Source organism: Nocardia sp. NPDC056564 (assembly GCF_042793755.1).
GTDB lineage: Bacteria > Actinomycetota > Actinomycetes > Mycobacteriales > Mycobacteriaceae > Nocardia.
Genome location: NZ_JBHTUR010000028.1, coordinates 51,221 through 94,863 on the forward strand (window position 1 = coordinate 51,221; position 43,643 = coordinate 94,863).

Annotated in this window: 86 protein-coding genes (1 of these 86 cut by a window edge); 18 read left to right on the top strand and 68 right to left on the bottom strand. The window is 65.5% G+C overall.

All coding sequences use genetic code 11. The features are described 5' to 3' along the window. The 30 genes from ACFQ9K_RS41340 to ACFQ9K_RS41485 form a co-directional block, all read right to left on the bottom strand. Window positions 1–38: the 5' end (the start) of a hypothetical protein gene (locus ACFQ9K_RS41340; RefSeq protein WP_378713990.1), read on the bottom strand. The gene continues 607 nt to the left of window position 1, outside the view; the window shows 38 of its 645 coding nt (coding positions 1–38); its start codon is at window positions 36–38; the stop codon falls past the left edge of the window. Further along, the gene (locus tag ACFQ9K_RS41345) at window positions 14–241 is read right to left on the bottom strand and encodes a hypothetical protein (RefSeq protein WP_378713992.1); all 228 of its coding nucleotides are present in this window, start codon (window positions 239–241) and stop codon (window positions 14–16) included. The genes ACFQ9K_RS41340 and ACFQ9K_RS41345 overlap by 25 nt, the downstream gene beginning before the upstream one ends. 15 nt (window positions 242–256) lie before the next feature. Further along, window positions 257–1,291: a glycosyltransferase gene (locus ACFQ9K_RS41350; protein ID WP_378713993.1), complete on the bottom strand. Its 1,035-nt coding sequence runs from the start codon at window positions 1,289–1,291 to the stop codon at window positions 257–259. Continuing rightward, window positions 1,288–2,043 carry a DUF4417 domain-containing protein gene (locus tag ACFQ9K_RS41355; protein WP_378713994.1) on the bottom strand — a complete coding sequence of 252 codons (756 nt, stop codon included), beginning with the start codon at window positions 2,041–2,043 and terminating at the stop codon, window positions 1,288–1,290. Before ACFQ9K_RS41355 ends, ACFQ9K_RS41350 begins: the two co-directional genes overlap by 4 nt. A 6-nt stretch (window positions 2,044–2,049) precedes the next feature. Continuing rightward, entirely contained in the window at window positions 2,050–2,238 is a 189-nt protein-coding gene (locus ACFQ9K_RS41360) for a hypothetical protein (RefSeq protein ID WP_378984399.1), read from the bottom strand. 55 nt (window positions 2,239–2,293) lie between these two features. Then, entirely contained in the window at window positions 2,294–3,898 is a 1,605-nt protein-coding gene (locus tag ACFQ9K_RS41365) for a hypothetical protein (protein ID WP_378713997.1), read from the bottom strand. Continuing rightward, complete coding sequence (locus tag ACFQ9K_RS41370) at window positions 3,895–4,431, bottom strand: hypothetical protein (RefSeq protein ID WP_378713999.1); 537 nt, start codon at window positions 4,429–4,431, stop codon at window positions 3,895–3,897. Before ACFQ9K_RS41370 ends, ACFQ9K_RS41365 begins: the two co-directional genes overlap by 4 nt. Further along, the gene (locus ACFQ9K_RS41375) at window positions 4,428–5,168 is read right to left on the bottom strand and encodes an FkbM family methyltransferase (RefSeq protein WP_378714000.1); all 741 of its coding nucleotides are present in this window, start codon (window positions 5,166–5,168) and stop codon (window positions 4,428–4,430) included. The genes ACFQ9K_RS41370 and ACFQ9K_RS41375 overlap by 4 nt, the downstream gene beginning before the upstream one ends. Beyond that, entirely contained in the window at window positions 5,165–6,085 is a 921-nt protein-coding gene (locus tag ACFQ9K_RS41380) for a glycosyltransferase (protein ID WP_378714002.1), read from the bottom strand. Before ACFQ9K_RS41380 ends, ACFQ9K_RS41375 begins: the two co-directional genes overlap by 4 nt. A 9-nt stretch (window positions 6,086–6,094) precedes the next feature. Continuing rightward, complete coding sequence (locus ACFQ9K_RS41385; RefSeq protein ID WP_378714004.1) at window positions 6,095–6,286, bottom strand: hypothetical protein; 192 nt, start codon at window positions 6,284–6,286, stop codon at window positions 6,095–6,097. A 538-nt stretch (window positions 6,287–6,824) separates the two neighbouring features. Continuing rightward, the gene (locus tag ACFQ9K_RS41390; protein ID WP_378714005.1) at window positions 6,825–7,181 is read right to left on the bottom strand and encodes a hypothetical protein; all 357 of its coding nucleotides are present in this window, start codon (window positions 7,179–7,181) and stop codon (window positions 6,825–6,827) included. A 26-nt stretch (window positions 7,182–7,207) separates the two neighbouring features. Next, window positions 7,208–7,906 (bottom strand): hypothetical protein, encoded by a 699-nt coding sequence (locus ACFQ9K_RS41395; RefSeq protein ID WP_378714007.1) that lies wholly within the window; start codon window positions 7,904–7,906, stop codon window positions 7,208–7,210. A gap of 70 nt (window positions 7,907–7,976) precedes the next feature. Then, complete coding sequence (locus tag ACFQ9K_RS41400) at window positions 7,977–8,186, bottom strand: hypothetical protein (RefSeq protein ID WP_378714009.1); 210 nt, start codon at window positions 8,184–8,186, stop codon at window positions 7,977–7,979. Beyond that, window positions 8,183–8,398 (bottom strand): hypothetical protein, encoded by a 216-nt coding sequence (locus ACFQ9K_RS41405; protein WP_378714011.1) that lies wholly within the window; start codon window positions 8,396–8,398, stop codon window positions 8,183–8,185. The genes ACFQ9K_RS41400 and ACFQ9K_RS41405 overlap by 4 nt, the downstream gene beginning before the upstream one ends. Window positions 8,399–8,477: 79 nt before the next feature. Then, on the bottom strand, window positions 8,478–9,017 hold the full coding sequence (locus ACFQ9K_RS41410; protein ID WP_378714013.1) for a hypothetical protein: 540 nt from the start codon (window positions 9,015–9,017) through the stop codon (window positions 8,478–8,480). 16 nt (window positions 9,018–9,033) lie between these two features. Next, a complete protein-coding gene (locus tag ACFQ9K_RS41415; protein ID WP_378714014.1) occupies window positions 9,034–9,363 on the bottom strand; it encodes a hypothetical protein in 330 nt (109 codons plus the stop codon). A gap of 2 nt (window positions 9,364–9,365) precedes the next feature. Next, window positions 9,366–9,821, bottom strand: coding sequence for a hypothetical protein (locus ACFQ9K_RS41420; RefSeq protein ID WP_378714016.1), 456 nt, complete (start codon window positions 9,819–9,821; stop codon window positions 9,366–9,368). A 35-nt stretch (window positions 9,822–9,856) separates the two neighbouring features. Continuing rightward, window positions 9,857–10,399, bottom strand: a complete 543-nt coding sequence (locus ACFQ9K_RS41425; protein WP_378714018.1) for a hypothetical protein — start codon at window positions 10,397–10,399, stop codon at window positions 9,857–9,859. Between the two features lie 30 nt (window positions 10,400–10,429). Continuing rightward, window positions 10,430–10,894, bottom strand: coding sequence for a hypothetical protein (locus ACFQ9K_RS41430; protein WP_378714020.1), 465 nt, complete (start codon window positions 10,892–10,894; stop codon window positions 10,430–10,432). A gap of 28 nt (window positions 10,895–10,922) precedes the next feature. Next, window positions 10,923–11,846: a hypothetical protein gene (locus ACFQ9K_RS41435; protein WP_378714022.1), complete on the bottom strand. Its 924-nt coding sequence runs from the start codon at window positions 11,844–11,846 to the stop codon at window positions 10,923–10,925. Then, entirely contained in the window at window positions 11,843–12,088 is a 246-nt protein-coding gene (locus tag ACFQ9K_RS41440) for a hypothetical protein (protein ID WP_378714024.1), read from the bottom strand. The genes ACFQ9K_RS41435 and ACFQ9K_RS41440 overlap by 4 nt, the downstream gene beginning before the upstream one ends. Before the next feature lie 49 nt (window positions 12,089–12,137). Further along, complete coding sequence (locus tag ACFQ9K_RS41445; RefSeq protein WP_378714025.1) at window positions 12,138–12,320, bottom strand: hypothetical protein; 183 nt, start codon at window positions 12,318–12,320, stop codon at window positions 12,138–12,140. Continuing rightward, a complete protein-coding gene (locus ACFQ9K_RS41450; protein WP_378714026.1) occupies window positions 12,317–12,694 on the bottom strand; it encodes a hypothetical protein in 378 nt (125 codons plus the stop codon). Before ACFQ9K_RS41450 ends, ACFQ9K_RS41445 begins: the two co-directional genes overlap by 4 nt. A 45-nt stretch (window positions 12,695–12,739) precedes the next feature. Next, the gene (locus tag ACFQ9K_RS41455; RefSeq protein ID WP_378714027.1) at window positions 12,740–13,423 is read right to left on the bottom strand and encodes a hypothetical protein; all 684 of its coding nucleotides are present in this window, start codon (window positions 13,421–13,423) and stop codon (window positions 12,740–12,742) included. Continuing rightward, window positions 13,420–13,788, bottom strand: coding sequence for a hypothetical protein (locus tag ACFQ9K_RS41460; RefSeq protein ID WP_378714028.1), 369 nt, complete (start codon window positions 13,786–13,788; stop codon window positions 13,420–13,422). The genes ACFQ9K_RS41455 and ACFQ9K_RS41460 overlap by 4 nt, the downstream gene beginning before the upstream one ends. Window positions 13,789–13,832: 44 nt before the next feature. After that, window positions 13,833–14,153, bottom strand: a complete 321-nt coding sequence (locus ACFQ9K_RS41465) for a hypothetical protein (protein WP_378714030.1) — start codon at window positions 14,151–14,153, stop codon at window positions 13,833–13,835. 61 nt (window positions 14,154–14,214) lie between these two features. Further along, window positions 14,215–14,730, bottom strand: a complete 516-nt coding sequence (locus ACFQ9K_RS41470) for a hypothetical protein (RefSeq protein ID WP_378714031.1) — start codon at window positions 14,728–14,730, stop codon at window positions 14,215–14,217. Window positions 14,731–14,762: 32 nt separating this feature from the next. Further along, window positions 14,763–15,011: a hypothetical protein gene (locus tag ACFQ9K_RS41475; protein ID WP_378714033.1), complete on the bottom strand. Its 249-nt coding sequence runs from the start codon at window positions 15,009–15,011 to the stop codon at window positions 14,763–14,765. Window positions 15,012–15,071: 60 nt separating this feature from the next. Continuing rightward, complete coding sequence (locus ACFQ9K_RS41480) at window positions 15,072–15,407, bottom strand: hypothetical protein (protein WP_378714035.1); 336 nt, start codon at window positions 15,405–15,407, stop codon at window positions 15,072–15,074. A gap of 65 nt (window positions 15,408–15,472) precedes the next feature. Further along, window positions 15,473–15,667 carry a hypothetical protein gene (locus tag ACFQ9K_RS41485; protein WP_378714037.1) on the bottom strand — a complete coding sequence of 65 codons (195 nt, stop codon included), beginning with the start codon at window positions 15,665–15,667 and terminating at the stop codon, window positions 15,473–15,475. Window positions 15,668–15,771: 104 nt separating this feature from the next. On the opposite strand from ACFQ9K_RS41485, the gene ACFQ9K_RS41490 reads away from it, so the two are divergent. From ACFQ9K_RS41490 to ACFQ9K_RS41570, 17 genes are all read left to right on the top strand, one after another. Continuing rightward, a complete protein-coding gene (locus tag ACFQ9K_RS41490) occupies window positions 15,772–16,431 on the top strand; it encodes a hypothetical protein (RefSeq protein ID WP_378714039.1) in 660 nt (219 codons plus the stop codon). A gap of 211 nt (window positions 16,432–16,642) precedes the next feature. Then, window positions 16,643–16,813, top strand: a complete 171-nt coding sequence (locus ACFQ9K_RS41495) for a hypothetical protein (RefSeq protein WP_378714040.1) — start codon at window positions 16,643–16,645, stop codon at window positions 16,811–16,813. A 123-nt stretch (window positions 16,814–16,936) separates the two neighbouring features. Continuing rightward, window positions 16,937–17,329, top strand: a complete 393-nt coding sequence (locus ACFQ9K_RS41500; RefSeq protein ID WP_378714042.1) for a hypothetical protein — start codon at window positions 16,937–16,939, stop codon at window positions 17,327–17,329. Window positions 17,330–17,445: 116 nt separating this feature from the next. After that, complete coding sequence (locus tag ACFQ9K_RS41505; RefSeq protein ID WP_378714044.1) at window positions 17,446–17,925, top strand: hypothetical protein; 480 nt, start codon at window positions 17,446–17,448, stop codon at window positions 17,923–17,925. A gap of 78 nt (window positions 17,926–18,003) precedes the next feature. Next, window positions 18,004–18,381 (top strand): hypothetical protein, encoded by a 378-nt coding sequence (locus ACFQ9K_RS41510; RefSeq protein ID WP_378714047.1) that lies wholly within the window; start codon window positions 18,004–18,006, stop codon window positions 18,379–18,381. 117 nt (window positions 18,382–18,498) lie between these two features. Next, window positions 18,499–18,801 (top strand): hypothetical protein, encoded by a 303-nt coding sequence (locus tag ACFQ9K_RS41515; protein WP_378984403.1) that lies wholly within the window; start codon window positions 18,499–18,501, stop codon window positions 18,799–18,801. Window positions 18,802–18,826: 25 nt separating this feature from the next. Continuing rightward, complete coding sequence (locus ACFQ9K_RS41520) at window positions 18,827–19,039, top strand: hypothetical protein (RefSeq protein ID WP_378714050.1); 213 nt, start codon at window positions 18,827–18,829, stop codon at window positions 19,037–19,039. A gap of 69 nt (window positions 19,040–19,108) precedes the next feature. Then, window positions 19,109–19,393, top strand: coding sequence for a hypothetical protein (locus tag ACFQ9K_RS41525; protein WP_378714051.1), 285 nt, complete (start codon window positions 19,109–19,111; stop codon window positions 19,391–19,393). Between the two features lie 79 nt (window positions 19,394–19,472). Continuing rightward, window positions 19,473–20,249 (top strand): hypothetical protein, encoded by a 777-nt coding sequence (locus ACFQ9K_RS41530; RefSeq protein ID WP_378714052.1) that lies wholly within the window; start codon window positions 19,473–19,475, stop codon window positions 20,247–20,249. Window positions 20,250–20,261: 12 nt separating this feature from the next. Then, window positions 20,262–20,669, top strand: a complete 408-nt coding sequence (locus ACFQ9K_RS41535) for a hypothetical protein (RefSeq protein ID WP_378714054.1) — start codon at window positions 20,262–20,264, stop codon at window positions 20,667–20,669. 14 nt (window positions 20,670–20,683) lie between these two features. Then, a complete protein-coding gene (locus tag ACFQ9K_RS41540; protein WP_378714055.1) occupies window positions 20,684–20,896 on the top strand; it encodes a hypothetical protein in 213 nt (70 codons plus the stop codon). A gap of 47 nt (window positions 20,897–20,943) precedes the next feature. After that, complete coding sequence (locus ACFQ9K_RS41545) at window positions 20,944–21,372, top strand: hypothetical protein (protein ID WP_378714058.1); 429 nt, start codon at window positions 20,944–20,946, stop codon at window positions 21,370–21,372. Continuing rightward, window positions 21,372–21,866 carry a hypothetical protein gene (locus ACFQ9K_RS41550; protein WP_378714060.1) on the top strand — a complete coding sequence of 165 codons (495 nt, stop codon included), beginning with the start codon at window positions 21,372–21,374 and terminating at the stop codon, window positions 21,864–21,866. Before ACFQ9K_RS41545 ends, ACFQ9K_RS41550 begins: the two co-directional genes overlap by 1 nt. Beyond that, on the top strand, window positions 21,863–22,228 hold the full coding sequence (locus ACFQ9K_RS41555) for a hypothetical protein (RefSeq protein ID WP_378714062.1): 366 nt from the start codon (window positions 21,863–21,865) through the stop codon (window positions 22,226–22,228). Before ACFQ9K_RS41550 ends, ACFQ9K_RS41555 begins: the two co-directional genes overlap by 4 nt. Next, window positions 22,228–22,677, top strand: a complete 450-nt coding sequence (locus tag ACFQ9K_RS41560; RefSeq protein ID WP_378714063.1) for a hypothetical protein — start codon at window positions 22,228–22,230, stop codon at window positions 22,675–22,677. Before ACFQ9K_RS41555 ends, ACFQ9K_RS41560 begins: the two co-directional genes overlap by 1 nt. Then, window positions 22,674–23,255 carry a hypothetical protein gene (locus ACFQ9K_RS41565; protein ID WP_378714064.1) on the top strand — a complete coding sequence of 194 codons (582 nt, stop codon included), beginning with the start codon at window positions 22,674–22,676 and terminating at the stop codon, window positions 23,253–23,255. Before ACFQ9K_RS41560 ends, ACFQ9K_RS41565 begins: the two co-directional genes overlap by 4 nt. Then, on the top strand, window positions 23,252–23,638 hold the full coding sequence (locus tag ACFQ9K_RS41570; RefSeq protein ID WP_378714065.1) for a hypothetical protein: 387 nt from the start codon (window positions 23,252–23,254) through the stop codon (window positions 23,636–23,638). The genes ACFQ9K_RS41565 and ACFQ9K_RS41570 overlap by 4 nt, the downstream gene beginning before the upstream one ends. A 134-nt stretch (window positions 23,639–23,772) precedes the next feature. Here the strand turns inward: ACFQ9K_RS41570 and ACFQ9K_RS41575 are convergent, their stop codons facing one another. The 36 genes from ACFQ9K_RS41575 to ACFQ9K_RS41750 form a co-directional block, all read right to left on the bottom strand. Then, window positions 23,773–25,074: a TROVE domain-containing protein gene (locus ACFQ9K_RS41575; protein ID WP_378714067.1), complete on the bottom strand. Its 1,302-nt coding sequence runs from the start codon at window positions 25,072–25,074 to the stop codon at window positions 23,773–23,775. Next, window positions 25,064–25,360 carry a hypothetical protein gene (locus ACFQ9K_RS41580; protein WP_378714068.1) on the bottom strand — a complete coding sequence of 99 codons (297 nt, stop codon included), beginning with the start codon at window positions 25,358–25,360 and terminating at the stop codon, window positions 25,064–25,066. Before ACFQ9K_RS41580 ends, ACFQ9K_RS41575 begins: the two co-directional genes overlap by 11 nt. Before the next feature lie 520 nt (window positions 25,361–25,880). Next, window positions 25,881–26,513 carry a methyltransferase domain-containing protein gene (locus ACFQ9K_RS41585; RefSeq protein WP_378714070.1) on the bottom strand — a complete coding sequence of 211 codons (633 nt, stop codon included), beginning with the start codon at window positions 26,511–26,513 and terminating at the stop codon, window positions 25,881–25,883. Window positions 26,514–26,522: 9 nt separating this feature from the next. Continuing rightward, window positions 26,523–26,912, bottom strand: a complete 390-nt coding sequence (locus tag ACFQ9K_RS41590; RefSeq protein ID WP_378714072.1) for a hypothetical protein — start codon at window positions 26,910–26,912, stop codon at window positions 26,523–26,525. 75 nt (window positions 26,913–26,987) lie between these two features. Next, complete coding sequence (locus ACFQ9K_RS41595) at window positions 26,988–27,152, bottom strand: hypothetical protein (RefSeq protein WP_378714073.1); 165 nt, start codon at window positions 27,150–27,152, stop codon at window positions 26,988–26,990. 122 nt (window positions 27,153–27,274) lie between these two features. Beyond that, the gene (locus tag ACFQ9K_RS41600) at window positions 27,275–27,601 is read right to left on the bottom strand and encodes a hypothetical protein (RefSeq protein ID WP_378714075.1); all 327 of its coding nucleotides are present in this window, start codon (window positions 27,599–27,601) and stop codon (window positions 27,275–27,277) included. Then, window positions 27,598–27,852 (bottom strand): hypothetical protein, encoded by a 255-nt coding sequence (locus ACFQ9K_RS41605; protein ID WP_378714076.1) that lies wholly within the window; start codon window positions 27,850–27,852, stop codon window positions 27,598–27,600. The genes ACFQ9K_RS41600 and ACFQ9K_RS41605 overlap by 4 nt, the downstream gene beginning before the upstream one ends. After that, window positions 27,849–28,211 carry a hypothetical protein gene (locus ACFQ9K_RS41610; protein ID WP_378714077.1) on the bottom strand — a complete coding sequence of 121 codons (363 nt, stop codon included), beginning with the start codon at window positions 28,209–28,211 and terminating at the stop codon, window positions 27,849–27,851. Before ACFQ9K_RS41610 ends, ACFQ9K_RS41605 begins: the two co-directional genes overlap by 4 nt. Beyond that, the gene (locus ACFQ9K_RS41615) at window positions 28,208–28,441 is read right to left on the bottom strand and encodes a hypothetical protein (protein ID WP_378714078.1); all 234 of its coding nucleotides are present in this window, start codon (window positions 28,439–28,441) and stop codon (window positions 28,208–28,210) included. Before ACFQ9K_RS41615 ends, ACFQ9K_RS41610 begins: the two co-directional genes overlap by 4 nt. Beyond that, a complete protein-coding gene (locus tag ACFQ9K_RS41620) occupies window positions 28,438–28,788 on the bottom strand; it encodes a hypothetical protein (RefSeq protein ID WP_378984407.1) in 351 nt (116 codons plus the stop codon). The genes ACFQ9K_RS41615 and ACFQ9K_RS41620 overlap by 4 nt, the downstream gene beginning before the upstream one ends. A 5-nt stretch (window positions 28,789–28,793) precedes the next feature. Continuing rightward, window positions 28,794–29,681 carry an SPFH domain-containing protein gene (locus tag ACFQ9K_RS41625; RefSeq protein WP_378714082.1) on the bottom strand — a complete coding sequence of 296 codons (888 nt, stop codon included), beginning with the start codon at window positions 29,679–29,681 and terminating at the stop codon, window positions 28,794–28,796. Window positions 29,682–29,705: 24 nt separating this feature from the next. Then, window positions 29,706–29,912 carry a hypothetical protein gene (locus ACFQ9K_RS41630; protein ID WP_378984410.1) on the bottom strand — a complete coding sequence of 69 codons (207 nt, stop codon included), beginning with the start codon at window positions 29,910–29,912 and terminating at the stop codon, window positions 29,706–29,708. Beyond that, window positions 29,909–30,421: a DNA N-6-adenine-methyltransferase gene (locus tag ACFQ9K_RS41635; protein ID WP_378714085.1), complete on the bottom strand. Its 513-nt coding sequence runs from the start codon at window positions 30,419–30,421 to the stop codon at window positions 29,909–29,911. The genes ACFQ9K_RS41630 and ACFQ9K_RS41635 overlap by 4 nt, the downstream gene beginning before the upstream one ends. Beyond that, window positions 30,418–30,720, bottom strand: a complete 303-nt coding sequence (locus tag ACFQ9K_RS41640; RefSeq protein WP_378714087.1) for a hypothetical protein — start codon at window positions 30,718–30,720, stop codon at window positions 30,418–30,420. The genes ACFQ9K_RS41635 and ACFQ9K_RS41640 overlap by 4 nt, the downstream gene beginning before the upstream one ends. Next, on the bottom strand, window positions 30,717–31,004 hold the full coding sequence (locus tag ACFQ9K_RS41645; RefSeq protein ID WP_378714088.1) for a hypothetical protein: 288 nt from the start codon (window positions 31,002–31,004) through the stop codon (window positions 30,717–30,719). Before ACFQ9K_RS41645 ends, ACFQ9K_RS41640 begins: the two co-directional genes overlap by 4 nt. Window positions 31,005–31,041: 37 nt before the next feature. Continuing rightward, window positions 31,042–31,299 carry a hypothetical protein gene (locus ACFQ9K_RS41650; protein WP_378714089.1) on the bottom strand — a complete coding sequence of 86 codons (258 nt, stop codon included), beginning with the start codon at window positions 31,297–31,299 and terminating at the stop codon, window positions 31,042–31,044. After that, window positions 31,296–31,517, bottom strand: coding sequence for a hypothetical protein (locus ACFQ9K_RS41655; RefSeq protein ID WP_378714090.1), 222 nt, complete (start codon window positions 31,515–31,517; stop codon window positions 31,296–31,298). The genes ACFQ9K_RS41650 and ACFQ9K_RS41655 overlap by 4 nt, the downstream gene beginning before the upstream one ends. Next, window positions 31,518–32,468, bottom strand: a complete 951-nt coding sequence (locus tag ACFQ9K_RS41660; RefSeq protein ID WP_378714091.1) for a DNA-methyltransferase — start codon at window positions 32,466–32,468, stop codon at window positions 31,518–31,520. 172 nt (window positions 32,469–32,640) lie between these two features. Beyond that, a complete protein-coding gene (locus ACFQ9K_RS41665; protein WP_378714092.1) occupies window positions 32,641–33,036 on the bottom strand; it encodes a hypothetical protein in 396 nt (131 codons plus the stop codon). Between the two features lie 7 nt (window positions 33,037–33,043). Further along, on the bottom strand, window positions 33,044–33,904 hold the full coding sequence (locus ACFQ9K_RS41670; RefSeq protein ID WP_378714093.1) for a DUF2303 family protein: 861 nt from the start codon (window positions 33,902–33,904) through the stop codon (window positions 33,044–33,046). A 2-nt stretch (window positions 33,905–33,906) separates the two neighbouring features. Then, on the bottom strand, window positions 33,907–34,269 hold the full coding sequence (locus ACFQ9K_RS41675; protein WP_378714095.1) for a hypothetical protein: 363 nt from the start codon (window positions 34,267–34,269) through the stop codon (window positions 33,907–33,909). Further along, window positions 34,266–34,718 (bottom strand): HNH endonuclease, encoded by a 453-nt coding sequence (locus ACFQ9K_RS41680; protein ID WP_378714097.1) that lies wholly within the window; start codon window positions 34,716–34,718, stop codon window positions 34,266–34,268. Before ACFQ9K_RS41680 ends, ACFQ9K_RS41675 begins: the two co-directional genes overlap by 4 nt. Beyond that, window positions 34,715–34,903: a hypothetical protein gene (locus tag ACFQ9K_RS41685; RefSeq protein WP_378714098.1), complete on the bottom strand. Its 189-nt coding sequence runs from the start codon at window positions 34,901–34,903 to the stop codon at window positions 34,715–34,717. Before ACFQ9K_RS41685 ends, ACFQ9K_RS41680 begins: the two co-directional genes overlap by 4 nt. Beyond that, the gene (locus tag ACFQ9K_RS41690) at window positions 34,900–35,259 is read right to left on the bottom strand and encodes a hypothetical protein (RefSeq protein WP_378714099.1); all 360 of its coding nucleotides are present in this window, start codon (window positions 35,257–35,259) and stop codon (window positions 34,900–34,902) included. The genes ACFQ9K_RS41685 and ACFQ9K_RS41690 overlap by 4 nt, the downstream gene beginning before the upstream one ends. After that, a complete protein-coding gene (locus ACFQ9K_RS41695; RefSeq protein ID WP_378714101.1) occupies window positions 35,256–35,903 on the bottom strand; it encodes a hypothetical protein in 648 nt (215 codons plus the stop codon). The genes ACFQ9K_RS41690 and ACFQ9K_RS41695 overlap by 4 nt, the downstream gene beginning before the upstream one ends. A 172-nt stretch (window positions 35,904–36,075) precedes the next feature. Beyond that, a complete protein-coding gene (locus ACFQ9K_RS41700; RefSeq protein ID WP_378714103.1) occupies window positions 36,076–36,924 on the bottom strand; it encodes a hypothetical protein in 849 nt (282 codons plus the stop codon). Then, on the bottom strand, window positions 36,921–37,136 hold the full coding sequence (locus tag ACFQ9K_RS41705) for a hypothetical protein (RefSeq protein WP_378714104.1): 216 nt from the start codon (window positions 37,134–37,136) through the stop codon (window positions 36,921–36,923). The genes ACFQ9K_RS41700 and ACFQ9K_RS41705 overlap by 4 nt, the downstream gene beginning before the upstream one ends. Continuing rightward, window positions 37,133–37,396, bottom strand: a complete 264-nt coding sequence (locus tag ACFQ9K_RS41710; protein ID WP_378714106.1) for a hypothetical protein — start codon at window positions 37,394–37,396, stop codon at window positions 37,133–37,135. The genes ACFQ9K_RS41705 and ACFQ9K_RS41710 overlap by 4 nt, the downstream gene beginning before the upstream one ends. After that, window positions 37,393–37,794: a hypothetical protein gene (locus tag ACFQ9K_RS41715; protein ID WP_378714107.1), complete on the bottom strand. Its 402-nt coding sequence runs from the start codon at window positions 37,792–37,794 to the stop codon at window positions 37,393–37,395. Before ACFQ9K_RS41715 ends, ACFQ9K_RS41710 begins: the two co-directional genes overlap by 4 nt. After that, window positions 37,791–38,144: a helix-turn-helix domain-containing protein gene (locus ACFQ9K_RS41720; RefSeq protein ID WP_378714109.1), complete on the bottom strand. Its 354-nt coding sequence runs from the start codon at window positions 38,142–38,144 to the stop codon at window positions 37,791–37,793. The genes ACFQ9K_RS41715 and ACFQ9K_RS41720 overlap by 4 nt, the downstream gene beginning before the upstream one ends. Continuing rightward, entirely contained in the window at window positions 38,141–38,389 is a 249-nt protein-coding gene (locus tag ACFQ9K_RS41725) for a hypothetical protein (RefSeq protein ID WP_378714110.1), read from the bottom strand. The genes ACFQ9K_RS41720 and ACFQ9K_RS41725 overlap by 4 nt, the downstream gene beginning before the upstream one ends. A gap of 2 nt (window positions 38,390–38,391) precedes the next feature. Next, window positions 38,392–38,805 carry a hypothetical protein gene (locus tag ACFQ9K_RS41730; RefSeq protein WP_378714113.1) on the bottom strand — a complete coding sequence of 138 codons (414 nt, stop codon included), beginning with the start codon at window positions 38,803–38,805 and terminating at the stop codon, window positions 38,392–38,394. Between the two features lie 217 nt (window positions 38,806–39,022). Beyond that, window positions 39,023–39,178 (bottom strand): hypothetical protein, encoded by a 156-nt coding sequence (locus ACFQ9K_RS41735; protein WP_378714114.1) that lies wholly within the window; start codon window positions 39,176–39,178, stop codon window positions 39,023–39,025. A gap of 141 nt (window positions 39,179–39,319) precedes the next feature. After that, window positions 39,320–40,156, bottom strand: a complete 837-nt coding sequence (locus ACFQ9K_RS41740) for a hypothetical protein (RefSeq protein ID WP_378714115.1) — start codon at window positions 40,154–40,156, stop codon at window positions 39,320–39,322. A 226-nt stretch (window positions 40,157–40,382) separates the two neighbouring features. Continuing rightward, window positions 40,383–40,544 carry a hypothetical protein gene (locus tag ACFQ9K_RS41745; protein WP_378714118.1) on the bottom strand — a complete coding sequence of 54 codons (162 nt, stop codon included), beginning with the start codon at window positions 40,542–40,544 and terminating at the stop codon, window positions 40,383–40,385. After that, window positions 40,541–40,780 (bottom strand): helix-turn-helix domain-containing protein, encoded by a 240-nt coding sequence (locus tag ACFQ9K_RS41750; RefSeq protein ID WP_378714119.1) that lies wholly within the window; start codon window positions 40,778–40,780, stop codon window positions 40,541–40,543. The genes ACFQ9K_RS41745 and ACFQ9K_RS41750 overlap by 4 nt, the downstream gene beginning before the upstream one ends. Window positions 40,781–40,957: 177 nt before the next feature. Between ACFQ9K_RS41750 and ACFQ9K_RS41755 the strand changes: the two genes are divergently transcribed. Beyond that, on the top strand, window positions 40,958–41,344 hold the full coding sequence (locus ACFQ9K_RS41755) for a helix-turn-helix domain-containing protein (RefSeq protein ID WP_378714121.1): 387 nt from the start codon (window positions 40,958–40,960) through the stop codon (window positions 41,342–41,344). A 507-nt stretch (window positions 41,345–41,851) separates the two neighbouring features. Here the strand turns inward: ACFQ9K_RS41755 and ACFQ9K_RS41760 are convergent. After that, window positions 41,852–41,974 (bottom strand): hypothetical protein, encoded by a 123-nt coding sequence (locus ACFQ9K_RS41760; protein ID WP_378714123.1) that lies wholly within the window; start codon window positions 41,972–41,974, stop codon window positions 41,852–41,854. Between the two features lie 156 nt (window positions 41,975–42,130). Further along, complete coding sequence (locus ACFQ9K_RS41765; protein WP_378714125.1) at window positions 42,131–43,597, bottom strand: recombinase family protein; 1,467 nt, start codon at window positions 43,595–43,597, stop codon at window positions 42,131–42,133. Window positions 43,598–43,643: the final 46 nt, after the last annotated feature.

Consider the following 43,643-nt stretch of genomic DNA (forward strand, 5'->3'; position numbering starts at 1 on the left):
ACGGCGAAGGAGATCACCGGCGCGGGGGCCAGGACCAATGACCGGGTGTCGGTTCGTGCGCGAAGGGAACGTCACGGTTGAAATAGATGCCCGTGGGGTTGAGCACACACAGCCCGACCGTGCCGGATTCCCCGGTATCGGTGATGATCGCGGCGCGCGGTTCGGGGGCGAATTCGCCGCCGGGGGTGCCGTAGGACTGATAGTGAACGATCCTGCCGATACTCGGAACCGGTTGTGTCACAGGCATTTCCCCAATTCACAGGTGAGCGAAGGTGTGGTCGTAAACAGGTTTGAGACTGTCCCAGCTCAGGCGTTTGGCATGATCGCGGGCCCGCGCTTCGGCCCCGGCATAGAAGACAGCGTCGGTGGCGAAGCGATCGATGGTGTGCGCCAACGCTTTCGGGTCCACCGAATACAGCTCGATACGGGCCTTGGCCATGAACGACCCGCACGCGCGGGCGGGGACCAGCCAGTCGGGGTCGAGCCAGGTGTTGGGGTCGATCGCGGGCATCACCACCGGCATTCCCGCCCCCAGCGCCTCCTGGGCGGGCAAGCACAATCCCCCGAAGCGGCGCGGCATCAGCAACACGTCGGCACCGGTGTAGTTGTCCCAATAGTGGTCCACGTCACCGTTGTCGACGATCAGATCGATGTGGCGCGGGATGGTGCGCGTGGTGAGCAAGTGCGGAACATAGTGCGGGTCTTGGCATTTGATGGTCAGGGTGATCGGGGACCGGACGTAACGCAGGGCGTCCAGCAGATCGGGGGTGCCGTTGCGGTCGTGCACCGCCGGGCGGCCCACGATGTGTAAGAACCGTTCGGCCGGGCCGCGCCGGGCGACAGCGGGGAAGCGGTCGGTCGCGATCGGCACCGGCAGATACTGTTTGTTCGCGAACCGCACATCGTCATAGCGCCACAATGACGGGGCCGCGAACAGCGTGGGGGCCGGTAGGCCGGGCTGTTGCAGATGGCCCAGTAGCTCAAAGTTGTACTGCAACACCGTTTTCACCCCGCGCCGGTCGGCTTCGGCGAACAATTGCGGGTTGTAGGGCGTTTCGGCGGTGAACACGATATCGAGGTCACGCAGGAACTCACGGCAGTCGCTGATCGTCGGAATGCCGTGCACGACAGTGGCATCCGGGAACCGTTCCAGATGCAGGGGAAGCGGCGCGCGGGAGCGGCAGTCCACCACCATGGTCTTGTGCGGGCCCAGGTGGCGGTATGCCTCCCAGAGTTGGATGCCCAGCCCGCGATTGTCGGCGCGGGCGATCAGGCCCAGACGCATGCTCATTCCCTCTCCGGGCCCGCGTTCGTCGGCGCGGGGCCGCGCATGGCCCGCATCTCCCAGAAGGTCGGGAACTCGTAGACCGTGGGCAAGTCCAGGTCATCGCATTGCGGGGGCAAGTGTCCGTAGACGAGCAACGCAGCCGGGGCCGTGCGCGCCAGCAGTTCGGCGAGTCCTGCGCGGAACAGATCACGACTGTCGGGGTTGTTGATCCCCACCGCGCCGACGGCCAGGCAGGAGTGTTCCGGCAGGCCCTCGAACGCGAACGCCCAAGACTCCTGGGTGCCCCAGCTGACGGTCGGGATCACGGTGATGCCGTGGTACTGCCACCACGCCCCGCACCAGCGCGATCGATAGACCTGCCACAGTTGCACGGCCAGCGGCATGTCGCACCACACGGAGAAATCCGGGGTGAGCGCCGCACCCACCTCATGCAGGCGGGCCAGCACGTCGGCCGGACGCGTCCACACCCGCTCGAAACGGTAGTCGTCGAGGAAGAAATGCAGGGCACCGGTTCCGGCGGCGCGGCGGCGTGCGCCGGGGTCGTGCCAGGCGGCCAGTTCGGCGGGTATGAATTGGCACGGTTCCAGGGCCGGAATCCCCCAGCGCCCGGCGCGGGGCCAGGCGATGGTGAGGTTGAGGGGGTCCTGGTTGCCGGGCGGGCGCGCCCAGCGGTGGCTGGATTTCGTCGCGGCCAGTCCGCGATCGGGCAGCGCGGTGATCAGGGGCAGCTGGATCGGCGGGTGGTCGTCACTCACCAGGGGTTACGCCGGTTTGAGGGCATTGACCGCGACAACGATTTGGCCTCCCTTGGAGGTGGAGCCCACCCGGCGCGTGCGGTAGCCCTGATATTCCCGGGGGGTTCCCGCGCCGACGGTGACCAGATCCGACGCGATCTCGGCAGTGGTGTAGGTCCGCACGGTTTTCCGCCCGACCTGGCGGACGTTCTCCACGGTGACGCGCTGTCCGATCCGGAATTTCGCCGGGGCCCCTTGCGCGGCCGGTCCCCTACTCCCGCGTCCGCCCATGGTTTCTCCCATCGAGGTGATAGCTGCGTTTGATGTCCCCCGGCGGGGTGTAGAGCCAGGTGCGCCAGGTCAGCCAGCCCATGTCGCCGTCGCGGCGATGCGCCTCGATCAACCGGCCGTGGAAAACCTCTTCGATGAAATCTGTTGTGCCGGTGCGGAAATGGCGATCGAGGGTGTTGCGGTACCAGGCGACCGACGCCAGGTGCGGGCGTTGGGACCATTGGATGGTGCGCGTCATCGGCACCCCCCGCACCGTCTGCGGGTCCGCGTCCAGGGTCAGATAGCGGTGCACGTCCAGGATGTGGGCTTCGTGGCTGAACCGCACGACGTTGGCGTCGCCGTGCACGATCGTGTCACTGATTGCCGCCCAAGGGATTTCACCGGTCAGCGGGGTATCGCCCTCGATGAACAGCAGCAGCGGGGTACGCACGTGCTCCAGCGCGCGGATGGTGCACCCGGCTTGGTGGAGGTGGTCATCGAAGATCAGCGGTAACACGTTGCGCCACTGGTGATCCGCACTCCACAGCACCCGCTGGATATAGGTTTCGTAGTCCGCGCGCCGGTGTTGCTGGTCCGGGCGGACCCCGTCGTGCATGAGGACGATCTCACTGTCGGGCAGTTGCGCGCGTACCGAGGCGATCGTTTCGTCGATGATCGCGGTGTCGGGGTGCGACGGGATGGGGCTGGTGGACACCATCACGGTGATCGGTAGCCGGTCGGTGTAGCTCAGCCGGGCCCCCAGGGCGGTCAGGTCGTCGCCGACCCATTGGGCCATCTGGCGTTTGCGGGCCATCCACCAGGCGGTTGCCCGGTTGGCTCGGCGCGGGTAGTCGGCCAGGACGTCACCGATGTAGCCGGGTAGGTCCGCGTAATCGGCCAGCACGGGGAACGGGGTACCGGGGGCCGTGCGTTGCCAGTAGCCCCTGCTGTCGTAGACCGGTGAGCGGTCATCGGCGATCGGGATCGTGTGCGCCTCGAGGGCTTCCCAGAGCCGGAAGGTGTCGGGGCTGAACGCTCCCGACGGGGCGGGGGCGACGCGGGCGCGGCACATCTGGCGTACGTACTCCTGCGGGCTCAGCCCCAGGGTGAATCCCGCGCTGCCGTGGACGCGTTGGATGTGGGTGTCGCGGGCCAGGGCCGCGAACGCCTCCACGCGGCGCGTGTGGGTGTTCTGGGCGGCCAGGAACACCTCTGTGGGGCGGCCGTCGGGAGCGGGCAGGTCATCGAAATGGGGTGGGAAGCCCAGGGGGATCAACCGGGCGTCGCCGTAGTCGCGATCGACGCGGGGGGTCTGGATCCAGCACCGCATGCGGGGGTGGCGGATCCGCGTGGCGTCGAAGGTCGACTCCTCGTCGGAGGTGACGATCAGCAGCAACCAGTCGTAGCGGGCGACGGCGTCGGAGATCTCCGCTTCGCGACCGGCCCAGTAGCGGCCGGGCACGATCAGGATCGTGCCGTCGGCGTCGGGGTAGCCCTCATGGCGGCCGAACTCGAGCCCGGTCGGGTAGAGCCGGTTGGCGAAGAGCAGATCCAGAATGTGGCAGTCCCACTGATCGCCCGGGGGCAGGCGTCCGACGGGGATCATGACAGTTCCCAGATCTGTTCGGGCACAAGTAGTTCGGCGATCAGTGCGTCATCGGTCTGGGAGGCGTACTCACCCATCAGCCGCTCGATCAGCTCGCGCCGTTCCCGCGCGTGATGCAGATAGCGGGTGCTGTAGGGCAGTTCGGCGTAGAACCGGACCGTCGGCGGCCGGTGGGTCAGCACGCGGGCGATCGCGGCGTTGCTGACCAACACGTGATCGACGTGTTTGATGCCCAAAGGTATGTAAACGGTCTCGGCGTCGGCCAACTGGAGGGTCAGCCACGCGTCGAAGATGCCCCGGTCCGGCGGTGGGTAGACGTCATCGAGAAACGGGCCGTTGACGTAGCGGGCACCGATAATCGCCATCGCGCGCGCGTGCTCGGCCCACAGCGTCTGATGTTTGCGCCTTCCCGCCGGGTCGGCCGGAATCCCCGCCAGAGGCGCGACCACCGTCACGCCCGCCTGTGCACACAGGTGCTCGCCGAGGGAGAAGATGGCGTCGTCGGTGTGCGGACTGAGCACCACCGCACTCATGGCGTGGGCACGTATTTCGCGTGCAACTCGTGCTCGTAATCCAGCAGGGTTTCCCGATAGCCCCGGTCGATGATCCAGTGCCGCAAGTCGCGGGAGTATTCCCCCCACTGATGGAACATGAATTCCGGGTGGATCGACGCGTAGATGACCGGCTTATGTTCTCGCACAGTGGTTTCCGCACCGCGCAACAGCTGCCATTCACTGCCCTCGACATCGAAGGTCAGTACCGTTGGAGGCGGAAACCCCGCTGCCACAACGTCATCGATGCGCACCTGCGGGAACGCGTCGGCTTGCTGGTACAGCTCTTTGAAGCCGTGATCGGCGATCACCTCACCGTAGGCGCAGCGCGGCCAGCCATTCAGGTTGTCCAGGTCGACCGTCGCGGCGCGCGGCGGGAACAGCGCGGTGACGTCGCTGGCGAAACCGACGAAGCACTTGAGCGGGTGGTCGAGCTGATTGGCTTTCCAGATGGCGCGAATGTTGGGCCATACCAACGGATTCGGTTCGAACAGTGCCACCTGCGCTCCCCAGATCTGGCACAGTGCCGCCATCTCCCCCTCTTCGGCACCGGCGTAGTAGACCACCGGGTCGGACTGGGCGGTGATGGTGTCGTGCAACGCGGCCAGACGCGCTCTCTCCCAACCGGTTTCGGTGAACCACTCCGGCCGTTCGGCGCGGTGACGCGGCAAGACCAGCTCGTATTCGCCATTGAGGACGGTGCGCACCATCTCACTCATGCGACGGCGTCCAGGATTTCGGTCCAGCGGTCGCGGTAGGTGTGATGGGCCTTCACGTGCTCGTGCCCGGCGCGGCGGATGTCGTCGGCCTCATCGGGATAGCTGAGGTAGTAGTCGATGAGGTGACGCAATTCCGCGAAGTCGTTGTAGGCATAGAAATGCAGATGCTTGCCGTCGCTGAAATGGCGCTCCATACCGGAAACATACGGGTGGATCAGAAAGCCACCGCGCCCCAGGGTCTCATACACCCGGTCCGACCAATAGTCGGGATAGCCGTAGCCCAGGCACAGGGAATCGCCGACCACGACGCGGGCATCGGCGTACACCTGATTCAGTTCCGCGCCCCGCACCGTGGCCCTGCCGCCGCCGCCGTAATGACGGAACCGGTCGCCGTAGGTGTCGGCCAGCCAGTTGATCAGCTGCGGTCGATACGGCCATTCGCTGTGATATCCCTTGGAGCCGACGAACGCGACATCGAACCGTTCCCCCGGTGTCGCCAGATAGCATTCGGGTTCGAAGACTCCGGCGGGCAAGTAATGGCCTGTCGTATCGGTGTTGGCGTTGAACCATTCGGCCATCAATCGGTCGCAGGTGAAGAAATGCTGGACTTTCATGTACGGGCTGTTCTGATATTCCCGCCAGCGCCGCAGGCCCATATAGAGATCCAAGTGGTAGGCGACGGTGGGAATATGGCGGCGGCGCAATTCCACCAACACCTCATCCATGGGCCGACCCGTGTTGACGAAGGAATGGGTGTGCACCCACACCAGCATGTCCGCGTTCAGCGATTCGGACAGCACTACATCGGCGGAGACCCGGTTCTCCTGGAGCCGGATCACGTCGTGGCCCAGCGCGGTCAGCGTTTTCGCGTGATGGACCTCACTGCAATAGTCGACATCGAAATTGCCATACAGCACGATCCGCACTCAGACCCCGCACTCCAGGCAGCGGGGGATGCCCGCGTAGGCGACGATGCGGCCATCCGCTGCCAGCACCACCGCACCGGCGTCGTGATCGAGCCCGGCGGCACGCCCGTCCAGCGTGAACCACTCACTACCGCAGTCGCAGCGGCGGTGACCATACCGGCGTCGGCGGTCCAGATCGATGACCCCGCTCACCACATCCACACCCCCAACGGGGTGGCGTCCTCCAACGTGCGCAACGGGGCGGGAGTGCACCATCGGCGAATCAGGCTGGCGATATCGATCATCACGCGATCCTCTCCGGCCGGAGGTCGAACAGCGATTGCATTCCGCTGTAGGGGATTTCGTACCGGCGCACCCCTTTTGCCGTTTTCGGCGTCAACGGGCGACCCGCAGCGCGCAGCATCCATCTCGCCGACATCTGGTGAGGAAACCCGGGTCCTGGATGGGGCTTGCCGTCGCTATCGCACGGTGTGACGCGCTGCGGGTGCACGCGCGGCGGCGGGATACGCACGAATATCCGCCGCCACAGGCGGTACGCGCAGCACGCATCTACCCGCCGGTCTGTACGGGGGATCATGGACACGGCTTGCCGGAATGGGGCCACCGGTTTGACGCGCTACCTATCAGGGGCCGGTCGGCTCACCCTGAGAGCGGGACGGGCCGACATCGGCCCGGATCAGTGGTGCACTGGGCACACGTGTGCCACTGATTCGCCAGCTTCCCGGAAGGTTCAACCGGTGTCAACCTGGCGGACCCTATTGCGGCCCTCGACGCGGAAAACGTCACTCACCCGGTATTTCGCGGACCGGCCGGTGCACGGATTCCCGTCGGCGTCGGTATTGGCCGCCCGTAACAAACCCTTCGACACCCAGCCGTAGATGGTGTTCGCCGGAATCCCCCAGAAATGCGCGATATCGACCACCGACATTTCCTTCTCCATCGCGTCGGCGACCAGGTGCGCGGGCAAGAACGCCGGGGCGATCCAGTGCTGTCCGAGTTGGCGGGCGGCGTCGTCGAGCTGGGAGCAGCGTTGCGGGTTCTCCGCGTGCAGGGCCGACCGGTAGGACAGGGCGATCGCGCGTGCCATGCCCAGGGGGGTGCGTTTGATCCCGCTCATGCCACGGCCAGCAGCGGGTTGTTGAGCCGGGCGAATTCGTCCTGGTCCCAGCAGTTCTGACAGGTTTTACAGGTGATGGTGGCATCGGCGATCGAGGATGTCAGGGTGCAGTAGCCGCACACGTGGCAGGACTCCCGCAGCCACTGGATGCGCGGTTCGTCCAGGCCCAGCAGCTTGCGGGCGCGCTGATGCAGCGCGGCCAGCCGCAGCACCGCGTCGACGCCGTCGTGCACGGCGCGGGCGGTGTCGTCGCCGCCGTCGGCCAGCGGAACCCACACGGTCACCTGCTGTGCGGGAAGGTCGATCAGAGTGCCCAGATTGGCGCACAGGACCGCGAAACAGTCGTCGTCGGGTATCGGGTTACCCCGGGTGATTCTGACCGCCCAGCGCAGCGTTTCCAGGCTGATGTCGGACATCAACGTGTCCACCGGCAACACGATCGGGATCGACCGCTCCGAGGACTTCGACACCTTCGGCCCGGAGATGTGGGACCGCACCTCCGTGCGCGCGATCCGCAGGGCCTCGTAATCGGCGCGTAGACAGCGGATCGCCTCGAACGCGTCGGTCTCACACGGACGGCACAGCGTCCCCGGGCCTTCGACCCCTTTACCGTGGAATTCGCCGTCGTCGTCACGGACGCGGGCCTTGCAGCGACGGCCCTGTCGGCATTGGTGTTCGGGCTGGTCATCACTCACAGGGACCTCCGTCAATCGATCACGGACCACCACTGTAAACACCCCTGGCGCGGTGCGCGCTGCGGCGCGCTCAGCAGCCCCGCGACCGTGCACGGGGCCCGCAGGTGGCGGGCCACCCGAACAGCGCGGCCACCGCGTCGGGATCGATCTCCGCCAGCTCGAAGGTGACCGTGAACGCCGGGACGGCCCGCGCCGGGCCGTCGCCACGCCGCCGCCCTTCGGCCATCTGCCAGTCGACCAGCTCATCGATCGCGTCCAGCACACGCTGTTCGGGGTTCACAACGGCATGCCGTTACGGTCGATGCGGACCGGGGGATCGTCGCGGTGCTCATAGACACCGACATGAACATCGCCGTGCACGCCATCGACGATAACGATCGGGGCGTTCCCGCCGCGCACCGTGATACACAGCTGGGTGTAACCGCTGGGCCGGTCCACAGTGTGGGTGATCACGAACTGACCGGCCAGCTCCGGCAAGGCGGTGGTCACCATGTCATCGCTCACAACCGCCCAGCCTGCTACGCCGCCGGTTGCAGGGCCTAATTCGGCCGGATCTTTTCTTTGATGTCGGTCATATCGTCGCCTTCGTCACCGGGTCCGGCGACGGCTCCGCGACCCCGCCGCCGCCCCAATCGGGGCAATAGGGGCACCACGGCCGCAGCCGGTGATGGAGCCAACACGAATACAGATACAGGAACGTCGCGACATCGGCCGGGAGCTGGGCCACGGGCGGAAAGTCCAGCCGGTGGACAAACCAGTACGTCGCGCCGAGGAGGGCGAACCAGCCCAGAAGGCCCCGGACCGTCGACGTCCCATGATTGAACAGCAATATCCACCATTGCCGTTCGGCGCGCGAGCTGGCATCTGCTGGCACCTCGCGCATGCAACGAACACACAACCGCGTGTACATGTTGTGCATTGCGCCGATCACAACAAATACCAGAGCCAGGTTGGAGATCAGTTGCAACGGCCCATAAAAGATGCCGAAGTAAGCCGGAATTCCGCACAGGGCAACGACGGCGATCGCCCACAGCATGAAATGCGCAGACGCATTGAGGGCGCGGCCCCAAAGTTTTTCGTCATTGTTGAATGCATCGTAAACGGCGCTCAATTATGCTCCTCGGCATCTAATTTGTCGTTCGGTAGTCCGTACTCCACGGATCGAGCTTCATGCGCTCGTTGCGCAACATCCCGTCCGTGACGTGGGCGATGTAGCGGCGTAGGCGATCGAATCCTGACCAGCTTGCCTCTGATGTCCAGCGGTCGGCCGCCACCGCGTGGCCGCTGACGTAGTGCGTCCAGCAGATGCCGCCGTCGGCATCGCTGATCACGATGTACTGATCGCCGCGCATCCCCAGGCGGTCATCGCCGTCGGGGGTCTGGTCCCAGTCGATGATCGAGGGGAGGCCGTGCAAGTAATGGGCGATATCAGTCGCCCGGACGGGTTCGTGGTCCATGGTCAGATCCGTTCCGCGCCGGAGTATTCGTCGGGTACGTACACATCCCAGCGCGTGTCCTTGACCGGCTTGGATTTGATATTCCACACCTCGATGAACCCTTGCCCGAACTCTGCCCGCAGCGCCGTGTACAGGCGCGCCTGCGCCTCCTCCGCGTCCATCCCGGCGAAGAACAGCGACAGTGACAGATTCGATCCGGCGGTGCGCAGCAACGGTAGTTCCGTGCCGGTGTCGTCGGCGACATACACAGCATCCGCCGATTGCACGGTCTGACTGCCGAAGATCGACACCACGCCCACCCGATCCGGGCCTAGGCCCGGCCAATCCGGGTACAGATTCGCGGGCACCAACACCGTGTCTCCAAGACCCACTTCGGTCACATAGATTCGGTCATCGGGCGTCAGCGTTGCCAGCTCGTCCGAATTGAGCTGCCGGACCTTCACGACGTCGAAACTCATTTCTTTTCAATACCTTTCAGATATGCGGAGGGCGTTCACGGCGCTTTTCTCCAGGTGTGGTCGGGATGGGCCGCTGACACCAGTCGCAGCGGCAGGTATGGGGCGACGTCGAGCCACGGCCGGGGGTAGTCGCTGCCGTAGGGCACCCAGTCCCGCACCGGGTCGCCGGGCCTGCCGGTCAGCTGGCGGACCTGGATCCAGCCGCGTGCGTCGTGGAACCAGCCGTGGCCGAAATCATCGACGTAGTAGCCGTGGGCCTCTGGCTCACACTGGACCGCCAGCCGCTCCCAATCCTGGCGGATCGCGCGACCCTCGCGGGCGGTGTTCTCATCCGATCCCCCGCCCAGGAACAGTTCGGCGTAGGAGTACAGGTGCTCGAGCAAGAACCACAGCACGTCACCGGACAGTTCGCCGAAATCGGCGCGGCGGCCACGGCCGTGCGTAACCAGGTCGGGCACCGGGGTGTCGGGGTGTTCGCGATAGAACGCCGTGCCACCGGGATCCAGGCAGGCGTAATAGGTCTTGCCGCTGACCTGGACGCGCAGCGGTTTCACGGGGGCCGCAGTGCTTTCATCCATGTGCGATTTCCCGCCTTACCGGTTCCATGGTCAGGAATCTGCCAGGTACGTTTTGAATTCGTTGCGGTCCATAGCAACCCAGTTGTCGCGGTCCTCGGCGATCGCCAGCGCGAACAGCGCGTCGTCGCGGGTGGTGAACGCGCCGATATGTTTGCCGATCCGCCGGTTCACCAGCCAATGCGGGCCCGTCGGCCCGGTCGATGGCACCGTGCGCGCCACCTCGGCAAGGTAGTCCGAGACCGTGTCGGCCCCGCGCGGCCCGCCCTGGCGTTCGAGCAACCACATGGCGCGGGTGTTGTTGCGGGGCACCAGGAACCGGTAGCCGTCGGCCCTCCGGTGTGCGGGTGTGTGCTGGAGCGCGGGTCCGTGGTAGGACTCGATGCTGGCGCGGCGGAACCGGACACCGTTGGCCAGGACTACATCGCGCGGCGTCAGGCGCTCTATCGTGGTCAGCTCGACCCGGCCGTCGTCGCCGAATCCATAAATCACGGCCACCTCTGCATCCTCACGAACCCAGTCCATGTCACTCATCGCGAACGACCCGGACCTCAATATCGCGGAATGCGTAGGGCAACACCGCGAGCCCATCCCCATCGGTGCGGATTCCGATCCCGTCTTCGGTAGCGACGATCGCGATTTCATCGCGGCCGACGCGGACGTGCAGCGTGCCCCCGCTGGGAAGGTACCGCTCGCCGTGCTCTGTTTCGTACCGGATGCCGGTGTCGTCATTGGGGTCGAGTTCCGCCGCTTCGCGCATCGCTTCTATCTTATCTAGCGCGTCCTCACGGCCTAATTCACTGTATCGGAGTTCTTTCCGCAGTCTCGTCAGCCTCGCTTGCACCCACTCCGGCAGTTTCTCTTCACGCGGATCTCCATCACGGTACGCGTAGTAATCGCCAGTGCTTTTCGCCGCATTTCGCTCGTCCGCAATGATCAATTCGGCTTCGGCGAACCATGTCATGAGAGTGTCGAAAGCGTCGTCGGTCGGGACTTCCCTGGGGGCACTGCCCTGGGTGCGGTCGAGGCCGGTGAGGTGCCCCGTCTCGGAGAACTCGGCGCGCATCGTCGTGTCGGCCAGCAGGAACGTCACCCCGCCATCGCGGTATATCTCGGTCCAGCCATGGCGTTTGGCGGCCGAGTAGGCGGCGGCGAGCTGGCTGCCCGCTGGCGCGAGCGCGTGTACGCGCTCGCGCTCGAACCACTTGACGATGCCATCACGTCCCAGACGATGCCGGGTGACCTGATTGATACGGCACTGTTGTACACGGCCGTTGTACGTGAACGTCACCCTCATTGAGTCGCGTTTTTCGTCACCGGCGACAACGAAGTACACGGTGTCCCTGCTGTCCCCAGGTCGGCGTTCGTACCCGGCCGCCTTCGCCGCGTCCAGAATCGGTTGCGCCGCTTCGGAGTCGACATAGAAACGCCTCGTGGTCTTTTCGGTCACAGCAACCCCAGCCGATCCGCGCCCGTTCCGTAAGCCCAATTGCCCTCGAATCGATACGCATCCCACCGGTAGGGGCGGCCGTCGGCACCGATCGATTCGAACGTCGCCCTACGATCCTCTCCCGCGCCGTCGATTGATTGGAATATTGCGGCCTCGCTATAGGGACGGTTTCCGGTGGCCGGATCGGCAGAGAACATCAGTTTCACATGTTCGCCCGCCGTCAGGTCGTCTATCGTGTTCATCTCACATTTCCTTCTTTCATTTCAAATTCGTTGCTGGTCTGGAAAGAAATCACTCACCGATCGCCACGCAGCGGTCGCATGCCGGGGTCGGCCCGAGCATTGGATTTGGTTCGAGGTGCGTTGCTTGCCGGTCGCACAGTGCGAACCAGTGACACGCGACCGGTTGGCCGTCTTTCCACAGCAGACCGCTCTCAGATGTCAGCTCGACTATTACGGCGTCTTGCTCGGTCATTCGGGGCTCCTTGCTGTGAGTGGCAGAGTTGCCAACGCGGCGCGTTCGGCCACGATGTGGAGCGCGGCGTCGGCCAGCTCTTGCACATGCGGGGGCGGGACCTCCCGCTCATCGACCGGTTCCCCGTCGCGCTCCCACATGCTGGGGCCCCAGACGTAGTGCTCTATGGCGCGGCCGGGTGTGCCGTCCTTGAGGATCCGCGCGCCCGACAGCTCCACCGCGATCACCTTGGGGGCCTCATTCATCATGATCTTGACGAAAGCGGTTTGCGGAAGAAACGCGGTGTTATTGCGGTCGTACGGGATTACCGTCACCGGTGCATCCTCCAGCACGAATGGAACCCGGGCCGTTGCGCCCGCCACAGCGTATTTCATGGTCGCGTCTCCTGCCTGAATTTCCCATCGGGAATTACCGTGGCGTCAGTCGTCATCGAATTCACCTTTGTCTTCGAGGTACTGCAATACATGCCAGAGCTTTTTTGCTGTAGGAGCGAACCGACCGCCGCCAAAGTGGGCAAACTCCGGCGGTTTGGTGAGCCGTCCTGTTTTCTCCGAGAACCGGAGGTTGATGTAGCAACCGTTCTGATCGAATTTGGCGGCACCGGCACCGACATCGTGGGAGCGCCACCCGTGGTAGGCGGCCATCGTCCGCACCTGTTCGATCTCGGTCATCCCCGCCATGATCGGCCGGTCGCCGACGTGCACGATCCGGATCCAGCCGTAGGAGGACCGCAGCGCCTCCGGCGTGAGCCCCCTCCCGGCTGCTCGCGCGATCGGGTCGTACCAGTCGCCGTCCTCGAGCTTTTGATGTGCAACGATGCGGCCGGAATCCTTGACGATTACAACGGATTCGGCGGCCAGTGCGGTCAGGTCTTCGACGGTCGGCGGCCGGTCTCCTGCGGTCAAGGTGTTGATCCAGTCGTCCATGCAGTCGCGGGCGGCGATGACCTGATTCGCCGACAGCGCCATCGAGACCGTAGCTTTGCCCCGGCGCAGCGCTACACGCATGCCGTCGCCCTCCGGGCCGATCTGGATATTGGCATTGCCCGCGTCGGTGACCGTGAACAGCTGGCCACTGCGGTAGCTCTCCGGCGGGGCGGTCATCGATCGCTCCCGGTCTCGTCCTGGTCAACGAATGTGTGCAAGGTGTCTATGAGTTCTGCGGTCAGGGCCACCAGGTCATCCGATTGCCCTCCGCCCTCCAGGCTCACACCCGGCAGCCGGAAGGTGTAGTCGCATCTGCCGGGCACGGACCGGATGCCGTCCACGATCCGGGCGTGCGCTTCGGCTGGCGTCATCGGGGAGGTGCAGGAGACCTGGGCCGCCAGCGCGAACAGGAATTCGTGGACGGTACTCAGCGACTCCGCATAGATTTCGGCCCCGGACTCGTTTCCGGTCACCTGGACCATAGAGAAAGTGGCGGCGCTTTCGGTGACTTTGTTCACGGCACCCATGTGAATAGCGATCATGATATTTTCCCCACATTTCGAGTGTGATGATGAATAGAAACAGACTAACTCAGGAACGACCGGAACTCGGCAATAATCTCTGAATCCGTCGAATCGGATTCCGGATCGAATGCCACGGGGTCGAGTTCCGCCGCTTCGCGCAATTCGGCGATCGCGGCGCAGACGCCCCGGATCGCTTCGGCAAGCCCCCGTGCTTCGCCGCACTTGTTCTTCCTTCCGAGATTCCTCTCGGATTCGAAATCATCCCCGAACCAGGTGACCCGCCAGCCGTATTCGCCGTCGGGGAATTTCCCGATCCAGACGTTACCCTGATCGGGGATCATGTCGACCCATTCGTCCAGGAGGACCGTTGTGGAGGGGGTCATCGGATCGGCACCTCCTTCAGCCGGGGTCGGTGCCCCCGCGATGCCCGCTGTTCGGTCATGATCATTCGCCTGTTCCGAGGTCGCGTTTGACGATGTCGATGGCGGCGCTCATTGTCCGCAATTTCGTGGCGAGGGAACCGAAGTCCGGCCCTTTCACCGCGTACCGCGTTCCCGCATCCTTGCCGGTGCTCCGGATGACGTAGGGGCGTTTCGCGCCGACCGCGACATGCCATTCGGCGGGGCCGGGCTGAGTGATGTCGAGTCCACTGGAGGCGATCACCGCAGGCACATCCTCCGCGTAGACCTGCGACGAATCAGCGATGGGAGAGACAACGATGCTGCCGTGCCCGGAGCGGTGGGCGTTGAATCCCTGCGCCAGCAAGACGGCCAGCACCGCGTCCGCCCCTTCCGTTTCGGCGGCCTCATTTCTGTCCAGGGATGTCTCATCGGCGTACACGATGGCGGACACGTACGCTCCGCCGGGACCGTTGCTGACCTTGATGCGCGAATAGCCTTTCCTGGCGATCTGTTCCTGGTACCGCTGCACGGGCAGCGGAAGGGCGGCGTTGCGCAGCACCTCCGATACCCGGGAGACGAAGGGCGACCCGCTCATGACCGCCCCAGGGCGAACCACGCCAGCAGCCGGGCCAGCTTGTCCTTCTCCCGGAAACGGATGACCGCGTCGCTACCCGGCGCGGCATCCCAGCGTTTGGCGTAGGAGACCACACCCGACAGCGTCCAGGAGACGTCGATCTGCCCGCCGTCCTCGTGCAAGAACCGGCCCTGGACGCCGCTGCCGTGGTAATCCCAGCCGTCGGCGTCGGCGCGGGTCAGGGCGGTTGCCCGTTGGGTGGTCATGACCGCACCTCTTTTGTTTCTCGATCAATAGCGTTCATCGGTATCTCCGTGATCTGGGAGTCAGTGGTCGGAAAAGCGGATATGCAATTTCTCGCCGCGATGGATCAGCGCGGTCGTCACACCGTCTTCGAGGGCGGCGCGGATCGCGTAGCGCATTTCCTCCCACTCCCCGCTGACATCGTGGGTGAGTTCGTGCCTGCGGGCGGTCTTGGAGGCGATGTCGATCCAGGCCAGCCTCTCCACGGTAGACAGGTCGCGCTTGATGACCTGTCCAACCTTGGTGGCGACCGCGATGGCGGTGTCGTCCTGGTACTGGCAAGTGGGGACGGTGCCATGGGCGACGGGTTCCCGCGTGGTGCCGGTGACCCGTTCGACCAGCCATTCGGTGGCAGACATTTCCCGCTCCTTCTGGGCGACTCTCCAACAAGGACTTCATCATAGCACGCTATAACGAGAGTCGTCTACCGGCGGCCGTCGCGAATCTGATAGGTGCGCGCAATCCTCACCCCGGCGGCTTGCGCGATGTCCCGTCCTTCCTCATGGGCAGCGAACGCCTGACGGATGAGGTTATCCCGTTCCTCGATGACCTCCTTGAGCTGTGCGTCAAGCCGAAGCCTCTTCTTTGTGTTGGCGCGTAGCGCAGCAAGTATCGACATGAGGCAGATTCTAGCGCGCTATACCGCGATCCCGGAAACCCCTTGTGCGTTCCAGTTATAGCGCGCTATACTCGAGTCCTCACCGCAGCCCCCAGGAGAACCCGATGAACACCACGGTCCCCGACCCCACCGTCTACGTCGACCCCTACCCCGGCATGAAGGGCACCGACCACGTCGGCGTCGACTGCGGCCAGTGCGGCGGCTCCGGGGTCTACCACGGGCCCACGAACGCGATGTGGGAGTACAAGGGCGTCATGGGGCCGTGGTGCTTCACCTGCGGCGGCTCCGGCCAGCGCTCGATCAAGGTCTCCAGCGCCCGCGCCACCGCCAAGCGTCACGCCACGCTGGCCAGGAAGCACCGCGATGAGGCCCCGATCCGGGAATGGCTGGCCGCCGAACGTCTCCACCACCAGATCGTGAAGGCCGAAGCCGCCGCCTACGCCGAGCAGGCCCGCCGCGACGCGCTGGTGGGCGGGTTCGTCGGCGACATCGACACCAAGGTCGCCAACCTGGACGGCGTCGTCACCCGCGCCATCGAGTTCCCCGCACAGGACTACTACGGCAACGACACGACCGGCCGCAGGCTCATCATTACTCTGACCGACGGCAAGGTCGTCAGCTGGGCCAGCTCCAGCGCCGCCGCCGTCTGGAGCGTCGGTGAGGGCGACGCGGTCCGCATCACCAGCGCGATCGTCAAGAAGCACAAGAACTTTCGCGGCCAGGACGAAACCGAGCTGAAGAATACCCGGCTGAAGAAAGCCTGAGTCGCGTGCGCAGCCCACACCCGTCGGGGGGATGTGGGCTGCGCTGGCCACTCAGCCCGATCGAAAGGATCCCCCGTGTACGACCAACAAGCGGAGATGGACGCGGTGTTCTGCGACCAGTGCGGCTTCCATCATTCCGACCCCGGCGTCGCCTGCCAGCTCGAAGACGACTGACCGCTCCCACCCCCGCACCCACAGGAAGGGCATTCCGATGCAGGTATCGATCACCATCAAGCTCAACATCGACCCGGAGTCGTGGACGATGAACTACGGCGTCGAAGGGGCCGCCGCGATCCGGGAGGACGTGAAGGCCCACGTCACGAACAGCCTTCGCGACTTCTACGGGCCCGGCCACCTGGACGTGTTGCTGCCCGACGAGTGAGCGGACGCAGGGGCCCGGAGCGCCGGGCCCCTGGCCCTTACCGATGCACCGCCAAGGGAGGGCGCGGGCAGATCGGCACCACCCATTCAACACCCTCCACCCCGACACGCGAGAGGCGCGATCATGGCCATCAAGCCAGCAACCCAACAGGACACCGAAACTCTGATATTCGCGAACGGATTCCCCAGCTCTTATCTGTGGTGGCATTCGATCGAATCGGACGGATGGGAGCGCGCGGATAAGTCCCCGTTCCACGCCCCCGACGGCTGGGTCTACGTGGTCACGGCGGAAAACCCGGACGACGAGAACACCCCCGTCGAAAAGCGCATCGACCATGCCGCGATCATGAAGGCGGCACGGACGATCAGCGCGAAGGAATTCAAGGCGAGTGGCGCGATCAAGAAGGCTGCGCGCGATATGCAGCTGAACGCGGAGAATTGCGCGCACGAAATCGACTCGACTATTGCCGACGCGGTTCTTCAGGTCGCGGTGTACGGCGCGATCGTCTATCCGTAGCCGTCTGGGAGCGGGGCGGTATCGGGATCGTTACCGCCCGCGATGGGTGGTAGGTATTGCCCACTCACGTTATAGCATGCTATAAAGGACTCCTCAGTCACGGCCAGGAGATTCTGATGACCAAGTTCGCAGTACGGCGCAACGACCAATACGACACGGTGTCGTGCAACGGCCTGAACCACAACGACAGCGCCCGCCGGGGCCGCTGCTTGCACTGTGGCCGCGAGATCGCCAAGCGCGACGACGGACGCCTCTACGACGTCCGGCACCAGTCCACCGAATCGGGCCTGGAGCGGACGTTCTATCGCTGCTACGAACGCATCCACGCCTGCGACCCCGAACTGGCCGCCCTGCACCAGGCCGCGCACCAACGCGACCTGGACGCCGGGCACATCGTGCACGGCCAGCACGTCACCGTGGTACGCGGACGGAAGGTCCCGAAAGGCACCACTGGAACCGTGTTCTACGCCGCGCAGGACACCGACTACACCGGCAACCCGTACACCCGTGTGGGCATCCGAACCCAGGAGGGCACGACCTTCTTCCTGACATCCGAATACCTCCGCGCCACCCAGCCCCCAACCATCGGGTCCTAGTCGTTTGCATCGCGCCCACCCGGGGAGATGGGCGGCGGTGCTGACCACTAGAACCCATTGTTACGCAAGGAGATACAGATGACCGCCCCCGACGACGCGCTCCCGATCGAGGTCGCCGCCGAAATCCTCCCCGGCAAGGTTGACCCCAGCGCCACCGCCCGGTTCGCCAACATCAACCGCGCCGAGCAGTACGCCCGAATCCTTGCAGACACCGGCGACTACAGCGCTGGTGGAGTCTGGCTCACCGATTCCAATGACAAACGGTGGCGCGTGGATGAAGTCGTTACCCATGCTCCCGAGTTCCGCACCGGTAACCGTGTTGTCATCGGCAACGGTCGCAAGATCTATGAAGTAGACCGCCGGGGCTTGGACCATGCCGACGGCCGCATCTGCGTCATGTCCGAACAGACCGGTCGTGTCCGATTGGTTCACCCGGATCAACTAAAGAAGCTCTGAACAGCAACCGTCCCTAGTCGGTTGCGTCGCGTCCACGCTGTGGGCGCGGTGCAGACCGCTAGAACCTAACCAGCACAGGAGATTTGAAATGTACGAAGACGCGGAGACGGACCAGCCATGACGCAACTGACACGCCGCCGTCACGGACGGCACATGGTCACGGTGCGGGTCGAGTACGACTTGGACATCAACGAAATCATCGACCGGATCACACACGTGGTTCTGAGCTACGGCGAGGGTTTGCCCACATCGCGCACCGGCGCACTGAAAATCGCTCGGCAGCACTGCCGGGAAAACGGGCTGACCAAGGAGCGGTGGGGCGAGGAACACGACCAGGACGATTGGGCCATGTACCGGGCAGATGTAGCCGAGCGTATGCGCTTGCTCTTCCCCCGCCTGTCCGATGAGATCAGCGGCTGACCACCCCACGAGTGAGGACCGATCGATGACCACCATTGCCGATGTCGTTCGCCTGGAAAGCGCCTGGCGCGTCGCCCGCGTCGCCGTGGAGGTGAACTCCACGGAAAGGGCGATGCGGGCGGAGGAGGAGGCGTGGGACGCCTATACGGAGGCGTGCCACGCGATCGACCAATGCTTGCACCCCGGATGCCGGGAGAAGGTGCCGGGCGAATCCTATTGTCCGGCACATCGGAATTGAGGTGTTGCTCTCCACCGTTATAGCGTGCTATAAAGGACGGACCAGCAGAACCAGGCAAGGAACAGGGACATGGCACAGCTCACGCAATGCAAACGGTGCGGAAGCCAGCAAGTGGCGTGGTACCAGTCGAAGAGCACCGGAAAGCGGTACCTCGCCAAGGCCCGCCAGGGACGCGGCGGGGCCGGTATCGGCGTCGTGGTCGACCCCCGCCTGCCCCACCGCTGCGACGACATCAACCGTGGCGGACACGACGCGTGCCCCCACTGCGGCCGTCACCACGTTCTCAACGATTACGGCCGCGCCGACCGCCAGCACGCCTACTGTGACCGCTACCCCGACGCTCCCCAGTCCTAGTCGTTTCGCCGTCGCGCCCGGCCCGTCCGGGCACGGCGGAATCCACTAGGCCCACCCCACTGACCAAGAAGGACTGACCATGGCACGCGAAGTGAAGGTGTACCTGTGGCGGGGATTCCGCCCGGACGACGCCACCGGCCGGAACCGGCAGACCGATGAGGTTGTCGCGGCGTTTTCGGTCGCCGATGTCTTGCGTATCACCGGCATGTCGCGGTCGGACTGGAAGCACGCGGCGGGCAGCGTGACCGGCAACTTCCGTGAGATCGCGGTGGCTGTGGGCGAACCCGGCGTCGTGTTCTGGACCGAGCTCGGCACGGGCCACCGCGCGGACGCCACCTGGCACCGCGCCGAACCGACGCCCGACACCGAATCCGAGGAACCAGAAATGACACTCACACGCTCCACGCCCGTCCGCCATGCGAACGACCCGCACCAGAAGGGCGTCGTCTGCCGCTTCATCGATCACAAGCCGGTGGTGGCGTGGGAGGGCGACAACAAGATCACGGTGCACGATGCCGATGAGCTGGTCCTGGACCTCGACCGGCTGAAGGAGTACCAGCGCAAGCCCGAACCCGACTTCCGCGCCGACCTGACCGCCCGCATCCGGGCGGCGGCCGACGAGGTGCGCCGACTGGCGATCGCCGAAGCCGACACCGCCGACAGGGACGGCATTCTGGATATGCTCGCGATCGGCGACCCCATCACGGTGCGCCAGCTCAGCACCACGACGTACCTGGAGGTACCCACTCCGATGGTCGCGCGGCTGGCCAGCTTGGCGACTCTGGTCGACGTGGCCGAATCGTATCTGACGTACCGGGAACTGAAGGACGCCATGCGCGCCCCGTCCGCGTCCTGAAGGGTGTGAGAAATGCCGACACAGAAGACAGCCGCACTGCGGTTCACGCGCCGGGGCACGGGTTCCTACGAATACCTGGCCAATGACGACACCTGGGATTTCGTGATTTGCCGGGGCGTGCGGAATTGGACGCTGACGATCACCCGGCGCGATACGGCGGAGCACGGGCCAAGGCCCGTCAGCCGGACTGGAGATTCGGAGATTGACCAGCTCTTCGATATGGCGAACTCCGAGGTCGATTCGGCAGCTCATCGGGTGAATTGCTCCACGAAGATCAAGCGGGTGGCGGAAATGATCGCGCACGAATTCCGCACCCTGGGCCCCGGATACAACCCGGCAGCTGAGGGCGACCCGAAACGTCTCGAAATCGCCATCGCACGCGCGTATGCCCGCGAAGAACTGACCGGCGGAAAACTGTGACCGAAGGAATTCCGATGACACACCACCAAACCGATCGGCTCGAGGTCGGCACCCGTGTACGGCACTACACCCACCAATTCCCCCGCGCCTACACCGAGGGCACGGCGACGATCGTGCACGTGATCAAACAGCACGCCATCGATGACACCTGGGAATATAAGGTCCGCCTGGACAACGGCGAGCTGGCCGAATGGAATTACGTCTACCCGGTACCCGAGAAAGATTGACCCGAAATGACATTTACGCAATTCATCACCTACGCGAAGGGCCCGCAATGAGCACCGACCTGACCTGGCTGACCGACGGCGCGACCGTCGCGTACATCGAGACGACGGCCGGACGGCGTCGCGCCCACCCGGTACAGGTGGTCGGCCTCACCAAGCGGAAAGTCGACGTCGCCGTCATCGGTGGCGTCTTCGTGAACACCGTGACGTTCAACCCCGGCCACATCGAAAAACACGACCACAGCACCTGGCTGGCCCACCAGGGGGACAAGTTCGATCCGGCCGTTCGGCTGGCCCCGGCCGACGATCCCGAGGTGATCGCGATCTGCCGCCAGCAGCGCAAGGACGACGCACTGGACACGGCGGTGCGCCAGGCGGCGATATTCCAGCGCCTCTCGACGGTGGCCGATGCCCGCAAGCTCCGTGATGACATCACGGCATATCTGGACTTGGTCGAACCGCAGGAAAGGTCTGAATAATGCAAATCAGTTTCGACGAGGACGACTTCAAACAGGTCGCCGACAACTCGACGGAATGGGATGCCGAACTGGCCGCCCAGGATCGATGGGGGTGGATCCGCGATTCCAGCGGAGTGGGTGAAGAAAAGGATTTCAGCAATTGGCGATACGGGTATTGGACCGAAAATCTGGTGAACATGGTTCTTATGCGGTCGTGGCTGGATGAGAATTCCCACCCGTACGCCGTCGTCTGGGATGACAGTCTCAGGGCGTACGTGGTGCTCACCGACTACCCGTCGCACTGGGGCGAACATCCCTCCTCCGAAGCGGTCACCGACGTGATGGCGTTGATGAAAGACAAGGGATTCGGCACCACGGTGATGATGGCGGCTCACATGGCCTTGGGTGCCTGCACGGACCGGGGAACGGTCAGCGAATGGTTGCAGGGGCTGACGAACGCCGAAATGTACCGCGTTGTTGCCACCCTCCGCGACATGGCAGACGCACGACGATGAAGCACACAACTCATTGGGCACAGGTACGGTGGGAATTTCACCTGGAGGACTGGCCTCGCATTCCGCTGAATTTCACCGCCGACAACGCCGAATTCGTCCCCGATCTCTGTGTGGTCCTGATGGGGATCGAAGGCGCGGAAAGTCTCGTGATGAAGGAGATACGCCTGGCCGGTCATCGGGTCAACCGGGACGGCAGGGCGGGAAAGGCTGCCGCCGAGCAGCGGTACCACTTCGACGCAGGTGTCGAGGGCCGATGGTTCCCGGAACCGCCGGACCACGTGCTCAGCCTGGTCGATGAGGCAATGACGGGGGCCAGCTTGGCCCAGGCCGCGCGCTTTCAGCGCGCCGAGCGGAGCCAGTGATGACGTACCAGCTGCCCTCGGACGAGCGGATACGCGCGGCCCAGGAAGCCGCCGACCCCGCCGCGCTCGAGCTGGCCCGCACCACCCCGATAGGCCGGATGCTGGCGTTCGACCACTTCCCCTTGGGGATCAGCGGCCGGTGCGTGTGCGGGTACGACTACGTGGGCAACTGGGCCCTGTGGGTTGCTCACGTCATCGGCCCGATTCTCGATATGCGGGTTGCCGATCAGCCCAACGAAACCCACCTGTGCCCGGACGGCGGCACCTGTCATCACGTGTGCGCGCCCGCCGACTGTTTCCGGGTCCGTTGCTGCGGTCCGCTCAGCGGCGTGTTCCCCGGCGACACATGGCCCGCCGATGTAGAGGCGCGCGTGGCCGCCGCCCAGCCCCCATCCCGCCGACACGCGTTCGACAACCCCGATGTCCCACCCGGAGGTAATGCCGTATGAGTAACCCCACTGATAGCCCCGACGAATTCCCTCCGATGAATGAGCGCGTATTGACGGTCTTGCGCGCACTGGGGGAGCTGGGCTCGGCCGCCGAACAGCTGGGCGCGGACGAGGTCGGCCGCAGTGAAAACCGCCTGTATGCCGAGATGGGCCGCAGCGCTGCCGCGATGGCCGAACAGCTGGTCGCCGACCGGTCCGCATCGGTGGCGCTGGGCATGAAGTTCTACCAACACGTCTCCCGGCTGATCCACGAGAAGGCCGAGCCGAGCGAGCAAGACTATTTCGAGCTGGGCTCGACGGCCCGCTACGTCGCCGAACGCGCCAACGCTCGCGTAGCCGGACTGGCGCGCGGAGATGACATGACGCCTGAACAATTCGCCCGAGATCTGTTGTCTCAAGCCATTTCCGACGGATTGGTGAGTCCGGCATCCGACGAATGGAACGACCCCGATCCCCAGGCGCGGTCCGCCGGTGAACTCGTAGCCCTGGCAAATAGCCTTATGGGTTATTCGTGTAATGGTGGCGGAAATAATCGACCCGCAACGAACTTCATCCACAAGGAATGGAAACGCCCGTGACCGACGCCGATACGCCGGACCGCCTTGCGGATCTGACGAAACAGATTCGAACAGTGTTGGATTGGCGAGACACCGGAGAAGTCAACGACGCAGGATTCGCCCTGTATCGCGCCACGTTGCCCGGCATCGCCGTTGCGGTGATCAGTCAGGTTGCCGATGAACCGCGAACCAAAACCGGCAGACGGGCCACGCGCGGCGAACACGCCGAATATGCCCGCTCGCGCATGTTCGGCGGCTTCGTCTCCACCCCGGATGGAGGACAGGCCAAGACCCTTCAGGGCGGCAGCCTCGATGAACTGAAGGACCACGCCAACAAATTCGCGGCCGAAATGCTGGCCCGCAAGATTCATGCATACCAGGACGACAACCCAGTGAACTCGTGAATCTGGCGAACATGATCGCCGAATACCGCCCTGGCCCCCGATAAACGATCGTTATCGGCGGTCAGGATAGATCTGATACCTGAGGGCCCCTGCCGGGACAGGGCAGGGGCCCTCTTGCGTCCGAGCGTGCACGCTCAGGCCGCAGTCTTCTCCCACGGCCAGCCCGCGACGCCGCCGCTTTCGATGAGCGGGATCGTCTCGAACCCGCGATCGCTCAGCCCGCCGAAGGTATGCCGGTGCGGGCCGCCGCGCCCGCCCGCGAACCGGTAACCCGCCAGGTTCCACGTGTACATCGGGATCGTGTCCGGCACGACCGCGCCCGGATCCCCACCCCAGGACTGTTCATCGGTCAGGGTGACCACCCGATCGTGACCGCGATAGGCCCGCTTCGTCGCGGCGGCGGTGTAGGTGCCGCCGCCGATGTTGTAGCCGCTGGCTCCCCACCGCTCGAAGGAACGCAACACCGACTCCCCGCGCAGCAGGTCGAAGCGGATCGCGCGGTCGGAGAACGCCCACACCTCCGCGCTCTCACAGCGCCGGGCCAGCGCCAGCGCGAACAGCGTGGCCACGTCCCAGCGGCACACGGTGCCGTCCTTGCTGTAGCTGGCGTGCATGGACCCGGAGGTGTCGACCAGGATCAGGGTGCGCCCCGACAGCTGCGGGATGTTGGACACCGACGCTTCCAGCGCCTGGGACAGCGGGTGGCCCCAGCGCAGCGACCGCGCCGCGCGGTAGGCCGACAGGAACCGCAGCGGGAACTGACGACTGCGGGCGACCTGTTCGGGGTCGGCCAGGCGCGCCGCCACCGCGTCGGCGACCTCATCGGAGATTCCGGCCGCGTCGAAATTCCTCAGGTTCCGCAACAACGCCATGTAGCCCATGGACGGGATGACCGCTTCCCAGAGCGCGGCCGTCCAGGGACCGTTGACCAGGGCGGGCACCGCCTCCCAGGTCATGCCCGCCGTGGCCAGCATGTCGGCCAGCTGCCCGGCGGCGGCGTAGGCATGGATCTCCTGCGGGGTGCGGGCACGCAATTGCTTGCGGGCATTGATCATCGCCAGCTGTTCCGGGACCTCGAGCCCTTCCATGCCCATGCGCTCACCGATGGCGTAGCGGAACAGCGCCGAACGCCATTCGGTGCGCGGGTTGGCGTGGGTCAGCCGGATCACGTCGGCGAAGCGGACCGCGCGAATATCGCTGTCCCACTTCAGATATGCGCGTTCGTTGTACATCTTCGCGGCGGCGTCGGCGACGCCGCGTTTGAACGGCTTCGGCAGACGGCGGCCGAAGTTGCTGTGCCAGTAGGCGATTGCCTCGCCGGGTTCGTCCGGGCGCGCCAGTACGGCGGAGACGATCGCGCGGGAACCGGGCAATCCGACGTCCACGCGGGCCTTGGTCGCTTCGGCCGCGATCATCAGCGGCGCACTACGCAGCATCGACTTCTCCTGTCCTGAGCCACCGCGCCAATCCCATGAGCCAGTCGAAATCGGCGACGGCGGCCTGGTGGATGAGTTCGACCAGGCGGGCGTTGCGCTGACGCCCGGTCTCATACGGGGTGTCCTCGCCGGGGATGAACGTCACCGCCAGCAAATACAGCTCAGAGCGGACGTCGTCGCGGGCGTAGCCGGGCCCGCCCTCCCCGGTCCGCCCCGACGGTGCCGTCGCGGTGCGGATCGGGCCCTTGCCCACTGCGCGCACCGCAGTCTTATTGAATTTCCCCACGCCACAACACCTTTCACCACCAGGGGGCGCGCAATATCAGAGTGGGGGGAACCTGAGAAATAGACGGCGAAGGTCGTTAGTGCTCTGCCAACTGAGCTACGGCGGCCGGAGCCGCCGATAGGACTCGAACCTATGACCTCTTCGTTATCAGCGAAGTAACCCTCACCAAGCGCACCAGGTATCCGTATCCATATGCCGAACCTGTCCGAGGAACACCGCGACAGAAGACCGTAACCGCGCCAATTGGTTCCGATGCGCAACGCGCACCGGCGGGATTCGAACCCGTTCTTCCCTCAGAAGTAGCCCCTGTCGATCGCACCGGCCAGGTTCGGCACACAACTCTGAAATTGTCCGCCCCCGAGAAATAAGCGCCTGAGGTACCGATCTCATCCGATGTAAGAAGTAACCCCTGGCTTTCGCACCGGGAACACAGGGGACTGTAACCAGGTGGCGGTGTGGGCGCAAAACCTTTGCGGGCGTGGCGGTTAGGTTGTCCGAATACCCATGCGGGTAGGCGCGGTCAGGGCTTGGTGGCCAGCACATGCAAGTGCACGGCAGGGCGGGCGAGGGTCTGATAGTTGTCGGTGTGTTCGGTGACGTTCAATGCCCAGCCGGGCAGCAGGGTTTCCACGTGGCCGACGGAAAAGAAGTGCCGGAGTTTACCTTTCCGGACGAACACGTGATCGTCCACCTTTTCGCCGTCGCCGAACAACGGGTCCGACGTCGATTTCACGGCGAACGCGAGTAGTCCGCCCGGCAGGAGAATGGCGTCGATCGCGGCGAAGAGCGCGGCGGTCTCCGCCGGAGGGAAGTAGTGCAACCCCAGATAGGAAATCACCGCGTCGACAGGCTGGTCGACTGGTGGCCCGTCGCGCATGTCACGGACGTGGAACGCCACGTCCACCCCCGCCGACGCCGCACGCACGCGGGCCTTTGCCACCGCCACGGCGGACAGGTCCGAGGCGGTGACGCGCGCGCCGTGGCGGGCGAAGTGCACGGCGTCACCGCCTTGACCACAGGCCAGCTCCAGGACGTGCTTACCCGCGACCGGATCCAGGCAGGCCAGTACGTCGCTGACGAACAGCCGCTGGGTCGTCGGACGGGTCGCGATGTCACGGCCGGTGTGCCACCGGTCCCACAGGGCGGTCGTCATGGCCGTCGATTATGCCGTCCAGATACCCATTTGGGTAGAGTCCGACAGCCCCACCCGCCGCCGGTAGATCTCCAGTTCGGAGGTGACGTATCGCTGATCGTCGGCGATACCCCGTAACGCGCTGTGGGCGTCCCCGATCAGGCGGTCGGCCTGATCCTGCAATGCCTTGATCCGTGCGCACAGATCAGTGACGGCGTCGCGGCAAGCATGCCGCCGCCGGACCCGCAATTCGGCCTGGCATTGTTCGACCTGCTGTTCCATCGTCGCTTTGATGGCCGCGATGTCGGCCCGGATCGCCTCCTCCTCGACCGCCAATTCGTCCCGGCGTTGTTCGAGGCGCTTCACGATGTACTTCGGTGGCATCTGTTCCAGGCGGATACTGTTACTTCCATATGGCATGGAAACCTCCTGATCTGTCCGGCCCTGAGGGATGGCCTTACTGTCGGCAACGTATCGCGAACGAACGTCGGTTCGTCACGGATTCGGCGACATTTGCGCCCCATGCGGGTCGGCGCTCCCGCCTGCGGTTTCCGTTCGATAACGCTCCGGTGTGTCCTCGTCGAATTCGAAATGGAGGCGAGGATGATCGATAAAGTCCTGTGCCGTCGGTTCGGCCAGCCGCAATCCGATCGTGTCCATGAATGCCTGTCCGACAGCGGAATCCGGGTCCAGGTCGGTGCAGAAGAACAACACCTCCGCGCACACCCGAATCCAGGTTTGCCGTGATTCGCACCGCACCCGCAGCGCCCTGGGTTGATCGCTCATTGATTCGGTCCCTTCGTTCGCGATCCCGCCCCGCTGACAGTGATGACCCCGGCCGCGTCGATGGTCGCGGGCACGCGCATGCCGGGCCCGCCGCCGACGGGGCAGGACAACTTGTGCTGGCCGTCGGGCAGGGAGCACACCCGGCAGGGCCGACGCCCCCCGATCACCTCCCCGTCTTCGGTGACCAGCCGGTAGCAGTCGGGCCGCCCGCTCACCGGGGGGTGGCAGAACCGGTAACTGCCGGTGACGTCATGCAGACTCGAATACCCCCCGGCGTCGTCCCCGGCGTCCCGGCCGCAGTGATCGCACACATAGCGGCTCATCGGGCCTCCACCCGCACGGCCAGAGCGAACCCGGCCTCCGTGAGCCCTTGCGGGGTGCACAGCGTCATCGCGGTGCCCAGAAACGGATCACGCACTTCCCCGATCCACACCGGCCCCAGCACCGGGCACGGGATCTGCCGCGTGCCGACCTGCCAGGTGCCGAAGCTGGGCACCGGCCGGACCGCCGTCACCTCGAAGGTTTGGCCGTATTCGTCGGTGCGGCGGTAGATATCGCCTGCGCTGATGGTCATCGAATCCACTCCCGTTCTTCGGCCTCACGCCGGTAGTCGCGGACCTCATCGAGGATGCGGCAGAGCATGCCGTCCAGGCTCGCGGCGCGGGCGAACATCTGCGCGCCGCTGACATCGGGCTCGGTCGAGATGCCCAGTTCGACGCAGATCTGGAACAGCGCCTCCAACGCCATTTCGAAGCGTGCGCGTTCGATCAGCAACTGCCCCAACGCTTTCAGTGTCCCGCCGTCGCCGTCGACGAAACGCTGGGCCCAGTCGCTGAGCCCGGCGGGCATCTCCCCCATGAAGTAGCAGTAGTGGGTCGCGGTGATCACCTCCCGGATCTGGTCATCGCTGGGGCGGGCGGCGTTGGCGCTCATCGGCGTGCCTCCCGCGCCCGTGCGACCACCACCGCGACGTCGGCGTCGCTGGGATGGCGGCCGTCGCGGGTGCTGGCCACCACGTACAGGTAGGCGACCAGCGCGTCGCGCACCCGTTCGTAGAGCGGGCCGGTGGAGTTCATGACCACGATGTCGGTGATGATCAGCGCCCCCCGGTCCAGGACCGGGACGGCGTCGGGGCCCAGGGTGGAATGACGATGCCCGCTCACGCCGCCACCGCCGCACTGTGGCAGGCGCACCGGCACAGGCTGGCGCACCACTTGCATTCGTGGCGGCACCGGCGGTGCAAGAACCGCGCTCGCTCCGGTGGCGTCCCCGCCTGGGTGGCGTGCCAGCAGGCCGTCGACAGGTAGTCGTGGCCGACCGGGTCGCGCAGTGCCCGCGCCAGCTCCGCCAGCAGGTGCTGGGCGTGGGCGTGGATCGCGTCCAGCGACACATCGTCGATCAGGTCCGGGCACGCCGGGTGATCGTAGATGCTGGTGTACTCCAGCCCGCCCAGGTAGTCGATGACGATCGCGGTGGCCTTCTCACGAATGTCGTTGTCCGACAGTGTCATCGCGGTCACCGGCCCGCGATCGCGACGGGCAGCCCGCCCAGCGGCCAGCAGGAGAGCCCGATTTGCTTGCCCGCGTTGGCCATGTCCAGGCAGCGCGCGACCAGGACGTTCGGATCGGCCCGGATCGAATCGGCCAGCCTGCGATTGACCTCCGCCTCCGCCGACGCGGTCTCCTGGCGTGCCACGGCGATGCGGGTTTCCTGGGCCTGGGTCTGGAACCGGTTGATCGCGGCCTGAGTCGGGGCATCGAAATACAGGATGCTGATGATGATCTCCAGCACTTCGATCTGCCCGGCGGTGCGCGCCCGCAACGTGCCTGTCGCCGTGGCCGCCATGTCGGCCAGGTTCGGCCCGCCCGCCGCCTCCGGGGCCAACGGGTTGTAGGAGGCGAAGGTGTCGTTGAGACTGGCCTCGAGCGCCCTGGTCACCAGGCTGGCGCGGATGTTCTCGTCGTTCTGGTAGTCGCGATAGAGCGCGTCGGCGGCGGCGGGGTTGATCCGCCATCGCACCGAATTGTCCACGCACGCAGTGCTGTTGTTCGCCAACCGGACCGTGGTGCCCCCGTCGCATGTGCCGCTGGCGTCGAAACCGCCTCTCTTCCAATTGGTTTGGATGGTCCCGTTCAGCTCGTGTTTCTTCTGCCAGGGGACCTTGGGATGGATGCCGTTGGACAGCGTGCCCACCGGACGCCCGAAGCTGGTCAGCACGCCGACGTTGCGGGTGCTCACGATCGTGAACGACGACAGCGCCAGCGCCAGCAGCGCCACGGCCGCGCACAGGACCGTCGCACCCCGCGCGGCGATGCGCACGTCTTCGTCCTTGGCGCGCGCGGCCAGCGACGCCAGCGCGGCGATGATTCCGAAGATGACGAAAAACAGGAAGAACCACGGCATTTTTCGCTCGCTTTCCGAAAGGTTTCAGGGTTCCTCGGGCACGTTCTGGGTCGAGAACGCGCCCGGAACCGGGTCGATACAGGTGTTGGAATGAACGGTTTTGATCAGATGCGGGCGACATTTCAGGCACGGGATCGGGCGGTATTCGGCGTCGAAACCCAGCCATCCGCGATGGCATCGATGGGCGTGTTCGGCGTCGTCCACCGGTTCGCCGGTGCGGTCCAGCGTCACGGCGGCAGCCTCCACAGCGGCACCCAGGACCCCGCCAGCTCCGCCCGCCCCAGGTGCACCGCATCGGCGTCCCCGTAGGCGACCAGGCACGACGGCGCACCGGCATTGCCCACGGCACGGGTGCCGTCGGGCAAGTGAAACCGCAGGCGGCCGTGCAAGAACAAGATCGCCGACGCCCGTTTCCAGACCGCATCGACGAACCAGGCCGTTTCGGTCCGGGCGAACACCAACGCCGTGCCGTGGCCGTGATCGGCCAGCGCGCCCAGCCAGCGCCCGATATCCCCGTAGGGAGGGTTACACCACACCCGGCCCTCCCACGGGACGCACAAGCCGTCCTGGGGCGGCGCAATGTGGGTCGCTGCGGTATCCCAGGGGCGCGGGGACGGAGCCGCGCACGGATCGAGGTCGAACTCACCCAGGGCGGTGAGGATTCCCGGCGGCGTGAGCCACACATTCGAACCCGGACGCGCCGAATGGTGCCCGCCCATGCCGTCGGACGCCGCGCTCATCGCGGCACCGCCGCACCGAATCCGCCGCGAATCCGCCGCGATTTCGCCGCGCCGCTCGCACGCGATACGAAACGCGAGATCCGCTCTCCACGTAAGGGGGGGTTCTGAGTAAGTCCGTCGTTCTCCGTACGTACGTGCATCATGCGGATCCGCCCTTCCCGCATCATGCCCATCGCATATGCCAGCGGCTCATGCCAGGCGCATGAGCGCGGCGCATTCGAATACCCGATCGCGGCGGTGAGAATCTGCGGCCGGTCGAACGCGCTTTCCGGTGTGCCCCCACACCTGAGGCCGATCATTCCTCGATCTCCTTTCCCCATCGCTTGGCCGCCGCCCGCTTGGCGTCCTTCTTGCGCTTGGCCGTTTCCGCCGACGACTGCTGGTATTCGGTCCAGCTGTTGATCTCCCAGCCGCCGACGCATTCGATCCACAGCCCGACCCCCACCAGATCCGCCGCGTCACGCTTGGTCGCGTGCACGTAGGGCAGGCACGACGCGGGCAGAAATCCATCCGTTCCGTGCGCGCCCGCGTATCCCAGCGAGCACACCCAGGCGAACGCGGCACGAAATTTCTTGTCTTGCACCAATTCCAGAATTTTCGGATTGCTCGCGAACTGGGTATCAAGCCGAATCCACGGCAGGCCCACTACCGCGCCCCCCTTCCCGGAACGCCTCGATGACCTTGCGGATCAGCTCGAACTCACCATCGACGCTGCGATGACCCACCACGCCGCGCCATCTGACGCCCAACAAGCCCTCGATCGTCACGTCGTAGGTGAGAAGGTCATCGGACAATTCCAGCCCGGACATCGTGCGGTGCGCGGTGATCGAGGCGTAGGCGTCGCCGTCCCTGATGAGCTGGTATCGGATCTGTTTCACCGCGCACTCTCCGCCGCCTCGATCACCTTGCGCATCAACTCCCAGCCGCCGTCGCCGTAACGGTGGGTCACCTCCCCGTGCCACGGCGCACCGATGCGCGTGCTGACCATGGCGCGGTAGGTGTTGACGTCGTCGGGCTCGGACCCGCCGCTGACCCGCTGGGCGCTGGCGTGCCCGATCATCCGGTCGTTGATGTAGAGCGCACACCACAGCGCCATCTAGGCACCCCCGAAATCGATCGCGGACTGATGGAGTCGCGTCTTCAGCGACAGGTCGAGATAGTCGGCGTTCAGGTCGACGCCGACATATCTACGGCCGTGCTTGGCTGCGGCCAGCCCAGTCGTGCCCGAACCGGAGAAGGGATCGAGAACGACGCCGCCGCGCTTGCACCCGGCCATCACGCACCGTTCGGCAAGTTCGAGCGGCATCACCGCGAAGTGCGCCTGTGCGAAAGGTTGCGCGGAGATCCACCACACCGAGCGCGCGTTACGGCCGGGCCTGCCTGGGCGGGAGTGGATGCCCGCCGAATTGCTATTGCCCGGCTGCCCGGTCGTCGCGGCGCGGTCGGCTTGCGCGGGATACACCTTGGCGTAACGCTGATTGTGCGCCACTTGCCCAGGGTCGGAATCCTCGCGAATCGCTTCGCTGTCGTACCAGTAGCGTTCGGTCTTGGAGAACAAGAAAACGTATTCATGAGCGCGCGTCGGCCGATCCTTGACCGGCTCCGGCATGAAATTCCGTTTCGCCCACACGTTGTCCATCCGCAGGATCCACCCGTCAGCTTGCAGCGCGAAGGCCACCCGCCAGGGGATTCCCAGCAGGCTTTTCGCCGCCAGGTGCCGATCGGGCAACGTAGAACGTCGCCCCTTCGCCGATTCGAGGGTCTGCCCCGCCGCCGCGTTGTTGTAGGTGTCGCCCAGGTTGAGCCATAGAGTTCCGTCGTCGGAGAGCACACGGCGCAACCCGGAGAACAGCGCGCGGAGGGTTTCGACGTAGGCGGCCGGGGATTCCTCCAGCCCGAACTGACCATCGATCCCGTAATCGCGAAGGGCGAAGTAGGGCGGGCTGGTGACGATGCAATCCGCTGAGCCGCTGGCCAACTCACGTGAGACGGCTCGAGCATCGCCGTGGTACAGCGTGACCGAATCGTCGGCGTAGTAGGGGTTCACTCCTTCGCCTCCGTACGGGGGTAGCTCACCGATTCCGGGTCGGCGCGGATGTAGATGCCGTCGGCGGTCGGTTGGCCGCAGACGCAACAGTTTTCGGTCTCGGCGTAGAGCACGCGGACCGGAACCCGGCCGGGAAAGCATGTGCTGAAACAGCCCCGGCAGATCGGATGAGTCATGGTTGCCTTTCGGGCGGCGCGTAGTGCACACGCACGGGATGTGTTGCGGCCCACCAGTGCACGGGCATCGCGCCGGGCGCGGATTCCAGCTCAGCGACCATTTCCGGATGGCAGCTGGCACGCAGATCGATCCATCGGCGCGCGTCGCAGGTGTCGGCCACGCGGTAGCGGTGGCGGGTGCGGTCACAGGACAGGTAACGGCGGGTCAGCCCCAGCGCGTGAGGGTGGGCCACGTCCAGGTCGGTGAGCCAGATGAACCAGGACAACTCACGCATGTGCGGGGGCAGCCGGGTGGCGTGACCGGGCTGCACCTGTTCGGGTGCCAGCAGGGTTCCGGCCTCGCCGATCGCGTCGTGGCCGTGCTGGCAGGTGTAGTGGTACAGCCCGATCACGACCGGCCTACTTCATGGGATCGATGGCGTACGGGGCGCGCCCGCTCACCACCGCGTACTTGTCGGCGTCGGCGGGCAGCGCCTTGACCAGAGCCGCACGCACCCCGTCGAACGCGGCCCGATAGATGTCCTCACGCTGATCGAGCTTGTAGCCCAGCACCAGCCCGCCCCGGCTGACCCGGTAGCGCAGGCTGGCCTGCATCTCCACCGCTTCTCCGCCGCGCCACACCGGCACGCGGATAGTGAACTTCTCCGGCACGGCCAGATCACGGGCCTGTCCCGCGCGGGCCTCGATCCGCTCCACATAGCGGAAGCGGACCGCCCCCGATTGGCGCAGGACGTCGCTGTCGAATTCCACGTTGGTGGTGGCGTTGAAGGTGCGGGTCAGCTCCAGCATGTCCGCCGCCGACGGGGCGACGATGTCGGCCACCCGTTCTTCGATCAGCTCCGCGAAATCGACCTGGTTGACCATCTTCCCGTCGTAGTTGGCCCACCGGATGTATTGTTCGGAAGCCGTGAGGTCCAACAGGATTCGGTGGTCGCGCCAGCCCTCGAAGTTCAAGATCGCGGTGATCCGGGAGTTCTGCTGGTCGGCGATGATGACCACCCGGCCCAGATCTTCTTCGGCCTCCAGCAGTGCCACCAGGCTGGGCACGTCATCGACGGTGATCTGTCCCCGCATCCGCCACGGCACCGGGTAATAGCGCTCGTAGGCGGCAACGTCGATGTGCTCGTCTCCGCCCAGGACGTTGGCGTGCAACCGCAGCTTCTCCCCGTCGGGGGCGATGGCGACACCGTAGCGCTGGGTGTCGCGCGCGATCTCGCTGATGGCGGCGGCTTCGGTGGAAACCTCGTGCAAGTCAGTCATTTTCATGCCCTTTTCATGTTGGTCGGATTGACGATGTGAATGCCCTCGAACGCCAGCTGACGGGGATCGTCACGGCTGGCATTGCCGTCACCGTCGATGAAATACAGCGACGTATCACGTTCCAGGACAGGTGTTTTCGCCGATACTGAGTCGGCGATGCACAACATGCGTGTGCCCTTGTGCATGCCGATCTTGAGAGTCAGCGCCAGCGTTCCGGCCTTGCCGGTCGCTTGCACCGACGCGATCAGGTCGTGCAACGCCGCGCTGAGTTCGCCGTGGACCGCGCCGTGCCGAAGCTCGACGAGGAAATCGGCGAACGGCCGGATGACCCGGTCGTCCTCCTCGGCGGGCGGGGTATCTGTCATGCGTTTCCTTCCTGTGGGGGTGGTGGGTCCTCCGGTGCCGGATCGACCCCGCCGTCGGCGCTGAGGACCATCCAGCGCCGTCCGTACGTCTCGGTGTATTCGCCGCCGTAGAGCACCGGCGTCTTCTCGGGGATGTCGCCCTGTTCGAGGTGAAAGCCTTGCGTGGCAGCGGCTTTCGGGTCCGCACCCACCCAGACGTGGCATAGGTGGCACAGCAGGACCAGGTTGGCCAGGCTGTTGTCCACACCCTGGGATCGGTTGCGGCGGTGGTGGATCTCCCCGGCGGTGCGAAAGAAGGTGTTGCAGCCGATGCCGCAGCGTTCACAGCAGCGTCCCGACCGCGCCCACACCTTGCGCCGTACCGCCGTGGCCGGGCCGGAGCGGGAGTGCCTGGGAGACTTCGATTCCCGTCGCGGCGGGATCTTCGGCCACGACTGCCGGGCGTTCACGCCTCCTCCTGGGAGGCCACACGCGCACAGCCCAGGCACGCGGGCAGCGCGTCGATCCAGGCGCGGTCGATATTGCCCCATTCGCCGGGGCGGATCGCGACCAGGTCGCACAGGGTGTAGCCGGTGCCGTAGCGGGAGTGATGGCGATGGCGGGCCGAAATCGTGGTCACCGCGTCGTAGCTCATGCGCCTTCCCCCCGTCCGGCGACGCCGTACATCATCCGCACCGACGCGCCCACCGATTGCCATGCCCGCAACTCCGCCTCCAACGCCTTGGCCTTGCGGTCGGCGTGGCGGTAGACGACGTCGGCGTCGTCGCGCGCCGTGCGTTCCTGCGTGGTCGCCAGTTCGGCGATGTACTTGCGTTCGTGCGCCGCGCAGTCGGCCCTGCCGTAGGCCCTGGCATAGGCCCAGTCGTAGTTCCGGTCGGCCTCGAGGAAATTCGCGTAGGCGTCCGCGCACACCCGCACGCTGTTGGCGATCCGGTTGGCGCACTTGCGGATCGACTCTTCGATGTGCACCGGGGAAAACGGTTCGCTCACGCCTCCTCCCCGGCGATGCGCAAGTAGTGCGCGGTCAGGGCCTTGATCGCCGCTGCGTCGGTGCTGCGATCGATCAGGCCGTGCCCTTCGGCCACAAACCGGTCGGCCGCCTCGGCCGGTTCGATACCGACACGGCGCAGTACCGCCAGCAGTTCCGCACGCGCGAGGTCGGCCGCCTGGTCCGGGGGCACGGTGCCGCGCTTCTCACTGGCGTCGTGCAAGTCGCCTTTGTGCCACAGGTCAAGGGCCATACCGAATCTCATGCCCGCGTTACGCAGCGCGTCGCCGATCGCCTCCTTGACCGCGTTGCCGCCCCGCTTGCCCTCCGCGTCGCCGTAACCCAGCCGGGTCACCCCACAGATGGTCAGCCGGATCCACAGCCCGCCGTTGGCGTCGAACACCGGCAGGCCGCGATCGTCCAGGGCCAGCGGCTCCCAGCTCCAGCGCGGATCGACATCGAGGAGCCGATGGGTCAGTGCCGCGTGCCCGACGTAGTCCAGGTGCAGCGCGGGCAAGCCGTGGTAGCCGCCGCACTCATGACAGCTACCGCGCTTGGCATCCTTGGAAAACGGCTTGGGCAGCTTGTTGATCTGGTTGGCGGAGAACGGTTCCCGCAGCAACGCCAGCTGGGTGTCCTCACTCATACGCTCACCTCCGTGGGCGTCATGCGCGTCCGATGATCGGCCGCCGACTGCTGGGCGTCGCGTTTGTCGTGACAGCCCTGATACCAGCCGCACGGGCACTCAGCCCACCACATGCGGTGCCCGAATCGGCTGCGCTTGTTGACCGTCGGCCGATGCGACGGCGGTCGGCGGCTCATGCGACCGCCGCCAGCTTGGGCATCCTGCGGGCCGCCCGGACCCGCACCGCGATCTGCGCCAGCTCCCAGCCCTCCGTGAGGTCCAGGGGGTAGAGCGCCGCGCGGGGTTCACCGCTGCGGATCGGGACATGGATCAGCAGCCCGTGGGCAAGATCGACATCGGGATGCAGCGGTGCGCGCGTACCGGTTTCCTGGTCGTAACGCTGGCCACGGGAGTACATCGCCACTTGCATCGTCACCTTGAGCGGGAAGTCTGGGTCCGCGCGGCCGGTCTTGATGTCCGCGCACACCACGCGCCCGGTCGCCCTGTGCCGCAACAGCCGATCCATCGACCCCGCGCCCTGGATCTCATCGACGACCACGAAGGGCTCGCAGTCCAGCACCTCCCACCCGGACAACGCTGCGCGGTATTCGGCGATCCAGGGCCGCAGGTGCGGCGGGGCGAACTCCGGGTCGACCCCCTCATCGACCAGCTGGGCCAGCCCGTGAAACGCCGTCCCCATCCCGGCGGCGTCGTCGGACCCCGCGACCTGCTGGGCCCGCGCGATGAGGGGTTTGAGCTGGCGTTTGGCCTCCGGCACACTCCACGGGTCACGGTGGGCGGAGGTCAGGTGCGCCAGCTGAGCGAACAGGGCCGGGTCGCGGACCACCCCCAGGGCCGCGTTGGCCGCCGCCCAGTCCAGCAGCCCGGACTTGTCGTCCAGGGTTTCGGCCAGCGTCGAAATCCTGGTGTAGGCAACAGCATTCGTCGGGCTCTTGCGATCGGGCCGGTATTGCAGCGGCCCGCCGTCGGTGGTGATCCACGGGCGCTGGAAAAAGTCCCGCTTGATCGTGTAATCGGTCACTGACCCTTCCTCCGTCCGCGATCGGCGTGAGATGTCATGTGCCGCAACGCATCTGCCATGATCTTCGCCGTGTCGATGCTGTGACTGGTGCAGTGGATGAGGTCGTCGCCGTCGTAGCCGTACACGCGGACCCGCCCGCCGGGGTCGAGTTCGAGCACGGTGGTGGCGTCACCGTCGGCGAAGGCGAACCGCCACTCCTGGGCATCGCTCACGGCAGCACTTCGCTGACGTGGATGAGCTGGCCGAACCCGCTGTCGTCCTTGCCGTAGACGACGTCGTTGTCGATCGGCAATCCGGCCAGCCCGGACCGGATCGCGTATTTCAGCGCGGCGGGGTTGCCGTCGGCGAACATCCACGACCCGCCCGACACCCGATCCCACCAATCCTCGATCCGCAGCGACTCCGGGCCACGGCCGATATCGGCGCGCACCACGGCACCGGCCATCGGTGCCGGGTCACGATGGATACTCACGACGCCGCCCGCCGGGCCCGGCGTTCGGCCATCTCCAGCTTCGCGGTGTGAAATCCCCACATGCGCAACGTCTTCAGCGACACCCGGTACTCGCGCTGCAACCACAGCGTCGCTTGCTCATCGTCGAAATTCAGGCTCTCGCGCGCGAACTTGTAGTCCTCGTGCGCGGCGGCCTTGCGCTTGTCGGCGGTGGCGGCGCGCGCGTGATACCGGACATAGGTCAGCGGCACCGGTTCGAGGTGCACGGTTCCGTCGCGATCGGGCAGCGACAGGTGCAACAGCCACGCGTCCGGGGCGCGGGTGGCCATCAGCGCCGTCCCGGCCGGATACGTCCCGACCTCGGTGACGATCTCGCGCAGCAGACGCACCCGTGAGGGCGTCATCTTGGGGTGGTTCATTCCTTCCTTCCGTCACAGCTGGTGCAGGGGAACAGCCCATGGGTGGCCAGGACTCTGGCGACGGTGACCGTGGCCGGGGCGTTGCAGAACACGCACGGCAAGGTGACGGGCATGGACCGCACGTAGTCGACGTTCGCGTCGCCCAGTTGCGTGGTGGAACACGATGCGCACCGGCACAGCCGTCCCGCGCTGTCCTGATGGGTCAGGCTCCGGTAGGTCTCGCCGATGAGGATGCGCCGCACCGTCAGCGTGTCGGTGCCTATCCGCCGGGCGATCGCCGCCGGGCCCAGCTTGCGCAAGCGCAAGATCTCCAGCACTTGCTCTTCGGCGAAGAGCTTGTGCCCCTTCACGGGGCACCGACGATCGCGCTGAGTTCCTTCCCGATGGTGTGCAACTCGCTCTCCGGCGGGTTGGACACCAGGCATTCGGCGATCCGCGCGACGTGTTCGAGCGAACAGCGATCCTCGGCCGCCAGCCGGTAGCGCGCCAGCTCCGCGTGAACCTGGGCGACCGCGATGCACAGCTTGTCGTTGCTCTCGAAACCGGTCTCCGGCAACAGTTTCAGAGCGCGTTCATAATGTTCTTCCGCCGTCATGATCATCGTGACTCCTCCAGGGTTTCGCGCAGCCTGGCGACCGCGCTGGCGGTGGGTGTGTCCAGATAGGCGTGACGTATCTCCGAATCCAGTTCGATTGCGTACCTGCGGACCTCGGCATGCAGCGACGACCGCGCCGCCGGTGCGGCGCGGTCGAGCATCAGGGCCAGCCGCCGCAGTTCCATGGCCGTCGCGATCAACGCTGAAGCCACGGCGAGGCTGAATTGCTGTGTCTGAGCGATGGTTTCGGTCACGCGGTCCGATCGCGCGATCACCGGGCGGCGGATCAGCCCCAGAGCCCACTGCCCCGGAGTGACACTGCTGGACCGCCAGCTCCGCCGCGCGACCCCGGTCCCCCCGGACACCGACAGTTCCGCCGCCGTGGCCTGCCAGGCGTCGGACCAGTCGATCGCCAACCGGAATTCCTCACGCGCCAGGGAGGTCCAGGCACCGCCGCGTCGGCAATGCCAGCCCCATGCCTCGGCCTCACGCTCGATCAGCTCCCGCTCACTGAACGCCCGCTCACTGATCACGACTCACCGTCCTGGGGCTCCTCCTCGTCGGAGCCGTCGCGGTCCGGCCACTGGTGAAGAGCGCGTTCGAACGCCTCGACCACCCGTTGCGCCAGGCTCTTCACAGCGACCCGATCAACGCCGCCAACAGCTCCGCGATCGCCTCGGCCCCCAGCGGGCTGCGCACCAGGGTGCGCAGACGCCGCAAACACTGCCGGGTTCGGTTGCGCGACAACGGTTGTGCGTCGCGCCGGTAGACTGGCCGTTCGGTGGACATGCGATGCGCTCCGGGCGTCGGTATGTCTGCGGTTTGGAGGCACACCCCGAAGCGCGGACATGGCCACAGTCACGGCGCTTCGGGGTGTGCGCCCCCGCGCCAGGGGCTGACACCGGCGCGGGGGCTTGACACAGGGGCAGGTCATTTCGGCACCGGGAACGTCTCCGGGGTCCACTTCCCCCCGCGCGGGCCCTGCATCATCGCCATGGACCGCCCTTCACGGAAGGCGTTCCAGGCCGACAGGTAGTAGCCGATGACCTCCCGCTCCGGCAGATCCAGCCGGGTGATCACGATGCGTTCCAGGCGGCTGCGCAGCGCCAGGATCGGGCTGCCGTCGGGCAGCCCCACCGGGGAGATCAGCCCGGAATAGAACTCCTCGAGGGTCTTGGGGGCGATCTGATCCAGGACGAAGGCGACCGTCATCGCCACCGACGGCGGGGTGCCGATGACGCGGCGGTATCCGCGCCGGGCAAGCTCCCGCAACCGCGCGATCGCCTCCGGGTTGTCCTTGCCCCACGACACGACGCTGGTATTGGTGACCCGGGCGCTACGCGGCGCGGAGAACAACAGCCCTTCGCGCCAGCGGATCAACAGGCGGATCGTCGCGGCCAGGGTGACATCGGCATCGACGCCCGCCAGGGTGAGCATTTCGAACGCCGTGCGCTGCAAACCCTGATCCATGGTTTCCTGGCTGCTCGGTTCCAGGCCCCAGATGACCACCGACGGATAGGCACCCCGCCCGACCTCTTGCACCGCCGTGCACCGGTGCTGGCCGTCGATCATCCGGCCCAGCCGGTCGAACTTCAGCGCCTCACCATTGAGCTGCCAGTCCCCGGATCGGAAACCCCGGGCCAGCTCCGCGACTTTGCCGATGCGCACGCGCCGGTTGTGGGTGTTGAGTTCCAGCAACCGGTCGGCCAGCCCCACGTTCAGGTGCGCGATGCCGGAGTAGATCCCCTCGTACCCCGGCAGCTCCACCAGCCGGATACCTTCGAATTCGATTGTGCTGCATACACTTCTGATGGGCTCTAGCCCGGAAGCCTTCAAGATCGTTGCGTTCACTGTTACACTCCTCTGGCCCATAGGTCGACGGCGCGCTGCAACGCGCCTGGTGGTCGGGTCGGATCGGTCAGGGCTGCGCCCGCCGGTTCGGCTCGAGCCCTTTTCGGACCCCGATCCCGCCGGACAACGGGTACCGGCGCGCTCACGCGGCCTCCCCCTCGCGCCGCTGGCGTTCACGGTCGGCGCGCTCATAGCCACGCAGAAGCCGTACGGCCGCATCCATGTCCGAGGGCTGGAAATGGCTCTTCTGGTCGTCTATCCATGCCTGCATGGCCGGGTCGACCGGTGGACGTGGCGCGCTCATGGCGTCCCCGTCCGCTGGGCCGCGAGCAAGAAGTAATCGCGCGGGAGTCCCAGCGCGGTCGCGATGTCTTCCAGTTCGTCGATATTGAACGGATGTGTGTCAGTCAGCTTGCGGCGCAACGTTTCACGCGCTACGCCCGAAAGTTCTGCCGCACTGGCCCACGATTCACCGGACGCATCGATAGCTGCGCGTACGCGGGCTGCGATGAGATGGGATAACGCTCCGGTCCTACCCATGTGAGCGACGTTACTGGTGTATATAGACCACTTGCAAGAGGGTTGCTGACACTTCTTTCGAGCAGGTCATCTGTCCAGAAAAGCAATCGGCTCGTGTGGGCGGCGGATGCAAGATGTGACCGACTCACCACGCGGTGCCTCTACCGCCCTACCCACATGGGTAGCTACGCTTGAGCCATGCCGAGAGGTGCGCGCGTAATCGATCCGGCGACTCACATGGTCGCTGCCGCGATCCGTGACGCACGGGAAGAAATAGGCATGACGCGTCCACAATTATCCGCCGCGACCGGCCTATCGATAGAGGCCCTGCGGGATATCGAATGGCCTCGGACAGCAATTGACGTGAGGCAGCTGTGTGCCATTGCCAAGGCGTTGAACACGACGATCGCCGCTCTGGTCGCACAGGTGGACAGCGAGCTTGTCGCACCGGCCGACCTGGTGAACTACGGCCCGGACGGACAACCCGTGGGCGTCACGACAGTCACCGAATCCGATACGCACCATGCCGGGCTGGGCCCGCATGTTCTGGCGGAGCTGGCAGCGACGGAGAATCGGGAAGAGTAGCCGATCCGCACCCCGGTCACCCATCCCCCGATCTCATGGTCGAAGCGCCACCCGGACCCCTCCCGGCCGCGCGCCCAAATTCGTTCCGCGTACGCGATCAGCGTCGCGTGCTGGGCGTCGGTCAGCCCGTACCGGGGGATCACCGCTACCTGTGTGCCGATGATGACCACGCTACCGACGATCACGCCGTCCCCGTGGGGATCGACCGTTCCGTATGGGCGTAGTTCGGCGATCCCGGCGACCGCGTCGACTTGGGCCGCGTCAAACCCCCTGGCGTCGATATCAGTCACCCGTTCCGCCTTCCGCTACAGCACCGGCCTGCGTCACCGCCGCTACGCGGTTGGCTTCACGTAACGAGCGGTCGGAAATCCGATGCTAATAACAACCTGAGTGACCTGGTGGGGTTTGCAAGTCACACACGCCGGGCGGTTTTTGACGGCCGCGACCGCCTATCGTCAATTAACTTGCTGGCAAACACATTTCACCTTTACAAACTGGTCGGTAGCCCTACTTGCTGGCGGGCCTCCAGCTTCGACCGGCCCCGTCGATCAGGCAATCGGCGAGCAAGGCCACGAACTGCACGATTCCGGCATACCGCCGAAGCGCATCGCCCTCGATGGAAACGGTCATATTTGCGTGCATATTTTTCATCCGGAAGATTCGCGCCGAAGACCCGCACACCCTGCACCTAGATGGCTAACTGGAGGCAATCATCCGAGGTATATCAGGTTGTGACCCCCCACGCCCCCTACCAGGCAATAGCGGGGAGCGCCCCCAGGAAAGCCCCTAACCCGCCAGGGCTTTCACCGGGCGCGCCTCCACCCCCAACCGCCCGTGCCGTCCCCCGCCAACAGGAACGATCGTGATCGTCATGGCGGCACGGACCACGGCCCGCTTTTGCACGATGGAGCGTTCCGCCCACGTGCGCCGCGCATCGGGACCAATGGCGTCAGCCAGCACCGGGTCCACCGGCCTGGTCAACGCCGTGACGCGTTTCTGCGCCTCCCTGATATCGGCCTCGATCGGCTCCACGTAATCGGCGACCGCGTCGGCGGACATCAACCGCTTGGCCGCATCCCGAAGGAAACCCTTCTTCGCCGCCGTCAGACGCTCGATCGTTTCCAGCTCCGCATCGATCAACGACCTGTCCTCAGCATCCTTCGCCGACAGCTTCGCCAGCGTGTCCGGGTGTTCGAGCAATTGCATCAACAGCTCTTCGACATAGGCATCCACAACCGGACGCCCCCGTGCTACATGGAAGTACCCCTGGCACACATATTGATCGAACCGTTTACCGCGCTTGTTCACCAATTTGCGCCCGATGATTCCCGGCTCGCCCATTTCGAGGCATTTCCCGCACCGGGCGATGTAGGTCAACCACCACTTGTTCTCACTGCCCTGATGCGTCAGGCGTGACCCATCGAGCAAAATCGCACGAAGCGGGTCGAACAGCTCGAGCGGAAGGAGTGCTGGCCAATCGCCCTTGCCGTCTATGACCCCCTCATGGTGATACAACCCGAACAGCGTGGGATTGGTAAGAAACCGTGTGAGATCTCTTCCCGCGAAACTGCCCTTACCCCCCGCGTCCCGCCAGCGCTTCTGAAGATCCTTGGCCACCTTGGACGCCGATTCCAGGCCCGGCGGCAATACCCGTTCGGCCGCCTCCACCAATACGCGTTGCTTCAGCGGATCCACTTCCCGCCCGATCGAATTACCATCGGCGTCACGCACGATCCGGTAACCGGGAGCGCGTTTGCCGTGCGGCTTCTTGGCCACGATGTTCGCGTCGATCGCCCGCTTGGTCCGCTTGCGCGTCTTGGCCGCCGCCTTGGCCGCGTCGATGATGTCCTGCCAGACCTGATTCCTGTCATCGTCGTCGTTCAGGTCCCACAAACGCTCGTCGTAGTACAACAGCACACCGCGTTCACCACACATGTCAGCGAACTTGCTGAACTCCCCGGGTTCGCGGGTGATGCGCGATGGCTCCCACACCACCAATACGTCACCTTTCCCCAGCACGTCCCACAGCGCCGCGAACTGGACGCGAGTGCCCTTCGAGTACCGGGTTGCTCCCCGGTCGTTGTCCACGAACGGGGGAAGTGGAACCGCCCACCCCTCGTACTCGCAGTCGCTCAGGCAGGCGTCGACCTGTTCCTTGCATGAGCGACCTCTACGGCCTTCGTCCTTCGAGACGCGAGCGTAGATGATCGCTCGCACTATTTCTGCCGCTGACCTGCGGGATCGCCTCGTCATGACGAAACAGTCTATACCCCCTGTATTGACAAGTCACCTGGGAGAA

Excerpts from the sequence above, each read along its gene's own strand:
- ACFQ9K_RS41350 (WP_378713993.1), bottom strand. The coding sequence starts at position 1,291 with ATGAGCATGCGTCTGGGCCTGATCGCCCGCGCCGACAATCGCGGGCTG.
- ACFQ9K_RS41365 (WP_378713997.1), bottom strand. The coding sequence starts at position 3,898 with ATGATCCCCGTCGGACGCCTGCCCCCGGGCGATCAGTGGGACTGCCAC.
- ACFQ9K_RS41370 (WP_378713999.1), bottom strand. The coding sequence starts at position 4,431 with ATGAGTGCGGTGGTGCTCAGTCCGCACACCGACGACGCCATCTTCTCC.
- ACFQ9K_RS41375 (WP_378714000.1), bottom strand. The coding sequence starts at position 5,168 with ATGAGTGAGATGGTGCGCACCGTCCTCAATGGCGAATACGAGCTGGTC.
- ACFQ9K_RS41390 (WP_378714005.1), bottom strand. The coding sequence starts at position 7,181 with ATGGCACGCGCGATCGCCCTGTCCTACCGGTCGGCCCTGCACGCGGAG.
- ACFQ9K_RS41405 (WP_378714011.1), bottom strand. The coding sequence starts at position 8,398 with ATGGTGACCACCGCCTTGCCGGAGCTGGCCGGTCAGTTCGTGATCACC.
- ACFQ9K_RS41415 (WP_378714014.1), bottom strand. The coding sequence starts at position 9,363 with ATGGACCACGAACCCGTCCGGGCGACTGATATCGCCCATTACTTGCAC.
- ACFQ9K_RS41420 (WP_378714016.1), bottom strand. The coding sequence starts at position 9,821 with ATGAGTTTCGACGTCGTGAAGGTCCGGCAGCTCAATTCGGACGAGCTG.
- ACFQ9K_RS41425 (WP_378714018.1), bottom strand. The coding sequence starts at position 10,399 with ATGGATGAAAGCACTGCGGCCCCCGTGAAACCGCTGCGCGTCCAGGTC.
- ACFQ9K_RS41440 (WP_378714024.1), bottom strand. The coding sequence starts at position 12,088 with ATGAACACGATAGACGACCTGACGGCGGGCGAACATGTGAAACTGATG.
- ACFQ9K_RS41445 (WP_378714025.1), bottom strand. The coding sequence starts at position 12,320 with ATGACCGAGCAAGACGCCGTAATAGTCGAGCTGACATCTGAGAGCGGT.
- ACFQ9K_RS41450 (WP_378714026.1), bottom strand. The coding sequence starts at position 12,694 with ATGAAATACGCTGTGGCGGGCGCAACGGCCCGGGTTCCATTCGTGCTG.
- ACFQ9K_RS41455 (WP_378714027.1), bottom strand. The coding sequence starts at position 13,423 with ATGACCGCCCCGCCGGAGAGCTACCGCAGTGGCCAGCTGTTCACGGTC.
- ACFQ9K_RS41460 (WP_378714028.1), bottom strand. The coding sequence starts at position 13,788 with ATGATCGCTATTCACATGGGTGCCGTGAACAAAGTCACCGAAAGCGCC.
- ACFQ9K_RS41465 (WP_378714030.1), bottom strand. The coding sequence starts at position 14,153 with ATGACCCCCTCCACAACGGTCCTCCTGGACGAATGGGTCGACATGATC.
- ACFQ9K_RS41475 (WP_378714033.1), bottom strand. The coding sequence starts at position 15,011 with ATGACCACCCAACGGGCAACCGCCCTGACCCGCGCCGACGCCGACGGC.
- ACFQ9K_RS41480 (WP_378714035.1), bottom strand. The coding sequence starts at position 15,407 with ATGTCTGCCACCGAATGGCTGGTCGAACGGGTCACCGGCACCACGCGG.
- ACFQ9K_RS41485 (WP_378714037.1), bottom strand. The coding sequence starts at position 15,667 with ATGTCGATACTTGCTGCGCTACGCGCCAACACAAAGAAGAGGCTTCGG.
- ACFQ9K_RS41490 (WP_378714039.1), top strand. The coding sequence starts at position 15,772 with ATGAACACCACGGTCCCCGACCCCACCGTCTACGTCGACCCCTACCCC.
- ACFQ9K_RS41495 (WP_378714040.1), top strand. The coding sequence starts at position 16,643 with ATGCAGGTATCGATCACCATCAAGCTCAACATCGACCCGGAGTCGTGG.
- ACFQ9K_RS41500 (WP_378714042.1), top strand. The coding sequence starts at position 16,937 with ATGGCCATCAAGCCAGCAACCCAACAGGACACCGAAACTCTGATATTC.
- ACFQ9K_RS41505 (WP_378714044.1), top strand. The coding sequence starts at position 17,446 with ATGACCAAGTTCGCAGTACGGCGCAACGACCAATACGACACGGTGTCG.
- ACFQ9K_RS41510 (WP_378714047.1), top strand. The coding sequence starts at position 18,004 with ATGACCGCCCCCGACGACGCGCTCCCGATCGAGGTCGCCGCCGAAATC.
- ACFQ9K_RS41515 (WP_378984403.1), top strand. The coding sequence starts at position 18,499 with ATGACGCAACTGACACGCCGCCGTCACGGACGGCACATGGTCACGGTG.
- ACFQ9K_RS41520 (WP_378714050.1), top strand. The coding sequence starts at position 18,827 with ATGACCACCATTGCCGATGTCGTTCGCCTGGAAAGCGCCTGGCGCGTC.
- ACFQ9K_RS41525 (WP_378714051.1), top strand. The coding sequence starts at position 19,109 with ATGGCACAGCTCACGCAATGCAAACGGTGCGGAAGCCAGCAAGTGGCG.
- ACFQ9K_RS41530 (WP_378714052.1), top strand. The coding sequence starts at position 19,473 with ATGGCACGCGAAGTGAAGGTGTACCTGTGGCGGGGATTCCGCCCGGAC.
- ACFQ9K_RS41535 (WP_378714054.1), top strand. The coding sequence starts at position 20,262 with ATGCCGACACAGAAGACAGCCGCACTGCGGTTCACGCGCCGGGGCACG.
- ACFQ9K_RS41540 (WP_378714055.1), top strand. The coding sequence starts at position 20,684 with ATGACACACCACCAAACCGATCGGCTCGAGGTCGGCACCCGTGTACGG.
- ACFQ9K_RS41545 (WP_378714058.1), top strand. The coding sequence starts at position 20,944 with ATGAGCACCGACCTGACCTGGCTGACCGACGGCGCGACCGTCGCGTAC.
- ACFQ9K_RS41550 (WP_378714060.1), top strand. The coding sequence starts at position 21,372 with ATGCAAATCAGTTTCGACGAGGACGACTTCAAACAGGTCGCCGACAAC.
- ACFQ9K_RS41555 (WP_378714062.1), top strand. The coding sequence starts at position 21,863 with ATGAAGCACACAACTCATTGGGCACAGGTACGGTGGGAATTTCACCTG.
- ACFQ9K_RS41560 (WP_378714063.1), top strand. The coding sequence starts at position 22,228 with ATGACGTACCAGCTGCCCTCGGACGAGCGGATACGCGCGGCCCAGGAA.
- ACFQ9K_RS41565 (WP_378714064.1), top strand. The coding sequence starts at position 22,674 with ATGAGTAACCCCACTGATAGCCCCGACGAATTCCCTCCGATGAATGAG.
- ACFQ9K_RS41575 (WP_378714067.1), bottom strand. The coding sequence starts at position 25,074 with ATGCTGCGTAGTGCGCCGCTGATGATCGCGGCCGAAGCGACCAAGGCC.
- ACFQ9K_RS41585 (WP_378714070.1), bottom strand. The coding sequence starts at position 26,513 with ATGACGACCGCCCTGTGGGACCGGTGGCACACCGGCCGTGACATCGCG.
- ACFQ9K_RS41590 (WP_378714072.1), bottom strand. The coding sequence starts at position 26,912 with ATGCCATATGGAAGTAACAGTATCCGCCTGGAACAGATGCCACCGAAG.
- ACFQ9K_RS41595 (WP_378714073.1), bottom strand. The coding sequence starts at position 27,152 with ATGGACACGATCGGATTGCGGCTGGCCGAACCGACGGCACAGGACTTT.
- ACFQ9K_RS41600 (WP_378714075.1), bottom strand. The coding sequence starts at position 27,601 with ATGAGCCGCTATGTGTGCGATCACTGCGGCCGGGACGCCGGGGACGAC.
- ACFQ9K_RS41605 (WP_378714076.1), bottom strand. The coding sequence starts at position 27,852 with ATGACCATCAGCGCAGGCGATATCTACCGCCGCACCGACGAATACGGC.
- ACFQ9K_RS41610 (WP_378714077.1), bottom strand. The coding sequence starts at position 28,211 with ATGAGCGCCAACGCCGCCCGCCCCAGCGATGACCAGATCCGGGAGGTG.
- ACFQ9K_RS41620 (WP_378984407.1), bottom strand. The coding sequence starts at position 28,788 with ATGACACTGTCGGACAACGACATTCGTGAGAAGGCCACCGCGATCGTC.
- ACFQ9K_RS41625 (WP_378714082.1), bottom strand. The coding sequence starts at position 29,681 with ATGCCGTGGTTCTTCCTGTTTTTCGTCATCTTCGGAATCATCGCCGCG.
- ACFQ9K_RS41635 (WP_378714085.1), bottom strand. The coding sequence starts at position 30,421 with ATGAGCGCGGCGTCCGACGGCATGGGCGGGCACCATTCGGCGCGTCCG.
- ACFQ9K_RS41640 (WP_378714087.1), bottom strand. The coding sequence starts at position 30,720 with ATGATCGGCCTCAGGTGTGGGGGCACACCGGAAAGCGCGTTCGACCGG.
- ACFQ9K_RS41655 (WP_378714090.1), bottom strand. The coding sequence starts at position 31,517 with ATGGCGCTGTGGTGTGCGCTCTACATCAACGACCGGATGATCGGGCAC.
- ACFQ9K_RS41670 (WP_378714093.1), bottom strand. The coding sequence starts at position 33,904 with ATGACTGACTTGCACGAGGTTTCCACCGAAGCCGCCGCCATCAGCGAG.
- ACFQ9K_RS41675 (WP_378714095.1), bottom strand. The coding sequence starts at position 34,269 with ATGACAGATACCCCGCCCGCCGAGGAGGACGACCGGGTCATCCGGCCG.
- ACFQ9K_RS41685 (WP_378714098.1), bottom strand. The coding sequence starts at position 34,903 with ATGAGCTACGACGCGGTGACCACGATTTCGGCCCGCCATCGCCATCAC.
- ACFQ9K_RS41695 (WP_378714101.1), bottom strand. The coding sequence starts at position 35,903 with ATGAGTGAGGACACCCAGCTGGCGTTGCTGCGGGAACCGTTCTCCGCC.
- ACFQ9K_RS41715 (WP_378714107.1), bottom strand. The coding sequence starts at position 37,794 with ATGAACCACCCCAAGATGACGCCCTCACGGGTGCGTCTGCTGCGCGAG.
- ACFQ9K_RS41725 (WP_378714110.1), bottom strand. The coding sequence starts at position 38,389 with ATGACGGCGGAAGAACATTATGAACGCGCTCTGAAACTGTTGCCGGAG.
- ACFQ9K_RS41735 (WP_378714114.1), bottom strand. The coding sequence starts at position 39,178 with ATGTCCACCGAACGGCCAGTCTACCGGCGCGACGCACAACCGTTGTCG.
- ACFQ9K_RS41745 (WP_378714118.1), bottom strand. The coding sequence starts at position 40,544 with ATGAGCGCGCCACGTCCACCGGTCGACCCGGCCATGCAGGCATGGATA.
- ACFQ9K_RS41750 (WP_378714119.1), bottom strand. The coding sequence starts at position 40,780 with ATGGGTAGGACCGGAGCGTTATCCCATCTCATCGCAGCCCGCGTACGC.
- ACFQ9K_RS41755 (WP_378714121.1), top strand. The coding sequence starts at position 40,958 with ATGCCGAGAGGTGCGCGCGTAATCGATCCGGCGACTCACATGGTCGCT.
- ACFQ9K_RS41760 (WP_378714123.1), bottom strand. The coding sequence starts at position 41,974 with ATGACCGTTTCCATCGAGGGCGATGCGCTTCGGCGGTATGCCGGAATC.
- ACFQ9K_RS41765 (WP_378714125.1), bottom strand. The coding sequence starts at position 43,597 with ATGACGAGGCGATCCCGCAGGTCAGCGGCAGAAATAGTGCGAGCGATC.